The sequence below is a fragment of the Micromonospora sp. DT44 genome, assembly GCF_049841635.1.
Lineage (GTDB): Bacteria > Actinomycetota > Actinomycetes > Mycobacteriales > Micromonosporaceae > Micromonospora.
The window spans coordinates 56,766-114,436 of the sequence record NZ_JBNCKS010000011.1 but is presented as its reverse complement, the minus strand read 5'-3'; the positions used below and the strand labels follow the sequence as shown (position 1 = coordinate 114,436).

At 71.5% G+C, this 57,671-nt stretch carries 49 protein-coding genes and 2 pseudogenes (2 of these 51 cut by a window edge); 19 read left to right on the top strand and 32 right to left on the bottom strand.

What is annotated here, in order from left to right; all coding sequences use genetic code 11:
- Positions 1 to 913 carry the 5' portion of a hypothetical protein gene (locus ACLQ25_RS08985; RefSeq protein WP_425730436.1) on the bottom strand. 29 nt of this gene lie to the left of the window's left edge, so 913 of the gene's 942 nt are visible here — the first part of the coding sequence; its start codon is at positions 911 to 913; its stop codon lies off the left edge, out of view.
- Between the two features lie 278 nt (positions 914 to 1,191).
- On the opposite strand from ACLQ25_RS08985, the gene ACLQ25_RS08980 reads away from it, so the two are divergent.
- Positions 1,192 to 2,172 (top strand): ATP-binding cassette domain-containing protein, encoded by a 981-nt coding sequence (locus tag ACLQ25_RS08980; RefSeq protein WP_425730435.1) that lies wholly within the window; start codon positions 1,192 to 1,194, stop codon positions 2,170 to 2,172.
- Complete coding sequence (locus tag ACLQ25_RS08975; protein ID WP_425730434.1) at positions 2,169 to 2,996, top strand: ABC transporter permease; 828 nt, start codon at positions 2,169 to 2,171, stop codon at positions 2,994 to 2,996. Before ACLQ25_RS08980 ends, ACLQ25_RS08975 begins: the two co-directional genes overlap by 4 nt.
- On the opposite strand, the gene ACLQ25_RS08970 is transcribed toward ACLQ25_RS08975, so the two are convergent.
- The gene (locus ACLQ25_RS08970; RefSeq protein ID WP_425730433.1) at positions 2,997 to 6,173 is read right to left on the bottom strand and encodes an AfsR/SARP family transcriptional regulator; all 3,177 of its coding nucleotides are present in this window, start codon (positions 6,171 to 6,173) and stop codon (positions 2,997 to 2,999) included.
- Between the two features lie 151 nt (positions 6,174 to 6,324).
- Here ACLQ25_RS08970 and ACLQ25_RS08965 point away from each other — a divergent pair, with 151 nt between their 5' ends.
- Both ACLQ25_RS08965 and ACLQ25_RS08960 read left to right on the top strand, forming a co-directional pair.
- Positions 6,325 to 7,776 (top strand): SDR family NAD(P)-dependent oxidoreductase, encoded by a 1,452-nt coding sequence (locus tag ACLQ25_RS08965; RefSeq protein WP_425730432.1) that lies wholly within the window; start codon positions 6,325 to 6,327, stop codon positions 7,774 to 7,776.
- A gap of 17 nt (positions 7,777 to 7,793) precedes the next feature.
- Entirely contained in the window at positions 7,794 to 8,270 is a 477-nt protein-coding gene (locus tag ACLQ25_RS08960; protein WP_425730431.1) for a heme-degrading domain-containing protein, read from the top strand.
- A 51-nt stretch (positions 8,271 to 8,321) separates the two neighbouring features.
- On the opposite strand, the gene ACLQ25_RS08955 is transcribed toward ACLQ25_RS08960, so the two are convergent.
- A complete protein-coding gene (locus ACLQ25_RS08955) occupies positions 8,322 to 9,698 on the bottom strand; it encodes an FAD-dependent oxidoreductase (RefSeq protein ID WP_425730430.1) in 1,377 nt (458 codons plus the stop codon).
- Between the two features lie 228 nt (positions 9,699 to 9,926).
- Here ACLQ25_RS08955 and ACLQ25_RS08950 point away from each other — a divergent pair, with 228 nt between their 5' ends.
- A complete protein-coding gene (locus ACLQ25_RS08950) occupies positions 9,927 to 11,312 on the top strand; it encodes a serine hydrolase domain-containing protein (RefSeq protein ID WP_425730429.1) in 1,386 nt (461 codons plus the stop codon).
- Positions 11,313 to 11,328: 16 nt separating this feature from the next.
- Here ACLQ25_RS08950 and ACLQ25_RS08945 read toward each other — a convergent pair whose 3' ends face one another.
- The gene (locus tag ACLQ25_RS08945; RefSeq protein ID WP_425730428.1) at positions 11,329 to 12,549 is read right to left on the bottom strand and encodes an MFS transporter; all 1,221 of its coding nucleotides are present in this window, start codon (positions 12,547 to 12,549) and stop codon (positions 11,329 to 11,331) included.
- Positions 12,550 to 12,590: 41 nt separating this feature from the next.
- Between ACLQ25_RS08945 and ACLQ25_RS08940 the strand changes: the two genes are divergently transcribed.
- The gene (locus tag ACLQ25_RS08940) at positions 12,591 to 13,748 is read left to right on the top strand and encodes an ROK family protein (protein WP_425730427.1); all 1,158 of its coding nucleotides are present in this window, start codon (positions 12,591 to 12,593) and stop codon (positions 13,746 to 13,748) included.
- On the opposite strand, the gene ACLQ25_RS08935 is transcribed toward ACLQ25_RS08940, so the two are convergent.
- From ACLQ25_RS08935 to glsA, 4 genes are all read right to left on the bottom strand, one after another.
- Positions 13,724 to 14,101, bottom strand: a complete 378-nt coding sequence (locus ACLQ25_RS08935; protein ID WP_425730426.1) for a MerR family transcriptional regulator — start codon at positions 14,099 to 14,101, stop codon at positions 13,724 to 13,726. The two genes, ACLQ25_RS08940 and ACLQ25_RS08935, sit on opposite strands and share 25 nt — an antisense overlap.
- 185 nt (positions 14,102 to 14,286) lie before the next feature.
- Complete coding sequence (locus ACLQ25_RS08930; RefSeq protein WP_425730425.1) at positions 14,287 to 15,606, bottom strand: ammonium transporter; 1,320 nt, start codon at positions 15,604 to 15,606, stop codon at positions 14,287 to 14,289.
- A gap of 80 nt (positions 15,607 to 15,686) precedes the next feature.
- Positions 15,687 to 16,706: a glutamine synthetase gene (gene glnII, locus ACLQ25_RS08925; RefSeq protein ID WP_425730424.1), complete on the bottom strand. Its 1,020-nt coding sequence runs from the start codon at positions 16,704 to 16,706 to the stop codon at positions 15,687 to 15,689.
- A gap of 63 nt (positions 16,707 to 16,769) precedes the next feature.
- The gene (glsA, locus tag ACLQ25_RS08920; protein WP_425730423.1) at positions 16,770 to 18,323 is read right to left on the bottom strand and encodes a glutaminase A; all 1,554 of its coding nucleotides are present in this window, start codon (positions 18,321 to 18,323) and stop codon (positions 16,770 to 16,772) included.
- A 612-nt stretch (positions 18,324 to 18,935) separates the two neighbouring features.
- On the opposite strand from glsA, the gene ACLQ25_RS08915 reads away from it, so the two are divergent.
- Positions 18,936 to 20,069, top strand: a complete 1,134-nt coding sequence (locus ACLQ25_RS08915) for a DUF1996 domain-containing protein (protein ID WP_425730422.1) — start codon at positions 18,936 to 18,938, stop codon at positions 20,067 to 20,069.
- An 838-nt stretch (positions 20,070 to 20,907) separates the two neighbouring features.
- Here ACLQ25_RS08915 and ACLQ25_RS08910 read toward each other — a convergent pair.
- The 8 genes and pseudogenes from ACLQ25_RS08910 to ACLQ25_RS08875 form a co-directional block, all read right to left on the bottom strand.
- A complete protein-coding gene (locus ACLQ25_RS08910; protein ID WP_425730421.1) occupies positions 20,908 to 22,119 on the bottom strand; it encodes a helix-turn-helix domain-containing protein in 1,212 nt (403 codons plus the stop codon).
- Positions 22,120 to 22,301: 182 nt separating this feature from the next.
- Positions 22,302 to 23,279: a hypothetical protein gene (locus ACLQ25_RS08905; protein ID WP_425730420.1), complete on the bottom strand. Its 978-nt coding sequence runs from the start codon at positions 23,277 to 23,279 to the stop codon at positions 22,302 to 22,304.
- A gap of 236 nt (positions 23,280 to 23,515) precedes the next feature.
- Positions 23,516 to 24,844, bottom strand: a pseudogene (locus tag ACLQ25_RS08900) (OmpL47-type beta-barrel domain-containing protein); the annotation flags it as partial.
- An 8-nt stretch (positions 24,845 to 24,852) separates the two neighbouring features.
- Positions 24,853 to 28,803, bottom strand: a complete 3,951-nt coding sequence (locus ACLQ25_RS08895) for a ThuA domain-containing protein (protein WP_425730419.1) — start codon at positions 28,801 to 28,803, stop codon at positions 24,853 to 24,855.
- 19 nt (positions 28,804 to 28,822) lie between these two features.
- Complete coding sequence (locus ACLQ25_RS08890) at positions 28,823 to 29,827, bottom strand: multicopper oxidase domain-containing protein (protein ID WP_425730418.1); 1,005 nt, start codon at positions 29,825 to 29,827, stop codon at positions 28,823 to 28,825.
- A 231-nt stretch (positions 29,828 to 30,058) separates the two neighbouring features.
- Complete coding sequence (locus tag ACLQ25_RS08885) at positions 30,059 to 30,895, bottom strand: amino acid ABC transporter ATP-binding protein (RefSeq protein WP_425730417.1); 837 nt, start codon at positions 30,893 to 30,895, stop codon at positions 30,059 to 30,061.
- A gap of 5 nt (positions 30,896 to 30,900) precedes the next feature.
- Entirely contained in the window at positions 30,901 to 31,695 is a 795-nt protein-coding gene (locus tag ACLQ25_RS08880; RefSeq protein ID WP_425730416.1) for an amino acid ABC transporter permease, read from the bottom strand.
- A gap of 78 nt (positions 31,696 to 31,773) precedes the next feature.
- On the bottom strand, positions 31,774 to 32,592 hold the full coding sequence (locus ACLQ25_RS08875; RefSeq protein ID WP_425730415.1) for a basic amino acid ABC transporter substrate-binding protein: 819 nt from the start codon (positions 32,590 to 32,592) through the stop codon (positions 31,774 to 31,776).
- A gap of 144 nt (positions 32,593 to 32,736) precedes the next feature.
- On the opposite strand from ACLQ25_RS08875, the gene ACLQ25_RS08870 reads away from it, so the two are divergent.
- A complete protein-coding gene (locus ACLQ25_RS08870; protein ID WP_425730414.1) occupies positions 32,737 to 32,874 on the top strand; it encodes a hypothetical protein in 138 nt (45 codons plus the stop codon).
- 107 nt (positions 32,875 to 32,981) lie between these two features.
- Positions 32,982 to 33,374, top strand: a pseudogene (locus ACLQ25_RS08865) (helix-turn-helix domain-containing protein); the annotation flags it as partial.
- A 111-nt stretch (positions 33,375 to 33,485) separates the two neighbouring features.
- Here the strand turns inward: ACLQ25_RS08865 and ACLQ25_RS08860 are convergent.
- From ACLQ25_RS08860 to ACLQ25_RS08850, 3 genes are all read right to left on the bottom strand, one after another.
- Complete coding sequence (locus ACLQ25_RS08860; RefSeq protein WP_425730413.1) at positions 33,486 to 34,394, bottom strand: hypothetical protein; 909 nt, start codon at positions 34,392 to 34,394, stop codon at positions 33,486 to 33,488.
- Positions 34,395 to 34,474: 80 nt separating this feature from the next.
- Positions 34,475 to 35,137, bottom strand: a complete 663-nt coding sequence (locus ACLQ25_RS08855; RefSeq protein ID WP_425730412.1) for a response regulator — start codon at positions 35,135 to 35,137, stop codon at positions 34,475 to 34,477.
- Positions 35,134 to 36,252, bottom strand: coding sequence for a sensor histidine kinase (locus tag ACLQ25_RS08850; protein ID WP_425730411.1), 1,119 nt, complete (start codon positions 36,250 to 36,252; stop codon positions 35,134 to 35,136). Before ACLQ25_RS08850 ends, ACLQ25_RS08855 begins: the two co-directional genes overlap by 4 nt.
- Before the next feature lie 120 nt (positions 36,253 to 36,372).
- Between ACLQ25_RS08850 and ACLQ25_RS08845 the strand changes: the two genes are divergently transcribed.
- A complete protein-coding gene (locus tag ACLQ25_RS08845) occupies positions 36,373 to 36,852 on the top strand; it encodes a DUF6223 family protein (protein ID WP_425730410.1) in 480 nt (159 codons plus the stop codon).
- A 67-nt stretch (positions 36,853 to 36,919) separates the two neighbouring features.
- Here ACLQ25_RS08845 and ACLQ25_RS08840 read toward each other — a convergent pair whose 3' ends face one another.
- Complete coding sequence (locus ACLQ25_RS08840; RefSeq protein ID WP_425730409.1) at positions 36,920 to 37,342, bottom strand: DUF6069 family protein; 423 nt, start codon at positions 37,340 to 37,342, stop codon at positions 36,920 to 36,922.
- Positions 37,343 to 37,495: 153 nt separating this feature from the next.
- Here ACLQ25_RS08840 and ACLQ25_RS08835 point away from each other — a divergent pair, with 153 nt between their 5' ends.
- The gene (locus ACLQ25_RS08835; protein WP_425730408.1) at positions 37,496 to 37,990 is read left to right on the top strand and encodes a MarR family winged helix-turn-helix transcriptional regulator; all 495 of its coding nucleotides are present in this window, start codon (positions 37,496 to 37,498) and stop codon (positions 37,988 to 37,990) included.
- Between the two features lie 23 nt (positions 37,991 to 38,013).
- Entirely contained in the window at positions 38,014 to 39,525 is a 1,512-nt protein-coding gene (locus ACLQ25_RS08830) for a PLP-dependent aminotransferase family protein (RefSeq protein WP_425730407.1), read from the top strand.
- Here the strand turns inward: ACLQ25_RS08830 and ACLQ25_RS08825 are convergent.
- Genes ACLQ25_RS08825 through ACLQ25_RS08780 form a run of 10 tightly spaced genes read right to left on the bottom strand, consistent with a single transcriptional unit; the run spans position 39,470 to position 49,105 of the window.
- On the bottom strand, positions 39,470 to 40,930 hold the full coding sequence (locus tag ACLQ25_RS08825) for a UbiD family decarboxylase (protein ID WP_425730406.1): 1,461 nt from the start codon (positions 40,928 to 40,930) through the stop codon (positions 39,470 to 39,472). The genes ACLQ25_RS08830 and ACLQ25_RS08825 overlap by 56 nt on opposite strands.
- Positions 40,927 to 41,298, bottom strand: coding sequence for a chorismate mutase (locus tag ACLQ25_RS08820; RefSeq protein ID WP_425730405.1), 372 nt, complete (start codon positions 41,296 to 41,298; stop codon positions 40,927 to 40,929). The genes ACLQ25_RS08825 and ACLQ25_RS08820 overlap by 4 nt, the downstream gene beginning before the upstream one ends.
- Complete coding sequence (locus tag ACLQ25_RS08815; protein ID WP_357121097.1) at positions 41,295 to 41,642, bottom strand: cupin domain-containing protein; 348 nt, start codon at positions 41,640 to 41,642, stop codon at positions 41,295 to 41,297. The genes ACLQ25_RS08820 and ACLQ25_RS08815 overlap by 4 nt, the downstream gene beginning before the upstream one ends.
- Positions 41,632 to 42,330, bottom strand: a complete 699-nt coding sequence (locus ACLQ25_RS08810; protein ID WP_425730404.1) for a flavodoxin family protein — start codon at positions 42,328 to 42,330, stop codon at positions 41,632 to 41,634. Before ACLQ25_RS08810 ends, ACLQ25_RS08815 begins: the two co-directional genes overlap by 11 nt.
- Positions 42,331 to 42,390: 60 nt before the next feature.
- Complete coding sequence (locus ACLQ25_RS08805; RefSeq protein WP_425730403.1) at positions 42,391 to 43,698, bottom strand: TrpB-like pyridoxal phosphate-dependent enzyme; 1,308 nt, start codon at positions 43,696 to 43,698, stop codon at positions 42,391 to 42,393.
- Positions 43,699 to 43,727: 29 nt separating this feature from the next.
- Positions 43,728 to 44,948: an MFS transporter gene (locus ACLQ25_RS08800; RefSeq protein WP_425730402.1), complete on the bottom strand. Its 1,221-nt coding sequence runs from the start codon at positions 44,946 to 44,948 to the stop codon at positions 43,728 to 43,730.
- The gene (locus tag ACLQ25_RS08795; RefSeq protein ID WP_425730401.1) at positions 44,939 to 46,174 is read right to left on the bottom strand and encodes an ATP-grasp domain-containing protein; all 1,236 of its coding nucleotides are present in this window, start codon (positions 46,172 to 46,174) and stop codon (positions 44,939 to 44,941) included. Before ACLQ25_RS08795 ends, ACLQ25_RS08800 begins: the two co-directional genes overlap by 10 nt.
- On the bottom strand, positions 46,171 to 46,959 hold the full coding sequence (locus ACLQ25_RS08790) for a B3/B4 domain-containing protein (protein ID WP_425730400.1): 789 nt from the start codon (positions 46,957 to 46,959) through the stop codon (positions 46,171 to 46,173). Before ACLQ25_RS08790 ends, ACLQ25_RS08795 begins: the two co-directional genes overlap by 4 nt.
- Positions 46,956 to 47,645: an anthranilate synthase component II gene (locus ACLQ25_RS08785; protein WP_425730399.1), complete on the bottom strand. Its 690-nt coding sequence runs from the start codon at positions 47,643 to 47,645 to the stop codon at positions 46,956 to 46,958. Before ACLQ25_RS08785 ends, ACLQ25_RS08790 begins: the two co-directional genes overlap by 4 nt.
- Entirely contained in the window at positions 47,642 to 49,105 is a 1,464-nt protein-coding gene (locus tag ACLQ25_RS08780) for an anthranilate synthase component I family protein (RefSeq protein WP_425730398.1), read from the bottom strand. The genes ACLQ25_RS08785 and ACLQ25_RS08780 overlap by 4 nt, the downstream gene beginning before the upstream one ends.
- Before the next feature lie 411 nt (positions 49,106 to 49,516).
- Here ACLQ25_RS08780 and ACLQ25_RS08775 point away from each other — a divergent pair, with 411 nt between their 5' ends.
- On the top strand, positions 49,517 to 50,863 hold the full coding sequence (locus ACLQ25_RS08775; protein WP_425730397.1) for a PLP-dependent aminotransferase family protein: 1,347 nt from the start codon (positions 49,517 to 49,519) through the stop codon (positions 50,861 to 50,863).
- On the opposite strand, the gene ACLQ25_RS08770 is transcribed toward ACLQ25_RS08775, so the two are convergent.
- Positions 50,864 to 51,040, bottom strand: coding sequence for a hypothetical protein (locus ACLQ25_RS08770; RefSeq protein WP_425730396.1), 177 nt, complete (start codon positions 51,038 to 51,040; stop codon positions 50,864 to 50,866). It lies immediately after the preceding gene.
- A 27-nt stretch (positions 51,041 to 51,067) separates the two neighbouring features.
- Entirely contained in the window at positions 51,068 to 51,775 is a 708-nt protein-coding gene (locus ACLQ25_RS08765; protein WP_425730395.1) for an alpha/beta fold hydrolase, read from the bottom strand.
- Between the two features lie 302 nt (positions 51,776 to 52,077).
- On the opposite strand from ACLQ25_RS08765, the gene ACLQ25_RS08760 reads away from it, so the two are divergent.
- The 6 genes from ACLQ25_RS08760 to ACLQ25_RS08735 form a co-directional block, all read left to right on the top strand.
- On the top strand, positions 52,078 to 53,559 hold the full coding sequence (locus tag ACLQ25_RS08760; RefSeq protein ID WP_425730394.1) for a family 43 glycosylhydrolase: 1,482 nt from the start codon (positions 52,078 to 52,080) through the stop codon (positions 53,557 to 53,559).
- Between the two features lie 89 nt (positions 53,560 to 53,648).
- Positions 53,649 to 54,698: an SMP-30/gluconolactonase/LRE family protein gene (locus ACLQ25_RS08755; RefSeq protein WP_425730393.1), complete on the top strand. Its 1,050-nt coding sequence runs from the start codon at positions 53,649 to 53,651 to the stop codon at positions 54,696 to 54,698.
- Positions 54,699 to 54,995: 297 nt separating this feature from the next.
- Complete coding sequence (locus tag ACLQ25_RS08750) at positions 54,996 to 55,505, top strand: hypothetical protein (protein WP_396799714.1); 510 nt, start codon at positions 54,996 to 54,998, stop codon at positions 55,503 to 55,505.
- Between the two features lie 3 nt (positions 55,506 to 55,508).
- Complete coding sequence (locus ACLQ25_RS08745; protein ID WP_425730392.1) at positions 55,509 to 56,087, top strand: hypothetical protein; 579 nt, start codon at positions 55,509 to 55,511, stop codon at positions 56,085 to 56,087.
- A gap of 7 nt (positions 56,088 to 56,094) precedes the next feature.
- Positions 56,095 to 57,312: an MAB_1171c family putative transporter gene (locus ACLQ25_RS08740; protein WP_425730391.1), complete on the top strand. Its 1,218-nt coding sequence runs from the start codon at positions 56,095 to 56,097 to the stop codon at positions 57,310 to 57,312.
- A protein-coding gene (locus tag ACLQ25_RS08735) for an oxygenase MpaB family protein (RefSeq protein WP_425730390.1) crosses the window boundary here: on the top strand, positions 57,309 to 57,671 show its 5' portion. It continues 480 nt past the right edge of the window; the window shows 363 of its 843 coding nt (coding positions 1–363); the start codon lies at positions 57,309 to 57,311; its stop codon lies off the right edge, out of view. Before ACLQ25_RS08740 ends, ACLQ25_RS08735 begins: the two co-directional genes overlap by 4 nt.

Sequence of the window (57,671 nt, the reverse complement as noted above, 5' to 3'; positions counted from 1 at the left end):
GCACCACCAGATCGTCGGCCGGGACGGACACGGACGCCGTCGCGCCATCGGGCCAGACGAGGTAGCCCACCGGTGGCCCCGCCGAACCCCACCGCGCCCCGACGATCGTGGCCAGCCGCGCGTCGTCCGCCCCCGCGACACGTCGTACCCGGGTGCCCGGAGCATGCCCGTCGTCGGCCACGATGAGCAGCGCGTCGAGGATCTGTCGCACGCCGGTACTCGGCAGTCCCGGCACGTACGGCTCGTCCGCGGAGCCGAGGCGCGGCGTCATCATCATGCGCAGCAGCGCACCCTGGCGGACCGCCGCGTGGCGGAGCTGCCCGTCGACGCCGGCCCCGACGACGGCCAACGCCTCCTCGATCGCCGACCAGAGCCGCGTCGGCGTCTCCTCGAGCAGCCGGCGGGCCTCACGGTCGACATCGGCGCAGGCCGTGTCGACCGCCGTGTCCTCGCCCAGCTCCGCGATCCAGGCGACGTCCCCCACCTCGGGCAGCAGTCCCGGCGACTCGGCCGCGACCACGAGATACAGCACGGCGAGCAACTCCTGCCGACCCTCGCCGTGGTAGAGCCGACCGACGCCGGAGCCGGCTGGCCCACGGCTGGGCGGGAAACGTTCAACGAGGTGCACGGCGCGGCCCTCCGGCAGGATCGCCGCGCGGCGCGTGTCGGCCACCCGTTCGCCGAACGAGCGCCGTTCGCGGTGGTCGACGAGAGCCTGACGGTACGCGTCGACGCTGGTCGGATAGATCGTCCGGCCGTACCTGGCGAGGGTTTCGCCGGGCTTCAGACCGGCCGAGTCGAGTTGCCGGGCAGCCACCGAGTAGCCGACGCCGGTGCGGGCCGCCTGCTCCCGGATGGCGCGCCTGCGGGCGCGGCCCGCAATGGGGGAACGGCGGGACGGGTGATCGGACATGACGCCTCCGGTGCAGCCCCACGCGCTCCACGGAGCGGGCGACGTGACCGGCACGCCGAGAATCGACACGACCGCGCGGAGTCGGCGACTCTTGGCCCCAGGTATGTGGTCGGGCGTGGGCCACCACATCGGGCGCGGGCAGGCGCTCTGCCGCCGCCAGCATATCGCGACGCCCGCGCCCACGGCCGCCCTCGCGACGGCACGGTGTCAGCCCGCGTCGGCGGGGCTGTCAGCGGCGTGTCGGAGCCGTGTCAGGTGCGCCGCGCACGCTGGCCGGCATGACAAGCGATCTGGTGATCGAGGCCGAGGGCCTCGTCAAGACCTTCGGGAAGACGAGGGCGCTGCGGGGCGTGGACCTCGCCGTACCCCGGGGGACGGTGCTCGGGGTGCTCGGCCCCAACGGCGCCGGCAAAACCACGGCCGTCCGCATCCTCTCCACCCTGCTGACCCCGGACGCCGGAAGCGCCCGCATCGGCGGCTTCGACGTCGTCCGCGACGCCGGGCGGGTCCGGCAGCGGATCGGCCTCACCGGCCAGTACGCCTCGGTCGACGAGGACCTGACCGGGCGGCAGAACCTGGAGCTGTTCGGCACGCTGCTGGACCTCGGTCGCCCCGGTGCCCGGCGGCGGGCCACCGAACTGCTCGAATGGTTCGACCTGACCGACGCCGCCAACCGGACCGCCAAGACGTACTCCGGGGGTATGCGGCGGCGGCTCGACCTGGCCGCGAGCCTCGTCGGCTCGCCGGACGTGATCTTCCTGGACGAGCCGACGACCGGGCTGGACCCGGCCAAGCGCGAGGACATGTGGGACGTGGTCCGGTCGCTGGTGACCAACGGCTCGACGGTGCTGCTCACCACGCAGTACCTGGAAGAGGCCGACGCGCTGGCCGACGCGATCACGGTGATCGACCACGGCCGGGTCATCGCCCACGACACGCCCGACGGGCTCAAGCGCATCGTCGGCGGGCAGACCCTCGAAGTCCGTCCGTCCGACCCGGCGCAGCTTCCCCGGACCGCGGCGATCCTGACCGAGGTCGGCTCGGGCGGGCAGGCCGACGAGATCCGCAGGGGCGTCCTCGCCGTGCCGGTCGCCGACGACACGGCGCTGACCGAGAGCGTCGCGCGCCTGGCCTCCGCCGGCATCGCCGTCACCGAACTCTCCCTGCACCTGCCCAGCCTCGACGAGGTGTTCTTCACCCTCACCGGGCGTACGGCGTCCGAGGACGACACCACTTCGCGTACGGAGGTAGCGGCATGAGCACCCTGGTCGGCGCACCACCCACACCGAACTCCACGCCCTCGACGGCAGCGGTGAACCCACGACCGTTCCGGCTGGTGCGGCACTCGCTGGCGCTCGCCAAACGCAGCCTCATCAAGACCTGGCGTACGCCCGAGGCGCTGATCGACGTCACGCTGCAACCGGCGCTGTTCCTGGTCATCTTCGTCTACATCTTCGGCGGGGCGGTCGCCGGCTCCACCCATGACTACCTGCAGTTCCTGCTTCCGGGCATCCTGGCGCAGACCATCGCGACCGGGGCGATCGCGATCGGCGTGAACCTCAACACCGACATCGCCAAGGGCATCTTCGACCGGTTCCGGTCACTGCCGGTCCCCCGCTCCGCACCGCTTGTCGGCGCGGTCCTCGGCGACGTCGTCCGGTACGTGATCGTCACGGTCTCGACCCTCGCGATCGGTTACCTGATGGGCTTCCGGATCCACACCGACCCGTTCCGGGCGATCGCGGGCTGCGTGCTCGCGGTGCTGTTCGCGCTCTGCCTGAGCTGGCTGCCGGTCTGGGTGTCGATGAAGGTGCGTACCCCGGGCGCCGTGCAGGGCCTGATGTTCGCCCTGATCATGCCGCTGAGCTTCGGGTCGAACGTGTTCGTCGACACCGACACCCTGCCCGGCTGGATGCAGGCCTTCGTGAAGGTCAACCCGATGACCCACCTGGTGGCCTCGGTACGCGGACTGTTCCTCGGCACCCCGCTCGACGCGCACGTGTGGTGGACCCTCGCCTGGTGCGCCGGCTTCGTGGCGATGTTCATGCCGATGGCGTTGCGCGCCTACCGCAAGAAGGTCTAGCTAGAGCAGGTCTTCCATCAGCTCACGGACCCGGGTGACGGCCGCGGCCACCGGCCGGGCACGCCAGACGGCCAGCAACGACTCACGCTGCTCCTCGTTCCCGAGGGCGGCGTCGAGTCGTTCGCTGCGTTCGCTCGGGAAGAACAGCTCCATGTGCGTCCCGAGCCGCTTCGCGAGCGCGGACAGCTCGCGGGTGGTGGCGATGTCGTCCCGGTACGCGGCGAGGTCCGCGCCGCCCGACGCCCACGCCCCGATCACCGGCAGGTCCTTCGAGTTGAGCGCGTCGTCGCGGGCGAGCGCCAACAACGTGGCCGCCTGGGCGGCGGCATCGGTGCCCGATGCCCCCCGCGCCTCGGCCACTCGCAGGTACAGGACCGCCACCGAGGCCCGCAGCATCACCCGCGGCTGCGGTGGCGGGCCGGTCCAGCCGGCGAGCGTGCGGTTCGCCTCGTCGGCGTGGGCCAGCGCCTCGTCGTAGCGTTCACGCTGCCAGGCGAGGTGCGCCAGACCGAGAAGAGCCTGCGCGACGTCCATCTGCTCGGCCTGGCCCGGCGTCGCCGTCTCGCCCAGTCGCCGTTCCGCGTCCGCGTCGCCGGTCAGGGCGAGCTGCACGTCCAGCCGCACCCGGATCGACCGCGCGTCCTGCTGTGCGCCGATCATCTCCATGTGCCGGACGCTGCGCGCCAGCCACTCGGCCGACCGCCCCTCCCTGCCGGGGAGCAGGAACTGCCCGACGGCGCCAGCGGCCATCGCCATACCCCAGTGGTCGCCCGCGAGCTCGAAGCGGTGGTACGCCTGCTCGGCGTCCTCGATCGACGCCTCCGGCAGGCCGCTGTTCTCCCGTACCGCCGCGCGCGCGATCAGGCCGAGCGCCTGCACGTACGGGTCCGGGTGCGCGATCAACTCGGTCGCGGCCTTCAGGCTCTTCTCCGGGTCGGACTCGTCGAAGCCGGGCAACGCCGCCGCGAACGCGGTCAGTCGCGGCGACACCTCGGCGGGTCGCTCCGCGAGCAGCGTGCGCAGGGCGCGTCGCGCGAGCACGGCGGGCCGCAGGTCGGCGCTGATGCCGCTGTTCACGCTGATCAACACGCACGTCCAGGCGAGTCGGTCCCCGTGCGGCAGCGGCCGGCCGCTGGCCCGGCCCCGCAGGATCGCCGAGCGTCGACGCCGGTGCGGGTCGTCGACGTGCAGCATCCCGCGTGCCCAGGCGAGGACTTCCAGGTGCAGGCCGCGCACCGTCCAGAGGTGCAGCAACGCGGTGGCGACGTCGACGGCGGCCGGCTCGTCGTCCTGACCCAGCGCCCACCGCAGGCCCGCGACCAGGTTGTCCTGCTCGGCGGCGCAACGGTCGAGCGCCTCCACCTGGTCGGGGCCGACGAAACGCTCGCTGAGCGCGACGGCCTCGTCCCGACACCACCCCGCCAGGCCGGCCATCGCCGCGTCCCGGTCGCCGGACGCGCCGAGTCGGGCCTCGCCGTACTCACGGACGGTCTCCAACATCCGGTAGCGCGGTGGCCCGTCGGCCTCGACCAGGGTCAGCAGGGACTGTTCGACGAGCCTCGCCAGACCTCGCCGTACGTCGGGGGTCCGCGCGACCGCGGCGGCGAGGTCGGCGGTGAACGGCGCGGGGATGACCGCGACCCGCTCCAGCAGCGCACGGTCGTCGGGCGCGAGCAGTTCGCGGCTCCAGTCGACCATCGCCCACAGGCTCGCGTGGCGTTCCGGCAGACCCCGCAGCGCGTCGTCGAGCAGGGCGAACCGGTCGGTCAGCCCGGCGAGCACGTCGTCGATCGGCATGTGCCGCAGCCGGGCGGCGGCCAGTTCGAGGGCCAACGGCAGGTTGTCGAGCCGGTTGCACAGCGCGAGAGCCCGGGCGGTGTCCCAGGTCGGCACCGCGCCACCGGCCCGTGCCCGGGATTCGACCAGCCCGAGCGCGTCGGAGTCCGGAAGGGCGGTCAGTCGGTGGACCCGCTCGCCGGCCAGGCCCAGCGGGGCGCGACTGGTCGCGAGCACCGCCACCTCCGGGGAGACCACCGCGAGCAGATCGGCGACGACGGTGGCGACCGCGTCGAGGACGTGCTCGCAGTTGTCCAGCACGACCAGGCCGTCGAGGTCCGGCGCCACGGCACGCATACGCTCCTCGGGGCTGAGCACCCGGCGTTCGAGGCCCAGGTTGCCGCCGGTGGACGAGGTGTCCGCGCCGCCGAGCGCCGCGAGCACGGTGGGCAGCACCTCGTCGGGCGAGCGCAGACCCGCCAGCTCGACCACCCGTACCCCCTGCCCGGCCGCCGCCGCGCGCCGGGTGACCTCGGCGGCGAGCCGGGTCTTGCCCGCGCCGCCGGTCGCCACGATCGTCACCAGGGCCGACTCGTCGAGCGCCGTGTCCAGGGCCTCGACGTCCCGCTCGCGGCCCAGCAGGGCGGTCATCGGCCGGCGCCACGCGGCGGGCAGGACGACGCGTGCCAGCGGACGGGGTGGCGCCACGACGGCCGGCTGGTTGAGTTCGCCGCGCAGGAGGGCCAGGTGGACCTGTGTGATCACCGGGGACGGGTCGGTCCCGTAGCGGTCCGCCAGCTCGTCGCGGAGACGCTCGACCACCTCCAGCGCCTCCGCCTCCCGCCCCTGCACGGCGAGCACCCGCACGAGCAGGGCGGCGGACGGCTCGTCCGGGGGCGTCCGCGCGGCCAGCCGGCGCAGGTCGGCCTCGTCGTACGGCCCCACGCCGGCGAGCGCCGCCTCGGCGCGCAGCGCGGCGACAGCGGCGAACAGGCGCGCGTCGTCCGCGCTGGCGATCTCCGGCACCTCGGGGAACAGGGCGCGGGCCCGGTCGGCCGCGTCGCGGGCCGCGCGCGCGTCCCCGGCCCGCAGCGCGACCCGACCGCCCTCGACGAGCGCCCGTGCCTCGACCGCGTCGACGGTCACCTCCTCGGCCGGCAGGCGGTAACCCCCCGGCACGGCCACCACGGGCAGCCCGAGACGACGTACGCGGGACACGAGCGCCTGCACGGCGCCGGTCGCGTCGTCCGGCGGGGCGCCATCCCAGACCGCGTCCACGAGCAGGCTGGTGGAGACCGCCCGGCCGCGCGCGTCGACGAGCGCGCGGAGCACCGCGGCCAACCGCTCGCCCCGGACCGGCCGGGCGTCGACGGCGAGGGGACCGAGGATGGTGATCTGCACGGGACCAGCATCCCTCACGCGCCCCACAGAGCCGTGCAGGGTGCCCGACGGCGCGGGGTGCGGCCGGGACGCCGCGGTGCGTACAGTTTCGGGTCGGACTTGGGGTGGGCCGGCGAAATCCGGCACAGGAAACGGGACGAGACAACGACGCATGACGGTGGACAACATTCCCGACAACGCTCAGGGCGGCATCGACCGGAACCGGCTGGAGACCTGCCTGAGCGTCTTCGAGGCGTTGGAGGCCCTTCCTCCCGACCACCCCGACGTGGTGCGGGTGCAGCGGGCCACCGCACGGCTCTACAAGGTGATCAAGCAGCGGCGACGTGAGGAGCGGCGCGACGCCATCCTGGCGGCCGACCGTGCGGTGACGGAGGCCACGGCCACCGGCGCCCCGGGTCGGATCGACGACGAGACCCAGGGCATCCCCCTCGCCTCCCCCACCACCGGCACGACGGCGGGGCTCCTGCACAACCCGCGCGGCTGCTACATCTGCAAGCAGCGCTACCGCGAGGTGGACGCCTTCTACCACCAGCTCTGCCCGTCCTGCGCCGCGCTGAACCGGGAGCGCCGGGACGCCCGTACCGACCTGACCGGCCGGCGCGCCCTGCTCACCGGCGGGCGCGCGAAGATCGGCATGTACATCGCGCTGCGGCTGCTGCGCGACGGCGCGCACACGACGGTGACGACCCGGTTCCCGCACGACGCGGTCCGCCGGTTCGCCGCGATGCCCGACAGCGCGGACTGGCTGCAACGCCTGCGGATCGTCGGCATCGACCTGCGCGACCCGGCGCAGGTGATCGCCCTCGCCGACTCGGTCAGCAGCCAGGGCCCCCTCGACATCCTGATCAACAACGCGGCGCAGACGGTCCGCCGCTCGCCCGGGGCGTACGCCCAGCTCGTCGCCGCGGAGGCCGCGGCCCTGCCGGACGGTCCCCTGCCGGAGCTGATCACGTTCACCAAGCCGGCCGGCGCGGGTGGCGCGCTCACCACCGGCTCGGAGTCGCCGGCCCTCACCCCGCACGCGCTCACCGCACTGGCGTTGACCAGTCGTTCCGCCTCGCCAGAGCGGATCGCGGCGTCCACCGCCATCGACGCCGGCGGTCTCGTGCCGGACCTCGACCCGGTCAACAGCTGGGTGCAGCGGGTGCAGGAGGTCGACCCGGTCGAGCTGCTGGAAGTGCAGTTGTGCAACGTGACCGCGCCGTTCGTGCTGGTCAGCCGGCTACGTCCGGCGATGGCCGCCGCGCCGGCCCGCCGCAAGTACGTGGTGAACGTCTCGGCGATGGAGGGTCAGTTCGGTCGCGGCTACAAGGGGCCGGGGCACCCGCACACCAACATGGCCAAGGCCGCGTTGAACATGCTGACCCGCACCAGCGCCCAGGAGATGCTGACCGACGGCATCCTGATGACCAGCGTCGACACGGGTTGGATCACCGACGAGCGGCCGCACCCGACGAAGATGCGCCTGGCCGACGAGGGGTTCCACGCCCCGCTGGACCTGGTCGACGGCGCGGCCCGGGTGTACGACCCGATCGTCCGCGGCGAGCAGGGCGAGGACCTGTACGGCTGCTTCCTGAAGGACTACGCGCCGTGCGCCTGGTGAACGACGAGGAGAAACCCATGCCATCCGACCACGATTCCTGGCCGACCCTGGACGAGCTGCTCCGCGAGGAGGCGGAGCTGGAACGTACCGGCCTGTCCGAGACGGACGCGTACGAGCTGGGCATGCGCGCCGTGGCCGCCGCGAGCGAGCGGGCGCTGCCGGTCGCGGTGGGCGTGTGGCGGGCCGGGCGTCAGCTGTTCCACTGTGGCCTGCCCGGCTCCACCCAGGACAACGACGCCTGGCTGCGCCGCAAGGGCCGGGTGGTGATGCGGTTCGAGCACTCGTCGCTCTACATGGCCCGGCTCTGCCAGGACAAGAACGTGACGCTGACCGAGCGCTACGGGCTGCCGGCCTCCCGGTACGCCGCCGCCGGTGGCGCGCTGCCGCTGCGGGTGCGCGGCACCGGCGTGGTGGGCTGGATCGGCGTCTCCGGGCTTCCGCAGTTGGACGACCACCGCTTCGTCGTCGACATCCTGCGGTCAGCCGCGCAGTAGTTGGCGACCCCGCCGCCCGTCGGACGCCGGACGGGCGACGGGGTCCCTCCGTCAGCCCGCCCGACGGTTGGCGCGCACGGCGCCCAGGATCACGCCGAGGTTGGCCAGCGACAGCGGGTGCTGGCGCATGGAGACGACCTCGTTGAACCGGCGTGCGATCGCCACGTCCGTCACGGTCGCCGTGAGGATTTGCCGGCTCGCCCAGCTGGTGATCCGGTAGCCGCGCGGGTAGGGGCCGTCGACGTGCGGCAGCGCCAGGTCGGCGGAGGTCGACGTCGACCACGCGGCGTCGACCACGACCTTCTGCAGGTCGAGGAAGTGGCGGGCCGGCACGCTCAGGTCGGGGCCGGGGCGGAGGTACGCCGACAGGCAGGCCGCGTGCAGGGCCGCTGCCGTCATCCCCTGCCCATACACCGGGTTGAACGACGCGACGGCGTCGCCCACGCTGACGAGCCGGGCCGGGAAGCGCCGCAACGCGTGGAAGTCCCGACGCCGGCTGTCGGCGTGGTGGTAGGTCTGCACGTCACCGAGCATCTCCTGGTCGGCGACCTCGCCGAACTCGGGCGGGAACTGCTCGCGCAGCCGCCGGACGAAGTCCTGCGCGGTGCGTCCGGGCCGGTCGTCGCCGTAGCCGGCCATCATGGCCATCCAGCGGCCGTCCTCGATGGCGAAGACGGCGGCGCCGGCGACGTCCGTCATGGTCCGTGGGGTGTGCAGGGCCATCACGACGCGGGTCTGAGGGGCCTGGTCCGTGCGTCGGAACAGCGCGGTCGCGTAGTTGAGGTGCACCGGCATCCGGCGGGTGGCGGGACGCTCCCAGCCGGCCTGTTCCAGCCAGTCGGAGAGCCGGCTGGACCGGCCCATGGCGTCCACCACCAGGTCGCCGCCCTCGACGCCGGCCACCCCGTTGACCTCGCAGCGCACACCGGTGACCGCGTCGCCCTCGATCACGAGCCCGGTGGCGCGGGCGGTGACGGTCTTGACGTTGGGGAGTCGGAGCACCTGCTGGCGGATCAGCCCCTCCAGCAGCGGTCGACTGCCGGCGAGGCTGTCGTCGTCGTCGGGTACGACCACCTTGCGTCGACCGTCGAGGTAGCTGCGTCGGGTGGCGGGTGGCGCCTCGACCGCGCCGTGGGCCAGCGCCTGCTGGCGGAACCCGGGGAACAACTGCTCCAGTTGCAGAAGACCGCCGGGCAGCAGCGCGTGCAGTTGAGTGCCCTGGGGCACGCCGGGCCGCGCGCCGCTGACCTGCGGGTCGTCCCGGTCGATGAGGATCACGCTCTCGGCGTGGTCGGACAGGACCCGGGCGGCCAGCAGGCCGGCGACGCTGCCGCCGGCCACCACCGCCTTGCCCAGGACCGGAGTTGGCTGCTCGGGAGGTCGCACGGCGTTCAACGCGGCGAAGACCCGAACCGGGGAGAGGGACATGGTGCTCTCCAAAGGAGTACGAGGCAGGGCACCCTCCCCCGGGTCTGCCGCACGGACAGACCGGCGGCGCCGGCCGTTCGACAGGATGCCTGACGATGGTTGCACAGGCAGTGTCAGTTGCCCGTACGGCCCACACGGGTGTCGGAAACCGGCCAGAACGCTGGACGAGGTCAGCGTCCGGCTGATTGGACTTGGCGCACCCGATTCGGATCTGTCAACATCACCGGCATGCCCGTCGCCCGTCGTACCCTGCTCGGGGTTGGCCTGGCCGCTGCGACCTCCGCTCTCACCGGCTGCGGCGACAGCGGCGGCGAGTCGGCGGGTGGGGCCGACCCGGGCGGCCCGGTGACGGCCACCGACGCGGCGGGGAACAGGGTGGGATTCGGCGCGGCCGGGAAGCCCACGACCCCTTCGTCGGGTACGCCGAGCGTCTCCCTCACGGCCGGCGCGGGCGCGCCGGGCAACCAGGCCCGGTACGCCGCGGACGTGACCGCGTTGCTGCGGCGACACCTGCCCGCCTCGGCGCAGACCGTCACGCACCACGGCTTTCCTGGTGCGGTCGCCCTCGTGCTGGTCAACGGGAAGACGACCGTGCACACAGCGGTCGGGGAGGCCCTGCGCTACTCGGCCGGCCCGAAACTGCTCGCGGCGAAGAGCCGGGTCGCCATGCGCCCGGACTCCATCTTCGACCTCGCCTCGGTCACCAAGGTCTACACCGCCATCCTCCTGCTGCAGCAGGAGGACAGGGGCCGTGTCGACCTGGGCGCCCCGGTACGCGACTACCTGCCGGGATTCACCGGCACGGGCAAGGACCGCGTCACCGTCGAGATGCTGCTCACCCACACCAGCGGCCTCCCGGTCGGCGCCAAGGTGACCGGCCTGCCGGACAACGCCGCCCGGTGGAACGCGGTCCTCGCCACCCCGCTCGTCTCGGGCGCCGTGCCCGGGGACACGTTCCGCTACTCCAGCGTCGGCGTCATGGTCGCCGGCAAGATCGTCGAGAAGGTCACCGGGCAACGCCTCGACCAGGCGCTCAAGGCGAACCTCACCGGCCCACTCGGCCTGCGCGACACCGGCTTCACCCCCACGACCTGGCTGTCGGCCAGCGAGAGGGCGGCCCGAATGGTCGCCACCGACGCCCGGTCGTCGCGCGGCCTCCTGCGCGGCATCGTGCACGACGACGTCGCCAACAACCTCGGGGGCGTCGCCGGTCACGCAGGGGTGTTCGCCAGCGCCAGCGATCTCGCGGCCATCGGCCAGATGCTCCTCGACGGTGGCACCTACCAGGGCCGACGGGTCCTCGCCGCCGGCACCGTGCGCCGGATGCTCACCAACCACAACGCGGGCAAGCCGGCCGTCGACCCGGAGCGTCCCTACCGTACGGCCGCCCACGGTCTCGGCGTCGTGCTCAACCAGCAGTGGTTCATGGGCCGGCTCGCGTCGGGTCGCGCCTTCGGCCACACCGGGTTCGCCGGTCCCTCGCTGCTGGTCGACCCGGGCCGCAAACTGGTTCTCGCCCTGCTCACGAACCGGGCCCACCCGAACTGGTCCTGGGCGAATCCCGATCCGGTCCGCGCGGCCGTCGGCGACCTCCTCGCCTCGTCCGTCACCTGACCGACGCCGGCGACGGTCAGCCCGCCACGGCGGCCAGCTCCCGGTCCCGACGACGCCCCGCGTAGCTGACGATTCCCAGGCCCAGCCCGACGACCGCCAGGACCAGGCCCACCCGGGCCGGCGCGAGGTAGCCGAGCCCGGCGGCGATGCCGACGCTGCCCAGCGCCGCGCCCAGGCTGTTCGCGATGTTCATGGCGGACTGGTTGACCGCCGCGCCCATCAACTGGGCGCCGGGAGCGACCGTGATGAGGCGTGCCTGCAGGACCGGACCGAGGTAGAGACTCGTCGCGCCGACCAGGAACGCGCCCACGAAGAGACCCACCGGGTGCGACGCGACGAGACTGAACACGCCGATGCTGGCGATCATCGCCACGAAGCCGATCAGCTGGCTGCGACGCAGGTCCCGGTCGGCGAGCCAGCCGCCCAGGGCGTTGCCGACGGTCATGCCGAGGCCCACCGCGACCAGCACCCACGGCACCGTCGCGGCGGAGAGTCCGGCGACGTCGGTGGTGACCGGCGCGATGTACGAGTCGACCGCGAAGAATCCGGCGAAGCCGATCGCCCCGGTCGCCGCGACCAGCCAGACCTGCGAGGTCCGCAGGGACCGCAGCTCGGCCGCCGGCGAGCCGTCCGCCGCCGCGGCGACCTCCGGCACGACCGCCAGCACGGCCAGCAGCGTGAGCAGGAAGACACCGGCGATGACCAGGTACGCCGTACGCCAGCCGGCCGCCTGCCCGAGCCGGGTGCTCAGCGGTACGCCCACCACGTTGCTCACGGTCAGGCCACCGAGCACGGTGGCGAAGCCCCGCGCCTCGTTGCCGGGACCCATCAGGGTCGCGGCGAGCAGGCCGGCCGCGCCGAAGTACGCACCGTGCGGCAGCGCGGCGACGAACCGCGCGACCAGCACCAGCTCGAAGTTCGGGGCGGTCGCCGAGGCGATCGTGCCGACGACGAAGAGGACGAGCAGTCCGAGCACGAGCTTGCGGCGGGGCAGGCGGGCGCTGAGCGCGGCGATCAGGGGAGCGCCCACGACGACGCCCAGCGCGTACGCCGTGATCATCCATCCGGCCCGCGCGACGGCGTCCGACGAGGATCGCGCGTAGTCCTGGGCGAGCAGGTCGCGTGCCATCTCGGGGAGCAGGCCCATCGCCACGAACTCCGTCAGGCCGACCGCCACGCCGCCCAGTGCCAGGGCGGCGAGCGCCGCGAGCCGTTGACCTCTGCTCAGTGCGTTCACCGAGCGAATTTAGCAACAGCGTTGCGTAATAGAGTGGCGAGATGACGCGTACCACAGCGGACGTGACGTTCCTGCGCGGCTACAACCAGGCGCAGGTGCTGGCCGTGGGGCGTACGGCACGGACGTTCGAACGGTCGACGGTCGTCGCCGCCACCGGCCTGACCCCGCAAGCCGTCTCCAAGGTCATCGCGCGCCTGAGCGCCGACGGCCTGATCCGCCCCGCCGGTGTCCGCCGCCTGGGCATCGGCAAACCCGCGGTCGTCTATGAGCTGGTCCCGGACAGCCGGTACGCGATCGGCGCGCACGTCGCCCGGCGCACGCTGCGACTGGTCCTGGTCGATCTGGCCGGCGCCGTGCGCCACTCGACGGTCAGACCGCTGCCCGCGGACTTCACCCCGGAACAGCTCCTCGACGCCCTGTGCGTCGGCATCGGGACGATCACCGCGGACCCCGCGCTACGGAACCGGCTGACGGGCGTGGGCCTCGGCATGATCGGCCCCCTGGACCACGCCAACGGGCTGGTCCGGGACGCGCACGGCCTACGGCACTGGCACGACGTACCGCTGCGCGAACTGGCCGAGGCACGCCTCCGCCTGCCGGTGCACCTGGACAAGGACGTGACCGCCGGTGTCACCGCCGAGGCGTGGCGGCACGGCGCCACGTTCGGCGACGCGGCGCTCATCATGGTCGAATCCGGCATCGGGGGCGGTTTCTGGCTGGGCGGCGCGGCCCATCGGGGGGCGCACACCAACGCCGGCGAGTTCGGCCACACGGTCGTCGACCTGGACGGGCCCGTCTGCGTCTGCGGACGCCACGGCTGCCTGGAGGTCGTCCACCTCCGTGCCACCGAGGCGGGGGACGTCCCGCGGGCCGCCCGGGTCCTGGCGATCGGCGTCGTCAACCTGCTCCAGACTCTCGACCTCGCCCACGTGGTCCTCGCCGGCGCGGATCTGCTGCGCCACGCCGAGGTCTACCGCGCAGCCGTGGAGCTGGCCGTCCGTACCGACGTGCGGCGTGCGGACTGGCTCGCCCCGACCGTGACCCTGTCCAGCCTCGGCGCGGACGTGATCGCCGCCGGGGCCGCGATCCAGGTCCTCGACCAGCTCTACGGCATCCCCGACCTCACCCCCGGCGCCCCGCCCACGACCGTGCGACAGCACGGGCCCACGGGCGACTATCGCGGGGTCTCGTCGGCGTAGCCGCAGCCGCCGGCCGGATCCTCGCTGGCGCTGATCACCGCGTCGAGCCGATCGCGGACCTGGACGAGCTGGTCGATCTGGTGGGTGATCCGGTCCCGTTCGGCGTTCAGCAGGGCACGGGACTGCGGGGTGTTGACCTGCGCGTCGACGCAGGGCAGCAGATCCAGGATCGTCCGGCTGGACAGACCCGCGCCGTACAGCGTCTGGATGAGCTGGACGCGGTCGACCGCTTTATCGCCGTACTGGCGCTGGCCGCCGCCGCTGCGCTCGGGGATCAGCAGCGACTGCTCCTCGTAGTAACGCAGGGCGCGCACCGACACTCCCGTGCTGGTGGCGAGTTCTCCGATCCGCACGGCCCCTCCCCTCACGTGGTGACGCCGACAAACTTACCTCTGACGTCAGCGTCAGATCCTAGCGTCGTCCACGCGACGGCGGCCAGTGCGACGGCTCCCGTCGACGCGCGGACCGTACGCCAGCAGACCGGGAGGGTTGGCGCACCCCTCCCGGTCCGGACCACGGCGATGTCCGTCGCAGTCGGTCAGCGGGCGTACGGGCCGTTGACGACGTCCATGATCGGATTCTGGCCGGTCCTGTCCTGCGCCCGGCCGCCGGTCGAGCCGACCGGGTCGGTCCGCCCCTTGCTCACGTCGAAGTCGTAGGCGCTCTCCGCGTGCAGGACCTGGTCGATGCCGGCGACCTCGTCCGATCGCGGCACCCGGAAGCCGATCGTCACATCAATGATCTTGACGAGCAGCCAGGTCAGCGCCACCGAATAGGCGGCGACGGCGAAGGCGCCGACCGCCTGCTTCCCCAGTTGCCCGGCACCGGCGCCGGCGACGAGGCCGTCGGTGGTGTCAAACACTCCGATGAGCAGCGTGCCGACGAAACCACCGACCGCGTGAACCGCCACGACGTCCAGCGAGTCGTCGTAGCCGAAGCGGTCCTTGAGGCCGACGGCCCAGGCGCAGACGACACCGGCGATGACACCGATGGCGATCGCACCCCAGGTGTTCACGACCGCGCAGGCGGGGGTGATGGCCACCAGGCCGGCGACCGCGCCCGACGCGGCGCCCAGAGAGGTGGAGCCACCCTTGCGTACGCGCTCCCAGACGAGCCATCCGATCATGCCGGCACCGGCCGCCACCTGGGTGTTCATGAAGGCGACGCTGGCGGTGCCATTGGCGGCGAGGGCCGATCCGGCGTTGAACCCGAACCACCCGAACCACAGCAGGCCGGAACCGAGCATCACGAGCGGCAGGCTGTGCGCCCGCATCGACTCACGCCGGAAGCCGACCCGGTTGCCGAGGACGAGGAGCGCGCCGAGGGCGGCCATGCCGGCGTTGATGTGGACCGCCGTGCCTCCGGCGAAGTCCTTCACGCCGAGCTTGAAGATCCAGCCGTCGGCCTGCCACACCCAGTGGGCCACCGGGAAATACACCACGGTCACCCAGAGCGCGACGAACAGCATCCATGCGCCGAACCTGGCACGGTCGGCGATCGCCCCGCTGATCAGCGCCGGCGTGATGACGGCGAACATCATCTGGAAGACCGCGAACGCGAGCACCGGAATGCTGCCCGTCAACGTGGTGTCCGAGATTCCGCTCAGGCCCACGTTGCCCAGGTCGCCGACGAGTCCGCGTCCACCGACGTCCTCGCCGAAGGCGAGCGAGTATCCGTAGGCCACCCAGAGCACGCTGACGATGCCCAGGCTGATGAAACTCATCAGCAGCATGTTGAGAACGCTCTTCACGCGAACCATGCCGCCGTAGAAGAACGCCAGGCCCGGGGTCATCAGCATGACCAACGCGGCACTGATCAGAACGAATGCGGTATCTCCCGCGTCGAAGCCGTCTGGCATCGAGATGCACTCCATGTCGTGGTAGCTGCCGCAGCACTGCGGCGTGATGAATGTCGTTCGTGGACCGTGGTCCGCGTACCTCACACGAGGTCGGCGGCCTCCAGGGCGCTGCAGCAGGTGTCGACGATGAGGCGGGTGACGGTGTACGGGTCGACGTTGGCGTTGGGCCGGCGATCCTCGATGTAGCCCTTCTTGTCGATCTCCACCTGCCACGGAATGCGGACGGAAGCACCGCGGTCGGAGACGCCGTAGCTGTACTCGTTCCAGGGCGCCGTCTCGTGCGCGCCGGTCAGGCGGGCCTCGACGCCGGCCCCATAGTTGCGGATGTGCTCGGCGGGCTTGTCGCCCCGGCCGAGCGCCTCGCAGGCCTCGATGATCGCCGAATAGTTCTCCCGCATGGCGCGCGTCGAGAAGTTGGTGTGCGCCCCGGCGCCGTTCCAGTCACCCCGCGCGGGCTTGGGCTCCAGGGTCGCGGAGATGCCGAAGTCCTCGGCCGTGCGGTGCAGGAGCCAGCGGGCGATCCACAACTGGTCGGCGACCTCCAGCGGGGACAGCGGACCGACCTGGAACTCCCACTGGCCGGGCATGACCTCGGCGTTGATGCCGGAGAGGGACAGCCCTGCGGCGAGGCAGTTGTCCAGGTGCTTCTCGACCACGGCGCGGCCGTAGATCTCGTCCGCGCCGACGCCGCAGTAGTAGCCACCCTGCGGAGCCGGGTAGCCGCCGTCCGGGAAGCCCAGCGGGCGGGAGCCCTTGAAGAACGTGTACTCCTGCTCGATGCCGAACAGCGACTCCTGGGCGGCGAACTGCTCGGCCACCGGGCGCAGCAGCGCCCGCGTGTTGGACTCGTGCGGGGTGCCGTCGGTGTTGAACACCTCGCAGAGCACCAGCAGGTGCGCCCCGCCGCGGATGGGGTCGGCGTAGGTGGCGACCGGCTCGAGGACGCGGTCGGAGCTGCTGCCCTCGGCCTGATTGGTGCTGGAGCCGTCGAAACCCCACGTGCCCGGCGTGACGCCGTCCTCGATGATCTTCGTCTTCGACCGGAGCTTCGCGGTCGGCGCGGTGCCGTCGATCCAGATGTATTCAGCCTTGTACGCCATGGGTCTCTTCTCCTGTGATCGGGCCGGATGGCCCACGAAATCGTGATCGGTGGAACGGACGGTTCAGACCGCCGGGAGCGGCGCGTCGGTTCGCACGAGGGTGGCTGACGCCGGGCCCTCGCCCAGCGTCGACGTCAGCAGAGCGACAACGTTGTCATGTGCTCCGCGTTCGGCATCGGAGAGCGCGGTTCCTCCCCAGCGGTCCCGCAGAGTTGGATCGGCCCCCCGGTCCAGGAGGTACCGGACCACGTCGAGGTTCCCGTCGGAGGCGGCCAGGTGCAGCGCCGTCCGCCGGTCGTAGTCGGCGGAGTTCGGATCCTTCCCCGCGGCCAGCGCCAGCCGGACGTACTCCAGATCGCCGTGACTGGCGGCCCACAGCAACCGCGTGGTCGACGCCACCTCGTCCTCGTTCCTGCCACGTCGCGGGTCGCGTTTGCCGGAGTCCTCCCCGGCGGCCAACGAGTCGTAGACGTGGAAGTTGAACCGGTTGATGAGTTCCTTGCAGAACGCGACTCCCCGGACGGAGTTGCCGAGCGCGTCGAGGCGGGGCGACCAGACGCACACGCCCATCACGCCGGGAACCACGATCATGAGTCCACCGGAGACACCGCTCTTCGCCGGCAGACCGATCGTGAAGGCGAACTCCCCCGAGTAGTCGTACATCCCGCACGACGACATCAGGGACAGACACTTGCGTGCGGTATCAGCGGAGAAGATCCGCTCCCGGGTGAGGGGGTTGACACCGCCGTTGGCGAGCGAGGCGGCAACGACCGACAGCGACCGCGCGTCGACTTCGATCGAACAGCACTGGAAGTAGAATTCCAACGTCTCGGTGAGGTCGGTGCCGTCCGGAAAGGCCCGGTGCTCGCGCATGAAGTACCCGAGAGCGAAATTCCGATCCGCCGTACGCCGTTCCGAGAGATAGACGGCATTGTTGAAGCCGACCGTCCCGCCGCCGGCCAAGCTGCGCCACGTTTCGGCGACGTGGTCGAAACGGTCGGCCATCTCCCATCTCGGGCGCAGCAGCGAGCAGCACATGATCGCCCCCGAATTGATCATCGGGTTGTGCGGGAGGCCTTCGTTGTTCAATGTCAGCTCGTTGAACCCGCGACCGCTGGGTTCCCGCCCCACGTGCCGGTGGACCTGTTCGGCACCGTGCTGCTCCAGCGCCAGACAATAGTTGATCGGCTTGCAGACCGACTGGACGCAGAACGGGGTCTCCGCGTCCCCCACGGCGAAGCGCTGGCCGTCGGTGGTGCACAACGCGATCCCGAAGTTCTCCGGATCGACGCGGCCGAGCTGCGGGATGTAATCGGCGACCTGCCCCTCGTCCACACCCCGGAGGCCCTCGTAGATCGAGAAGATCTCCGTCCGCAACGCGGCGAAGTCCGGAATGACGAGGTCTCCGCGAAGGGACCTCTCGATGACACCGCCACCCGTCCTGCACCATGCGATGAAGCGGGACATGTCGATGCGGGCCGGACCGTCGCCGCTGGTGGCGGACCGCACCTCGACCAGGCGCGGGTCCGTCTCCGAGATGCCTGCGTCGCGCAGCCGGCCGACGAGTTCCGCCACCGCGACCGTTCCGTCGGCGTCGACCGTGAAAGACCCGAACAACTTCCCGTACTCCGCGGCTGCAAAATCGTCGAAGCCGGACGGCTCGAGACGGCGGGACCACGCCTGCTCGGGACGACGTGGCGCGGTTCTGGTTTTTCTGGTCGCGGGCATGGCGGGTTTCAACTACTCCGTGATTAATGGTGACAACGGGGCGACGAGGCCAACTCCCGCAGTCGCGCTCCGGTGACGGTCGACCCATCGACCTTTCGAAGACTAAGAGGGGTCGGTGTACGACCGCTTGATTTCCTCTTACCTGCGACTGCCGCACCATCGGGGGTACGCCGACCCGGAAGCGCAGCCGCTCTCCGATACGGACACGACCCGGGTCCCGGCATGTGTCGCGACACGTGGTCTGGCCGACGGGCACCGGCGCGGACGACCCCGTGGGATGCTGGCGACATCACCGGCACCAGCGCGACGGGGGACGGACTGCCGGCGGAGTCGGCGATTACGTTTTTTTCGAGAATCGATATCGAATCAACAGGACCGACCGTCGCGCAGAGCTGACCGGGCAATCCCGGAGCGATATTTAAGGCATATTTAATCGGCGCGACCGGATCGGCGCAGGGGGCGACTCGTACTCTTTCTTCTCGGAAGGAAGGTGCACCCCCGTTGACATATCTGCGACCCACCCCTCGACACCGTCATGCCCTGACCGCCCTGCTTGTGGTGGGGCTGGCGTTCGCCGGCGGATGCAAGGAGGCTCCGGGCACGCCCGGCGCGTCCGGCCCGTCCAGCGACACCGGCATCGGCTCGTCCGGGCCCGCGACGCCGACCGCCCCGGCGGGCGACGCGACGACCACGCCGAGCGCCCCGGGCACCTCGACCAGCCCGTCCACTCCAGCCAAGCCGGGCACCTCGTCCACGGGCGCCGCTGCGCCGACCACATCGGGTGGCTGGATCACCATCGACGCCGCCGCGCAGGCCGCCGCGACGAGGGCGTTCTTCGCGCGCAAGCCGAAGCCGGTGACCGGCAACCCGGTGAAGGTTGCCGAGTTCAACGTCGGCTGCACGGTCAGCCACCACAACAGTGACGACCCGATCGTCCTGCCCAAGCTGGTCGGCGCCTCGCACAACCACGCCTTCTGGGGCAACAAATCGACCGACGCCAACTCGACGGCGGAGTCGCTGCGGGCGTCGAAGGCGACCACCTGCAACTCGCCGGACGACCAGTCGGCCTACTGGGTGCCAACCATGTACCAGAACGGCAAGGTCGTCGACCCGACCGAGGTGACCGTCTACTACGGATCCCGCCTGAAGGACCCGAGCAAGACCCAGCCCTTCCCGTTCGGTCTGCGGATGATCACCGGCAATGCCAAGAACCAGGTGGACACCCCGGACAAGCAGGGCAACCACTTCTGGTGCGCCGGCATCGGCGGCGAGGTCGGCCGCAGCGCCGACAAGACCTTCCCGGTCTGCGCCAAGACCGCGCACGTCGTCCGCCAGATCACCTTCCCGGACTGCTGGGACGGCAAGCACCTGGACAGCCCCGACCACAAGGCGCACATGGCCAACGGCGACCACACCGGCGCCTGCCCGAAGAGCCACCCGGTGCCCGTCCCGTCGGTATCCTTCGTGATCTCGTACCCGTTGAGCGCGAAAACGGACGGCATCACCCTCGCGTCCGGCACCTCGTTCTCGATGCACGCGGACTTCTTCAACGCCTGGAAGGACGAGGCGCTGGCCGCAAGGGTCCGCAACTGCCTAGACCAGAAAGTGAAGTGCAACTCCGCCGGTAATTTCTAGAGCGGTCGTCGATCTGAGCTGGCCCGCGGTTCCTCGCGGGCCAGCGATCGACCTGCCACGAGGTCTCCGGTGGACGGCTCAGCAACCGGAACTTCTCGTCGCCCGATGCTCATCGGAGCCAGCCGAGGAAGCGTCGGTGCAGCGCACCCGCCGGCACCCAGGTCAGGTCCTCCGAGGCCCGCACCAGCTGGGCACTCAGGTAGAGGGCCAGGGATATCGGAGCGTCATCGAACTCGGCGTGTAGCTCGCGCTGCCGCGTGCGGCAGGGCCAAGGCGCGTCGCAGCCGCCGCAACTCCAAATCGGCAGCACCGGGCCATGCGTGGTCACACGCGGCCTCGGAGCAGCGCCGCCGTCAGGGACCGTGCCTGCCGGCTGGTCGCCCGTTCGATCTGCCAGCACGGGTACGGCGTGAGCCGCGACCACCACGCCGGTAACCGGCGCACCTCGCGTCCAGCCCTCGGGCGTGCACCGCGCTGATCGCCCTCCACTGCCCGTGGCTCATCGCTCACCTTCCTGCGGCCAGTGGCCACGACTTATTGGAATCCGGTGCCGGGCACGGCAGGGCAGGTTCGCTCCACAACGGCAGACCCGTCGCCAGAGTCGCCATGACCACACCGGCCGATGCCGGCGGGCGAGAGTCAGTGCGGTGGCCGAGAGGTATTCCTCATACGAAACGCGCCGCACGGACCCTCCCTCGTTCGAGCACGAGGACGGCTCCCTGCCCCGAAGCTGAGAGGGACGCGGCGACCACGCGATACCCGCACCGCCCGCCGCATCCCGTGAACAAGAAGCTACGGTGCGTTGCAGAGCCGGATGGGTAAGGTTCCTACCCCTGGATCACGAGAGCAGCCCGACCTTGATCGCAAGGTCACGGGCGTCGTCACGAGTGGAGCGCGGGCCGTCGAGCAAGTCCACGGTGATCTGCCGGGCGTACCCGTTGAAGCGGATCGTCTCCGGGGCCGACTCATAGGCCTGCCGCAGGGCCACCACGGCCGCTTCCTTGTCGTCCTTGCCGTAGTGCGCCCGCGCGACCTCGATGAGATGGCGTGCCCGACGCGGCCTCGACGGGATCGCCGCGGAATCATGACGGCGCGCCTGGCGCACCGCTTCACCGGACTTCTGCAACTCCACCGCCACCGTCACCGCGTGAGCACCCATGATGATCTGCGAAAACGACGTCTGTGGCTGATAGAAGCCCGGCGGCAGGCGCTGCGCCACCCGATCCGCACGATCCCAGTACCGCCACGCCCGACCCTCCTCACCAGCACGGGCGGCGGTGTAGGCAGCCTCGAAGTTCAATGCACCCCACAGCGCCAACAAGTTCGTGTTCCCATCGGCCGCGCCCGGCTCCAGCGCCGACAGGAGATCCAGGGTCACCGCCATCGCGGTGTCCCAGTCACCGGCATCCCGATGCACCTGGCACAGGAACCATCCCGCGCACGCCACCGCCTCCGGATCGCCGGACTCCTGCGCTGCCACCATCGCGCGGTCCGCAACCCGCCACAACAACTCCGCAGCGGGTTGATAGGCAAGGAACATCTGTGTCAGCCCGAGAGTCTCCGCCAACAGTGCCTGAGCCCGCCGACGCTCAGCACCCTCAAACGCCAACGCAGCACGCTGCACGTCGCGCAGCAGCCCCGGCAACAACCCGCCCAGCACCGTGCGGTGATCAGATGCCTGATGGCGTGCCCGCCAGGCCAATGCAAGCCGCTCTCTCAGGCTCCTCAACGACTCCGGGGAAGTCTCGTCGGCAATTGCGAAGCGGTTCACGGCGTCCCGGACCGACGCCAGCGCCGGGTGCTCCGGACCGTTGACCGCCGCAGATCGGGCGCTCAACTCACCGGCCAAGGCAGACACCTCGACCTTGAGAGCACGCGCGATGCGATCCAGCATGTGAATGCGCGGCGGCAGGATGCGGTCGGTCTCCACTGCCTTGACCCACTCTGCGCTACGCCCCACCAACCCACCGAGCACCGCACGGGTCTTCCCGGACCGCTCCCGATAGATCTTCAACCGCTGCCCGAAAGTCAACTCCGGCAAGGAATCCATCCCGGACCTCCTCGTAGCACGGGACGTACCGTCGACGCCCAGGCCGCCGTGCCATTCCACGCTACCGGCCTGCCCACCGTCTCATAACCCCTCACACGCCGCGCGCCGCCGCGACGAGTCGGACCCGGTACGACGGCGGTGGCCGATCGCCTGGGGTGACCGGCCACCGTCATATCGATCAGTTAGAGCTTCGCCGCGCCCGCCTCGGCGGCCTCCCGCACTGCTGAGGTACGACGGACCTCGGCCCGCTCGTCGCCCGCGTCCTCCCGGTCGGCAGCGGTCATCCGGGCCGCCCGGTTGGCGGTCGGCGCGGCCTGGTCGCCCGTCACGCCGCCCCGGATGCGGTTGTTCGCCGCCACCTGCGCGGCCGGGTCGTTGCCCGTCACCGTCAACTGGCCGTTGATGATGTTGTCGTCGACGGTGACGCCACCGGTGGTGTTGGTGACGCTGACGTCCGCACCCCAGTAGCCGCCGGAGGCGCAACTGTCCAGGGTTCCGTTCGGGCCGAGCTGGACGCCGCCGAGGTTGCCGGCGAAGGTGGCCCTGCCCCGGACGGCGCTGCCGCACACGACACTGCCGGTGGCGCTGTTGAGCACCGACAGGGTGCCGTCGACGAACGAGTCGTGCACGTCGGTGTAGTACGTGCCGGTGCTGCTGACGTTGCGCGTCACCTCGGTGCCCCCGTCGAGCCGTACCTCACCGGCGCCGACGGTGACGTTCCCGCCGATCGTCGACGCCTCGGCGAACAGGAAGCTGTCGATGGTCGCCGAGCCCTTCGGCCGGACGGTCAACGCGCCGGTCCGGGCGTCGGACAGGAAGACGCCGTAGCCCCCGGCGGCCAGCACGACCTGGCCGTCGACGGTCGTCTCGGTGGCGTCGAGGTAGCCGTCGGCGGCGATCCGTACCTCTCCGCTGACCCGGCCGCCGGTGACCACCAGGTTGGCGCCGGCGGCGACGGTGACGTTGCCGGTGATCGTGGTGCCGGTCAGCGCGCAGGACTCACCGGCCGGGACGAGCAGGTCGTTGGGCACGGTCACCGCACCGCCGGTGCCGATGCAGTGGGTGACCAGGTCGGCGTGGGCGGTGGGCGCCACGGCCAGCACCGAGGCGGCGATGACGGCGCTCACGGTGGCCAGCTTGGCGACGGTACGTCCGGGCATCGTGGTTCTCCCTCTGGATGAGATGCGGGGGCTCATGCGCCGACGTCCGATCGGGCCGCGGCCCGGACGATGGCGCCCTGCTGGCGCTTGCTGAGCGTCCCGGCGGCGACGAGGGCGGTGGTGACCGCCTCGACGTGCCGGACGAAGTCGGCGTGGCCGGGGTAGTCGGCGTGTTCGTCGATCAGATCGTTGATCGTGCAGCCGTCGCCGGTGTCGACGTTCGCCACTGCCGTGTCGACGCCGTCGATGACCACCGTGTCCCGCGTGTCGGAGGCGGGGCAGGCGTCGGTGCCGTCGGCCACCACGGTGAACGTCGCCGACTGCTCGGCAGCGATGTTTCCGGCGGTGTCCGTGGCCCGGTAGCGCAGGGTGTGCGCCCCGACGGCGCGGACGACGACCGGGGTGGTGTACGCGGTCCACGCGCCGCTGTCGAGGGCGTACTCGGTCCGCGCCACGCCCGAGTCGGCGTCGGTGGCCGTGACGGTCACGGTCGCGCCGCCGACGTACGCGCCGTCGCCGTTCCGGTCGCCGGCCACCGTGGCCGTCACGGTGGGTGGGGTGGTGTCCTCGGCGGGCGGCGCGACGACGGTGAAGTGGGCCATCTGCTCGGCCGAGGTGTTACCGGCGACGTCGGTGGCCCGGTAGTGCAGCATGTGCATCCCGGTGGCGGTCACCACGACCGGGCTCGTGTACGCCGTGAAGGCGGCCCCGTCGAGGGCGTACTCGATGGTGGCGACCCCCGACCCGGCGTCGGTGGCGGTCAGCGTGGCGGTGGCCGTACCGAGGTAGTTGCCGTCGCCGTCGCGGTCGCCGGTCAGCGCGGCCGTGACCACCGGCGCGGTGGTGTCCTCCTCGGTCGGCTCGACGACCCGGAACGACACCGTGCCGACCGTGCTGGTGTTGCCGGCCTGGTCGGTGGCGCGGAACTGGACCGAGTGGTCGCCGACCGCGTCGATGCGCACCGGCGCGGTGTACGGCTGGAAGCTGGTGTCGTCGACCTGGTATTCGACCGTGTCCACACCGGAACCCGCGTCGGTGGCCGTGACGGTGACCGTCGCCGCGCCCACGTAGTTGCCGTCGCCGTCGCGGTCACCGGACACGGCGGCGGTGACGGTCGGTGGCGTGGTGTCGCCCCCTTCCCCGCCGTCGGTGACCACCAGCTCGCCGACCATCTGGCTGTGGCCGGGAATCGAGCAGAAGTAGCGGTAGCGGCCCGGCGTCAGCGTGACGGTCGCCTCGTGGCGGCCGTTGTTGGCGTCGAAGGGACTGGCCAGGATGTTGAGGGTGACGTCGTGGTTGTAGCCCTCGGTGGACGTGTCGAAGGTCAGCGTGTGCGGCATTCCGGTGGTGTTGCCGGTGGCCGCGCTGTTCTCCCAGATGATCGTCGTCGCGCCGGCCACCGCGGTGGTGGGCACGGACTTGTAGCGGGTGATGTTGTCGTCGGCGGTCCAGGTCAGCACCTGGTCCGCGGCGGCGGCGCGCGGCGCGGCGGAGGCGGGTGGCGCGGCCAACGGAGCGACCGTGAGCAGGACCGCCGCCAGCGCGGCCGTGAGTCGTCGGATCATCGTCTCTCCTAGAGCTCGCGCACGCGGATGTTGCGGAACTCGGTCAGGTCGTTGTCACCGTGGTTCTGCAGGCCGATGAAGCCGCGCAGGAACTGCCGCAGGTCGGTCGGCGGGTCGCCGGCCCGGGAGGACTGCTTGCCCGGCGTGTTGTCGAACTCGTTGATCACCACGCCGTTACGGATCATCGTGTAGTGCTGCCCGACCACGCGGATCTCGTAGTCGTTCCACACGTTCTTCGGGGTGACGCCGGCCTGGGCGAGCGGCACCGGGTCGAAGTTGTAGACCGAGCCGGTCTTCTGCGGCTCGCCGCTCTCGCCGTCGTAGATCTGGATCTCGTGTCCGCAGTAGATCGCCATCCAGGCGGTCGAGGTCCGGGCCGACCCGATGGTGCCGCAGCTGCCCTCTGGCCGCTGGTCCAGCGGCACCCGCAGGTCCGGGAAGCGGATGAAGACACCGGTGTTGGCCCGGTTGGTGCCCGGCGCGATGTCCTTGAACTGCACCTTCAGCGAGAAGTCGCCCAGCTCCCTCGTGTTCCAGAGCATGCCGAGGCCGCCGCTGGAGCGCAGCGCCCCGTCCGGCTGGATGCTGAACGAGCCCGTCGGGGCCTGTTCCCAACCGCGCAGCGACTCCGCCGTGCCGTCGTAGAGCGGCTCGTACCCGGTGCGACCGTCCCGGCCGATGTCGGAGGCGGCGGCCAGGCGGGTGAGCGTGCCCGCCTCACGTGCGTTGAGCAGGCCGTCGTCCTGCAACCCGCGCGTCACCGTGGTGACGTGCCGGACGAAGGCGTTGTGGTCGGGCCAGGTGCTCTCGTCGTCGATGAGGTCGTTGATCGTGCAGCCCTGGCCGACCGTCCGGCTGGGCACGCCGGTGTCGGTGTCGCCGAGCCAGACCGTGGCCCGGGCGTCGGGCACCGCGCAGCCGACCGTGACGGTGGTCCGTACGGTGGCCGTCTCGCCGTCGGCGTACGTGATGGTGAGCTTCGCGGTGTAGGTGCCCACCTTGGCGTACGTGTGTCGGGGGTCCGCCTCGGTCGAGGTGCCGCCGTCGCCGAACTCCCACCGGTGGCTCACGCCGCCGGACTTCGAGCCGGTGAAGGCGATCGTCAGCGGCTTGTTCTGCACGGCCACCGAGGTCGCGGCGGGCGCCGGGGTGGGGGCGCCACCGGTGTAGGTGACCCGGATCAGCTTCTGGTTGGGGTGCAGGCTGAAGAAGCCGCCTCCGTAGTCGAGCAGGTAGAGCGCGCCGTCCGGGCCGAACTTGGCGTCCATCCAGCTCTGCAACCGGTTGTCGCCGTTGCCGCTGGGGATGATGGCCCGCAGCGACTCGGCGTACACCGGTGGGGCGGCCTGCGGCACGCCGGCCTCGTCGACGGTGACCGCGACCCGGTTGACCGGGTTCGACTGGTCGCCGATCAACCACTTGCCGTCCCAGTGTTCCGGCCACGCGACGCCGCTGGCGGTGTCGACGAGGCTCCGGTGGTAGGTGGGGCCGGACATGATGGCCTGCCCGCCGCCGCGCAGGTACGGCTGCGTGTAGGTGGCGTCGGCCGCGACATAGGTCGGGAGGCCGCTGCCGTCGGTCCGCTTCGGGAAGACCGGGCCGCCGCCGTCCGGCGAGTACCAAATCATGTTGTCCCGGGCCGCCGGAATGTCCTCCAGTCCGGTGTTGCGCGGCGAGGTGTTCTTCAGGTTGTCGCAGTCGTACCAGCCGGTCAGCACGCTGGCGTCGGTGTTGCTGCGGTCCCGGTACGGCTGCCGGTTACCCATGCAGTACGGCCAGCCCTGGTTGCCGGCCGAGGTGATGATGGTGGCCGTCTCATACTTCGCCGGACCGAGGGTGGGGCTGGGCGACGAGGCGTCCGGGCCGACCCAACCGGCGGTCAGCCACTGGTGCACCGGGTCGATCTGGAGGCGGGCGATGTTGCGCACGCCCATCACGTAGATCTCCGGCCGGGTCTTCTCGGTGCCCGGCGGGAAGAGGTTGCCCTGCGGGATGGTGTACGTGCCATCCGCCTCCGGGTGGATCCGGATGATCTTTCCGGCGAGGTCGTTGGTGTTACCCGAGGTACGGCGGGCGTCCTGGAACGAGATCCCCTGGTACTCCTCGGTCCAGTTGTTGCCGGAGTAGCCCTGCGACCCCTCGGACGAGTTGTTGTCGCCGGAGCCGACGTAGAGGTTGCCCTTGGCGTCGAACGCCATGCCGCCACCCGCGTGGCAGCAGCTGTGGATCTGCACCGGGAACTGCAACAGGTCCTTGCGGGTGCCCTGGTCGATCGTCTGGGTCGTCCGGTCGTAGGTGAACCGGGAGACGGTGCGCTGCCCGATCCGTTTCACCCGGTCGATCGACTCGTGTGGCATCCAGTAGACGTAGAGCCAGCCGTTCTCGGCGAACTTCGGGTCCGGCACGATGCCGAGCAGACCCTCCTCGTTCTTGACCAACTCCGAGCCGCTGCCCCGGTTGCCCATCACCCTCAGGGTGGTGAGCAGTTTGACCTGCTTGCTGCGCGGGTCGAAGGAGTGGATGGTGCCGCAGCCCAGGCCGACCTTCTCATCGTTCCAGTCCGCGATCGGGCCGCTCGGGCAGGCCGCCTTGCCGACGTAGAAGACGGTGCCGTCGGGCGCGATGGTGAGTCCGTGCGGCTCGCCGATCTGGTCGTGCTGCCCGGTCTGGTTCGCGGCGGTCAGCCGCTCGACCTTGTAGTTCGCGGCGATCGTCGCCTGGCAGTCACCGCGTACGCGGCCGGTGGTCCAGTTCAACGCCCCGGTCAGGTGCGCGCGGAACGCCTCCTCGCCGTAGCTGCCCTCGGTGTGGCCCATGCCGGTGTAGAACGACCGCCCGCCGTCGTAGTCCCGGCACCAGGACACCGGGTGGAACGGGCCGTTCGCGCCCGGACCCGGGTCGTAGTGGCGTTCCTCGACCTGGGCGAGGGTGTGCACCGCGCCGATCGGGTTCGTCTCCCAGTTGTCCCAGCGGTCCGACCGGGTGAGGGTCAGCGGCAGCGACGCGGTGGCCGGGTGTTTGCGGTCCAGGATGTCGACCACCGCCCGGTTCACGGGGGTCGGCGGCGGCGCGGTGGCCGTGCCGGTGAACAGGCGCAGGTCGGCGAGCTGGATCAGCGGCTCACCGCTGTTGGCGGTGATGTTCAGCCGGTAGCGGCTGAACTCCTGCGGCGAGCCGATGTCGAACCGGCGGGTCTGGAACCGTTCGGCGAACGTCTGGTTGGTGCGTTGGTCCAGGTCGGTCCAGCTCTGGCCGTCCGTGGAGCCCTGCAGGGTCCAGTCCTTCGGGTCCCGCCCGACGAAGTCGTTGGCCGACGTCAGCGCGTACCCGGTGATCCTCTTCGGCGCGGCCAGCTCGTAGGTCACCCAGGCCGTGGGCGTGCGGACCAGCCACTTCGTGTTGGCGTCGCCGTCGGTCAGCTTCTCCTTGGTCTCGGTGGGCGGGTTCTCGCCGCTGGCGGTCACCCGGGCCACCGGCTCGGCCACCGGGATCGCGCCGGCCGGGCGGGTGCCGATCAGACCGGTGAACCAGGTCGAGTCGACCTGCGCGCGGGCGGCGTCGGCGATGCCGACGAAGCCGCCGCCGGCCTTCATGTAGGCCTGCAGCGCCGACTCCTGGTCGCGGTTGAGCGCGGCGCCCGTCGCGGAGAGGAACACCACGCTGCGGTACGCGGACAGCTTGGTCGGAGTGAACACACTCGGATCCGTGGTGGCCATGACATCGATGTCATGACTGGCCGCAAGTTGTCGGATGGTGTCCACCGCGCGTGCCACCGGGTCCTGCTGTTCGGCCACCGGCCCGTGGAACACGAGCACGGCCGTGCCGCTCTGCTGCGTCGGCGCTGGCGCCGCGGTCGCCGCTCGCGGCGCGGCTGCCGCCGCCGATGCCGTGGTCGTGGCCGGGATCAGCGTGGTGAAGGCCGCTATCGCGGCGAGGGCTCGTCGTAGGTCTCTTCTCATCCCCGTCCCCACCTTTCGGTCAGCTTCCGTGCGTGTGGGTGTGGCCCTGGAACCGGTGGATCGCCTCCTCGGCGCCGGGGGGCATGCTGCCGTCGGCGTTGCGCACCAGGAAGATCCCGGCCATGCCGCCGTCGGAGTGGTTCTGCACGTGGCAGTGGTACATCCACGCGCCGGGCCCGACGCCCTCCCCGGCCAGCACCTGGAACCCGAACGAGCTGCCCGGGTTGAGGTCCTTGTTGTCGACGACCAGGCTCGGGTCGGCCGGCCCTTCGAGCATTCCGGTGCGGTTGTCCGCCCAGCGGTGGGCGTGCAGGTGGAAGGTGTGGAACAGGTTGCCGTGCCCGATGGCGAGCCACTCCACCCGCTGACCCAGGTTCGCCTCGAACATCGGCGTGTTCGGGGCCATCCGGTTGTTGATCGTCATGTCGTGGAACACGACCGTGAACTGCTTCTCCGGCAGGATGTCGCCCCGACGGCGGACGATCAGCGCGCCGTACAGTCCCTTCGCGACTCCGGCCGTGCCGTGGTCGGTGCCCATCGCGTGGTCGTGGTAGTGCCAGTAGCCGGCGCTGCCGGGCATGTACCGGCGACCCGACGCGGCGACCATCTCGTGCGAGCGCCACACGTACGTCCGTGTCTCGCCGGGGTCGTTGAAGGAGTCGTTGAACGGACTACCGTCCGAGTCGGTGCTGTAGTCCACACCGTGCGGGTGGATGGACAGCCGCTGGTCGGTGGTGTTGACCAGGGTGATCTCCAGGGTGTCACCCTCGTAGATCTCCAGCACCGGCCCGGGCACGGTGGCCTGGCCGGGTGCGAGGCCGTAGCCGTACAGTCCGCCGGGCAACTGCTCGGCGTAGATGGTGACCTTCCTGGCCACTCCGGCGGCGGCCTGCGCGGGGCTGCCTCCGAAGGCGCTCCCGAGCGTGGGGGCGGACGCGCCCAACGCTCCGGCGGCGAGCGCTCCGGTGGCGATCAGTGATCGACGGGACAGGTGGCGATGGGAGCCAGCGGCGTGATCGTCCATGGGTCTCCGTTCCCGACCGGGCGAAGACGCGACGAGCGCAGGGTGCATCGACCGCCGAGCACAAGGCGGCAGCACGACTGGGGTGAGGATCGTCGCGGACTTCGCTCGGAAGACTCAGAACTTTCGATGGATGAACCCAACTTATGTAATCCATCGACGAAAGTACAGGTCTGATTGCAGGAAGATTACCGCGACATCACGAAGGCCGTCGATCGGCCGGAGCTGGTGGTGTCAGAGACCGTGGCGGTCGTCGGCCGGCAGGCTGGGGGTTTCCGGTGGCGCCGGTGGCTGCTCGGGCTGACCGACCCGCGCGTGCGTCGGGTCGAGGACGCGGGAGAGGAACGCGCGGGTCCGATCGTGCTTCGGCGCGCCCAGCACCTCCTGCGGCGGCCCCTGCTCGACGACGACGCCACCGTCCATGAACACGACCCGGTCGGCGACGTCCCGGGCGAACGCCATCTCGTGGGTGACCACCATCATCGTCATGCCGTCCTCGGCGAGCCCGCGCATGACGGTGAGCACGTCACCGACCAACTCCGGGTCGAGCGCCGAGGTCGGCTCGTCGAAGAGCATCAGCTTCGGGTCCATCGACAGCGACCGGGCGATCGCGACCCGCTGCTGTTGCCCGCCGGAGAGCTGCGCGGGGAACGCGTCGGCCTTGTCGGTGAGTCCGACCCGCTCCAGGTTGGCCCGCGCGATCCGCTCGGCCTCGGCGCGGGAGCGGCGCAGCACCTTGCGCTGCGCGACGGTGAGGTTGCGGAGCACGGTCAGGTGCGGGAACAGGTTGAACGACTGGAACACCATGCCGATGCCCCGGCGGACCGCGTCGATCTCGACGTCCGGGTCGGTCATCTCCACGCCGTTCACCCAGATCGTGCCGGCGGTGGGCTCCTCCAACAGGTCGACACAGCGCAGCAGGGTCGACTTGCCGGACCCGGACGGCCCGATCACGCAGACGACCTCGCCCTGGCCGACCTCGAAGTCGATGCCCTTGAGCACCTCGATCGGCCCGAACGACTTGTGCAGGTCACGGATCTGTACGGCGGGACGGGACGGGCTGGTCGTCATGCGGGTCACCGGGCCTTGGCGTAGCGGAGTTCGAGGCGGCGTACCACCTGGGACAGCGGCAGGGTGATGACCAGGTAGGCGAGGCCGGCCACCAGCAGGGGGGTGGCGTTCACCCGGTCGTTGAGCATGTCCCGGCCGAACTTGGTGACCTCGATGGTCTGTGCCGTCACGCCCAGCACGTACGCCAGCGACGAGTCCTTGGTGAGCAGGATGAGCTCGTTCGTCAGCGGCGGGATGACGATCCGGAACGCCTGCGGGATGACGATCGTGCGCATGGCGGTGAAGTGCGACATGCCGAGGGTGCGCGCCGCCTCCATCTGCCCCTTCGGCACCGCCTGGATGCCGGCGCGGATGGTCTCGGCCATGTACGCCGCGGCGGTCAACCCGAGACCGATCGCGATCGAGCCGAACACGCCGCCGGGGATCTGCCGCTCCGGGAAGGCGATGGGGATGCCGTACCCGACGAGGAAGAGCACCAGCAGCGCCGGCAGACCCCGGAACAGCTCGATGTACGCGGTCGCCAGCCAGCGGTACGGCGCAACCCGGGACAGCCGCATGAGCGCGAGGACGGTCCCGAACACGAGGCCGAAGGCGAACGCCCCCAACGTGTAGAGGATCGTGTTGCGCAGCGCCACGGTGATGATCGTCGGGAACATCGACTCGACGATGTCGACGCGGAAGAACGCGTCGGCCAGTCGGCCCCAGTCCGCGGCGAGGAGCACCGCGGCGATGATCGCGGCGAAGACCAGGTACTGGATACCGAGGGACAGTCGTTCCCGCTGGCGGCGGCGCAGCTTCACGTTGGCTCGTTGCCTTCCCGGATTGTGCCGACGGGGTAGGGCACGCGGTTCGCGCGCCCTACCCCTTTGGAGCGTCGATCAGGCGTTCGGCCGCTTGCCGATCCACTTCTCATAGATCGTGTCGTACGAGCCGTCCTGCTTGGCCTTGGCCAGCGTCTCGTTGATCTTCTTGAGCAGTTCCGGGTTCGCGTCCTTCTTCACCGAGAACCCGTACTGCTCGCCCGTGTCGAACTCGGCGGTCACCGCGAACCCACCCGGGTTCTTGCGCAGGTACTCGGTCCACACCGGCAGGTCGTTGACGGCGGCCTCGACCTGACCGTTCGCGACGGCCTGCTGCAGGGCGGCGAGATCCTCGAACTCGACCAGCTGCAGGCCCTTCTCCTTCTCGAACTTGCGGGCGTAGTCACGGCCGGTGGTGGCCGCCTGCACGCCGAGCTTCTTGCCCCGCAGGTCGTCGAGCGACTTGTACGGCTTCCCGGTCTTGACCAGCATCGCCTGCGTCGCGTCGAAGTACGGGTCGGAGAAGTTCATCACCTTCTGCCGCTCGGCCGTGATGGTCATGCCGGCGGCGGCCGCGTCGCACTTGCCGGTGTTCAGGTCCTGACCGGACTTGATGCCCTCGAAGGGCGTGTCGATGATCGTCTGCTCGACGCCCAGCTCCTTGGCCACGAGGTCCATCACGTCGACGTCGAACCCGGTGACCTTGCCGCTGGCGTCCTTGGACTGGAACGGCGGGTACGGCAGGTGGGTGCAGACGGTCAGCTTGCCGCCCTGGACCAGCTTGACCCCGCTGGCCTGGACCTCGCTGTCGTCCTTCTTGGCGCATCCTGCGGTCACCGCCAGAGCGGCGATCGCCACGACGAGGCCGGCCTGACGGACTGCGCTACGGACCCTCACGAGTGTGTCCCTCCGGTTCGGCTCCCCGTTGTGCGGGCAGCCAGGTTGGTACGAAGACGGTGTGACAGGGGACGGTACCTGATCGACGAACGGTAACTCAGATCACGCGTTGTAGCCGCAGTGCTGCGGCGACCATCACAGTCCGTGAACGGGACAGTGGGCCCCGAAGGGGACGGCGAACCGGACCAGGCCCACCCGTGCGCCCTGGCGAACCGCGCGTTCGCGCTGCCGATCCGCCGCGACGACCGGCATTTGAGTATCCGCGCCACCCCGAAGGAGTAGGCCACCGCCCCGAGCGCCGCTGCGCCGCCGCAGAAGCTGATAGACGATCAGTGGTACCGCCGTCACCGCAGGGCAGATCAACCCGGATGGGAGGGCAGGACCTGAGGATGGACACCTACCCCACGACACCTCAGATGGCCTTCGCGCAGTTCGTCCGACAGGCCGTCGACGACGCCCGTGAGGAACACGGCTGGACCGTCGGCGACATCGCCCACCACACCGGGGTGAGCCGCTCGACGCTGTTCCGCTGGCTCGCCGGAGACTGGCAGCGCTACCCCGAGCTGGCGAAGGTGCGTAGCCTCTGCGCCACCCTCGACCTCTCCATCGCCGCCGCGATCCGGCCGCTCGCGATGCCGAACGCGGCCGTGACGCCCCGGGCGCTGGCGGAGGTCGAGACGGACATGGGCACCATCCGCCGACGGTTGCTGGACGACAGCGTCTCGGCCGCGGACAAGCGCCAGATCCGCGACCTGCTCCGCCGCCTCGCTGGCCGGGACCTTCCGGTCGAGGCGGCGTCGTCGACCGGACCCGGGATCACCCGCCGGCCCCGTCGCGGGTGGGAACATCGCGCCGGTGAGCCGAGCGCGCGGACACCGTAGGGCCCGTCGACCTCAGGTGGCGGCGGGTCCCTGCCGGCGAGAGCCGCCGTCGGGGCGTCGGGACCCGATCCGGGGTGCCCGCACCACCGGCGAGCTGCCGGCGCCGGGGCGGTAGTCGCGTGCCGCGGTGGCCACCATGTCGTCGGGGTCGTTCTCGAGCGCCTTCCGCACGTGCGACGGGATCAGCTCGGACGTGGCCATGGCCAGGCGTACCTGCACGGCACGGTCGTCGACCAGACCGGCCAGATCCGCCTCGCCCAGCTCCAACGCGCGGACCAGGGCCGCCCGCACGTCCACCGCAGGGTCCCTGGCCAGGGCGCTGCGCTGCGCGGCGGTGGTCCGCGGGTTGCGGGCGAGCCCCTTGCGCACGCGGACGGTGCGATCCGCCAGCAGGGCGACGACGACCTCGGGGTCGTGGGTGTGGGTGGCGAGCCGCTCGCGTACCTCGGGTGAGGCGTCCTCGACCAGCTCGGCGGCGAGGTGGGGCTCCAACTCGCGGGTCTCGGCGAGCAGGCCCCGAAGCTCCTTGTCGGGCGCGGCGACCATCACCCGGCGGACCGACTCGTCGCAGGCCGGGTTGCTGGCGACGGCCCACCGGACCCAGCGGTCGGCGTCCTTGACGAGACGCAGGAGGTTGCCCACCGACGTGGCGGGATTACGTGCCACCGCCTCCCGGACCTGACGATCGTGGTCACGGGTCAACGTTCGCAGGGCCTGCGCGGGCGCGTCCGGCCGCGCCGCGACCGCCTTGCGCACCGTGACCGACGCATCCGACGCCAGGTCGATGAGAGTCATCTGTGGCGTTGCGGGGTCCTGTGCGAGCGCGAGTCGCGCGTCCGCCCCGCCGTCGGTCGAACGGTCGGCCGTGGTTCCCGACCCGCTGTGCCGGTCGGCCCCGCCGACGTGCTGCTGCTTGCCCATGGGCGCAATCATGGCACGGGTCGACCGGGGCGCCGCGCGGCAAGCCTGAACGCCGTCCCTGGTCCGGCGGCCCGCCGACCTCAGTGCTGACGCGGGGCCACCAGCCCGGACTCGTACGCGACGACGACGAGCTGGGCGCGGTCGCGGGCGCGCAACTTGGCCATGGCACGGTTGATGTGGGTCTTGGCGGTCAGCGGGCTGATCACCATTCGGGCCGCGACCTCGTCGTTCGACAGGCCCTGGGCGACCAGGACGACGGCCTCGCGTTCCCGGCTGGTCAGCTCCCGCAGCCCGGTCGGGACCCGCAGGTGCTGTGGTTCGGCGACGTACCGGTCGATGAGGCGGCGGGTGATCGACGGCGCGAGCAGCGCGTCACCCCGGGCGGCGACGCGTACGGCGTGCAGGAAGTCCTCCGGCTCGATGTCCTTGACGAGGAAGCCGGCGGCGCCGGCGCGGAGCGCGTGGAAGACGTGCTCGTCGAGGCCGTAGTTGGTCAGGATGACGACGTGCACGCAGGCCAGCGCCGGGTCCGCGGCGATGAGCCGGGTCGCCTCGATACCGTCCAGCACCGGCATCTGGATGTCGATGAGCGCGATGTCGGGCAGGTGACGTCGGGCGAGGGCCAACCCCTGGAGACCGTCGGCCGCCTCGGCCACCACCTCGATGTCGTCCTCGATGTCCAGGAGCGCGCGGAAGCCGCTGCGCAGCAGCGCCTGGTCATCGACCAGCAGGACGCGGATCACGCGGACGGCCCGACGGGAAGTTCGGCGTGGACGGTGAAGCCGCCCTCGTCGCGGGGCGCCGCGTGCAGGCGACCGCCCAGGGCGGTGACCCGCTCGCGCATCCCGAGCAGCCCGACGCCGGGCGCCGGGGCGGCGGCCGGCGTGGCGGCGCCGTCATCGTCGACCCGGATCGCGAGAGCGTCCGGACGGTAGTCGACGTGGACCGACGCGGTGGCCGCGGCGGCGTGCCGTGCGACGTTGGTGAGGGACTCCTGGACGATGCGGTAGGCGGTCTGGTCCACGGCCACCGGCACGGCCTGTCGCCGCCCCTGCACCGTCAACGTCGCGTCCAGCCCGGCCAGCCGAGCCCGCTGCACCAGCTCCGGCAGGTGGTCGATGCCACGCGGCGGGTTCCTGCTGTCGTCCCGCAGCGCCTCCAGGGTCGCGCGCAGCTCGCGGCTGGCCTCCCGGCCGGCCTCCCGGATCGCCAGCAGGGCCTCCGGCACCGCCTCGCCACGCCGACGGGCCAGGTGGACGGCCACCTCCGCCTGCACCTTGATGATCGAGATCTGGTGGGTCAGCGAGTCGTGCAGCTCGCGCGCGATGTGCAGCCGCTCCTCGTCGGCCCGGCGTCGCGCGGTCTCCTCCCGGGTGCGCTCTGCCTCGTCGGCCCGCCGCTCGGCCTGCCGCAACGCCTCCCCCGCCGCGCCGGCGGCGATCAGCCACGCCACCTCCAGGGCGCCCCGGGCCCGGGCCAGCGCGTCGCCCAGCGGCAGGTCCTGGGGTGGGGCGAGCGCGGTGAGCGGCAACGCGACGAGCATCAGCACGGCCGCGACGACCGTGACGACGCGGTGGCCCGCCCGCACACCGGTGTACACCGCGAACAGGAAGGCGACGGCCGGCACGTCGAAACCGACCGCCTGGTAGCCCACCGCGCACAGCCCGGTGACGGCCAGGACGGCGACCGGAGCGCGGCGGCGCGCCGCCAACGCCAGACCACCGGTGGCCAGCAGCGCATAGCCCAGCAGGACGAGGTCCATCGTGGAAGGGCCCATGGACCGCCCGGCGACCAGCAGCACCACCGCCACGCCGACGGCGATGGCCCAGTCCCGGACAACGGCACGCCCTGTGCTCATGCGCGCACCCTAGCCCGGGGCGCGCACCGGGCGACTCCTGCGCGCGAACGACCGTCGACTACCGCGTCCGTGGTAGTCGCGCGGCGGGTGCGTCGTACGCGGCAGCCGCCTGCGCCCACGGTGGCAGGACGAAGAGACTCCGGTTGCCGGACGACCGGCGGCCGGCGCGGCGACACGATCGAACGGCACACCACGACGTACGAGAAGGAGAAGCACATGTCGGTGTTCACCGCTGCCACGTCCGCCCTGTCCGAAGGGGTCGTGCTCGCCGCCGATCCGATGGCGGCCAGCGTCACCACCATGAGCACCGGTCGACTCGGGGCGAGCGTGGGCGGCCTGCTGGGCCTGGCGGGGGTGATCGTCGGCGCGCTGGCCCTGGCCCGCCCGACCAGTCGCGTCGGCACCGGCAGCGGGATGCTCGGCGCGACCGTGGCCCTGGCGTCCGGACTGCTCGCCGTGGGCCTCGGCGCGCTGGTGGTGGCGACCTCCGACAGCGGGATCGGCACCGGCAACGGTCGGGGCGGGGCGTACGTGGCCCTGGTGGTGGGGTTGGCCGCCCTGGGCCTCGGCGGCCTGGCGTTGCGGCGCGTCCGCGCCTGAGGAACCGCCCGTCCTGCTTCCCCGTGGGAGCAGGACGGGCGATCAGCAGTGGTTGGGCCACTCGCGGTCAGGCGCGCCGCGCGCCCCGGCGAAAGCCCACGATCACGACCGCGCCCACCACCAGGTGCATCAGGACGAGGGCGACCCGGGTGCCGGCCGAGGCGTCGACCAGGGACGCCGGCACGAGCGACAGCACGAGGACGGCGAGAGCGATCGCCGTCCAGATCCTGATGGCGCTCGCTCGGAAGCGCTCGAGCACCGCGAGCAGGCCCCAGCCGAGCAGCGCCGCGATCGCGGAGTTCAGGACGACGGCGAGCACCGTGACATCCCGCGGACCGGAGCCCTGGTCGACGGTGAGCTGCGCGCCGGCGAGGGTCGCGATCGACCACACGGCCACGGCGGCGAGCACCGCGGCCACGAGGGCGATGGCCCGGTCTCGCACGCGCGAGGCGCTGGCATCGGCACGGGGAACAGAGGCTTCCGCAGACATCAGAGGTGACTCCTTGGTGGAGGGGACGCGCTGTCGAGATCGAACCGTATCAGAAGGTTCCGTTCTTTACTATCTTGTTCTTAACTTGTTCGCGGTCGGCGATGCTCCGCTACGAGATAGTTCGAATCACGAACCAGTTGCTAGGCTGCCGCCATGACCACCGGAAACTCCGGGCCCGATGCCGCGACACCAGACCTGATGTTCCTGATGTCCTGGGCCACCCACGCGCTGGCTCAGGAACACGCCGCCGCCCTCTCCGGCCTGAGCATCTCGACGCGTGCCTACTGCGTGCTCGATCGCGGTCTCACCGGCGAGTTCACCCAGAGCCAGCTCGGCGAGATGTGCGGCATCGACAAGACGACGATGGTCGTCACCCTCGACGAGCTGGAACGTGCCGGCCTGGTCGGGCGTCGCACCTCGACGACCGACCGACGCGCCCGCATCGTCACCGTCACGCCCGACGGCGAGCGGCTGGTCGCCGAGGCGCGGCACATCGTCGCGGGACTACAGGCCGAAATCCTCGCCACGGTCCCGTCGCGCGACCGCGCGATCTTCCTGGACGTGCTCGGTCGGCTGGTGCAGGGCCGACTGTCGACATTCGTGCAGACCGACCGCCCCGCCCGCAGGCGATCCTCCCGGGCAGCCTGACCTCGAGCGGGGAGCATGCCCAGGTGAGTTCGGACCAGCTCCTCGTCACGCTGGACCGCGCCAGCGCGGTGCCGTTGCAGCAGCAACTCTGCGACCAGATCAGCTCATCCGTACGCGCCGGCCGGCTGCGCCCCGGCGACGCGGTGCCGCCCAGCCGCGAACTGGCACACCAGCTCGGGGTCTCCCGGACGGTGGTGACCCGCGCCTACGAGTTGCTGCGGGCCAACGGGGTGCTCACGGCACGGCGTGGTTCCGGCACGCGGGTCAGCGCCGCCCCGGCCGACGCGCCACCGCGGATCCCCCGCGCCGCCCGCGCGCACCTGCGACCCGAGCCCCCACTGCCCACCGACGCCGGCAGTCCCCTCTGGAAGCCCTGGGAACCGGCGCCGATGCACCGTCCGGACGGCACGTACGACTTCCGGCACGGCACCCCGGCGCTGGCCAGCTTCCCGGTGACCCGGTGGCGGCAGTCGCTCGGCGACGCGGTGAGCCGGGCCGACGCGGTGGCGTTGGGCTACGGCCCGGCCGAGGGTTCCCCGTCGTTGCGTACCCAGATCACCGCGCTGCTGCGACGCAGCCGGGCGCTGGACGCCCGGCGCGAGAACACGGTCGTGACCAGCGGCGCGACCCAGGCCATGGACATCCTGGTCCGGCTGCTCGTCGGCCCGGACGACGTGGTGGTCATCGAGGATCCGAGCCACACCGTGCTGCGGCAGATCTTCGGCTACTCGCGGGCCGCCGTGGTGCCGGTCCCGGTGGACGAGGAGGGCCTGCGGGTCGACGAGATCGACTGCCGGGTCCGCGCGCACGGCCTCGACCCGGCCCGGGTACGCCTCGTCTACGTCACCCCGTCGCACCAGTTCCCGACCGGGTTCATCATGTCCGACCGGCGACGACGGGCGTTGCTGCGCTGGGCCCGCGACCACGCGGCGACGGTGCTGGAGGACGACTACCACAACGAGTTCACCTTCGCCGAGGAGCGGCTCGCGTCGCTGGCCGCCGACCCGCAGGACGCGGACGTGGTCTACGTCGGCAGCTTCAGCAAGACCCTCTTCCCGTCGCTGCGCATCGGATACGCGGTGTTGCCGCCGCACCTCGTCCGGTCGTTCCTGGGCGTCAAGTGGATCACGGACCGGCTGACCCCGACGGTGACCCAGGAGGCGTTGGCCGAGTTCATCTCCTCCGGCGCGTACGCCCGGCACATCGGCCGGATGGACCGCCTGTACCGCCAGCGTCGCGCCCGGTTGCTGGAAGCACTGTACGAACACTTCGGCGCGGGAGTACGGATCTCCGGCACGGCGGCCGGGCTGCACGTGCTCGTGACCCTGGGCGGCGCGCGCGACGTCGACGAGGCCAAGATCGTGCGCGCCGCCGCCGCCCGGGGCGTACGGGTCTACCCCGCCTCGGGCTACTTCGTCACCCGACCGCCGACCGAGCCGACCTTCCTGATCGGGTACGCGGCGTTGCCCACCGCTCGGATCACCGAGGGAGTGGCGCTGCTGGCCGCCGCGGTGCGGGACGCGACGGCTCGGTGAAGCGGGGCCGGTGGAACCGCGCGCGCTGGGCGTACGGGACGGTGCAGTCGAACACGGCCTTGGCCGTGCGCCCGTCGGCCGAGAGCGACGGCGAGTAGCCGGTGTGCTGGCTCGGGTCGAGGGGAAAGCCCTCCCGGTCGGGCAGCACGACAAGGTCCTGGTCGGCCTGGAACCGGGTGACCATCGCCCACCACAGGTCCTGGTCGGACTCGATGTCCACGTCCTCGCCCACGCACAGCACCAGCTTCGCCATCCGGAACTGCTCCAGCACCGCCTCGGCGGCGGCGCGCACCGCGACGTCGTCCTGTGGCCCGCGCTTGGCCGGCCACTGGAGCACCACCATGAGCTGACCGCCGCCGGCGGTGTGGCAGTGCGCCGCGAGCGCCGGTGTCCCCCGCCGCCGTAGCACGTCCAGCACCGCGGCCTCCATGCCGAAGCCGAGCAGGATCGACTGCTCGTGCCCCGGCCCGGAGACCGCCTGCAGGATCGGGCTCTCCCGAGCGGTGATCGCCGTGGCCCGGATCAGCGGCAGCGAGGGATGCGCACGGCCCTGGTAGCCGAGGAACTCCGGCGTGGCCACCGTGCCGTACGCGCTCTCCGGCGCGTGGTCGGCCAGCAGCTCGCCCTCGATGACGTACTCGGCGTGGGCGATGAACTCGGCGTCCACCGTGGCGCAGGGCCGCAGCTCCACCGGCTGGCCGGCGAGCGCGCCGGCCACCGCCAGCTCGTCGAGGTCGGGCGGGACCAGCGAGGTCGGGCAGCAGGACGAGAGCAGCACCGCCGGGCTGAGGCCGAGGTGGATCGCCACCGGCAGTGGGCGGCCCCGGCGCAGGGCGGCCTGGTACGCGAGTTCCAGGTCGCGCCCCGGCACCATCCAGATGGTCAGCGTGTCGGGCCCCTGCACACACATGCGGTGCACGGACAGGTTGCGGACCCCGGTGTCCGGGTCGGTGGCGAGCACCGCGCCGAGGGTCAGGTAGGGCCCGGCGTCCTCGTCGGTGAGGACCGGCACCGGCAGCGCGGTCAGGTCCAGCGGCAGCGACTCGCGCGGCCAGCGGGAAGCATCGGCGGCGGACTCCGCCGGGCGGGGAGCGGCCACCGCGTCGAGCAGCCGGTGCGGCAGCTCGGCGGGCGTGCAGCCGAGCAGGCCGGCGGCTCGTCGACGGGTGCCGTAGAGGCCCATCAACACCGCCCGGGTCGGTCCGTCGTCGGGGCGTACCCGGTCGAAGAGAACGGCCGGGCCGGCGCCGGTGGGCGGGGCGGCGGGCGCGCCCGCCCAGCGGGCGTAGTGGGCGGACACGCCGTAGCGGGCGGGCAGCTCGGTGGCGACCCGCACCAGCTCGCCGGGGAGCGGGTCGAGGCTGGCCAGGGCGTGCCGCAGGTCGACGGGCGGACGGTGGCTCATCTGGTGTCCGTCGCCGCGGCGGCGGCGGCGCGGCGGGCCGCCAGCATGTCGAGCTGCATCAGGGTCAGCTCCTCGATGAGGGCGCGGTACGTGCCGACGGCCACCTCGGGCGGCATGCCGTGCCCGACCGCCAGGGCGTGTACGCGGTCGAGGACCTGCCGCACCCGCTCGGGTGAACGGACGGTCGTCTCGTCCGTCTTGTGCACGGTCAGCTCCCGCACCACGCGGGTGCGCTCGGCGAGCAGGGCGATGATCTGCCGGTCGAGCCCGTCGATGGCGACCCGAAGCTCGGCGATCCGGCCCGGCCCGTCGGCGTCGCCGGCCGGCGTCGACCCGGCCGGCGAGGCGACGCTCTGCTGGTCGCTCACGGCTGCGGAACCTCATCGACCACGAAGACGACGGTGGGCTCGGCGTCGCTGCCCTGGGAGCGGTGCTCCTCGTCGTCGGGGATGACGAACCCCATGCCGGGGCGGCACGGCACCGACCGGTCCCGGAAGTGGATGGTGAACTCGCCCTGGAGCACGTAGCCGGTGTGCCCGCGCAGGCACCAGTGGTGCTCGTCGAAGCCGGGTGGCAGCTCCAGCAGGCGCAGCCGCTGACCGCCCACGTACGTCATCTTGACCCGGCCCTCGGCGCCCGGCTTGTCCCACCTCTCCCACTCGGTGGCCGGGAAGTCGATGCCGACCGGAGTGGCGACCTGCTCAGTGGACATTCTCGATATCTCCTCTGCTCTGGACGGTTTCGGCGCGGCGGGGCCGCGGGACGCGTTCGTTGCGGTCCCGGCGCGGCAGGACCGGGCCACCGTCGACCCGCTGGTGCCGCTTGAGCAGCTGCACCATGTCGAGCATCCGGTGCACCATCCGCTCGAGCGCGTCGACGCCCTCGGCGTCGGTCAGCCCGGGGCTGCCGGTGGTGTTGCGCAACAGGACGGGGAATCCGCTGCCCACCAGGATCATCCGGTTGAGCAGCAGGTTGTTGACGATCTGGTTGTGCACGGAGGAGTCGCTGTACCGACGTCCGGTGACGATGATGCCGCCGACCTTGTCCGCCAGCGGCCGGTTGAACCGCAGGTAGCCGACGCCCGCGCGTTCGATGAAGACCTGCATGAGGTGGGCGAGGCCGAAGCCGTGCACCGGGGCCGCGTAGATGAGTCCGTCGGCGGCGGCCATCTGCTCCACCAGGGCAGGGACGTCGTCGTCCACCCGGCAGGGCAGGGTACGGCTGTTGCAGTCGCCGCACGGGCTGCACGGCGAGATGCGGTGCTCACGGAGCACGATCGTGCCTAGGGTCGCGCCGCGTTCGGCGATCAGCCGGCCCGCGTGCGCGATGGCGTGGTCGGTGTTGCCGCCGGCCCGTTCCGACCCGTTGATGGCGAGGATGGTGGCTGCTTCGCTGTGCATTGGCGCCCCCGGTGCTCGGCGCGGGGGGCGGACGCCACACGGCGCCCACCCCCGGCGAGGTCAGTCCGTCAGCTTCCCGGCGAAGTAGTCGATGTAGGCCTGCATGTCGAAGTGGCCGTGCCCCGAGAGGGAGAAGACGATCGCCTGCGACTCACCCGTCTCCCGGCAGCGCAGGGCCTCGTCCACCGCCACCCGGACGGCGTGGGTGGACTCCGGCGCCGGCACGATCCCCTCGCTGCGGGCGAAGAGCACGCCCGCCTCGAAGCAGGCGGTCTGCGGCACGGCACGCGCCTCGATGAGATCGAGGTCCCGCAGCGCGCTGATGATCGGCGCCATGCCGTGGTAGCGCAGTCCACCGGCGTGGATGGCCGGTGGGCGGAACTCGTGGCCCAGGGTGTGCATCTTGGTCAGCGGGGTGAGGCCGGCGGTGTCCCCGAAGTCGTAGTCGTAGGTGCCCTGGGTCAGCGACGGGCAGGAGGAGGGCTCGACTGCGACGAACCGCACGGCTGGGCCGCCGCCCAGTTGGCGGCGCAGGAACGGCAGGGCCAGCCCGGCGAAGTTCGAGCCACCGCCGGCCGCGCCGATCACGACGTCCGGGTAGTCGTCGGCCAGGGCGAGTTGGAGTTGCGCCTCCTGGCCGATGATGGTCTGGTGCATCAGCACGAGGTTGAGCACCGAGCCGAGGGCGTACTTGGCGGCGCCACCGCTGGCCATCGCCGCCTCCACCGCCTCGGAGATGGCCAGGCCGAGGCTGCCGGTGGAGTCCGGGGGGTCGGCGGCGAGCGCGGCCCGGCCCGCCTCGGTACGGTCGCTCGGGCTCGCCGTCACCGACGCGCCGAACGTCTCCATCAGCCCCCGCCGGTACGGCTTCTGGTCGTAGCTGACCCGCACCATGAAGACCTCGCAGTCGAGGCCGAAGTACGTGCAGGCCATCGAGAGCGAGCTGCCCCACTGGCCGGCGCCGGTCTCCGTGGTCAGCCGCCGCACGCCGTCGAGCTTGCTGTAGTACGCCTGCGGCACAGCCGTGTTCGGCTTGTGGCTGCCGGACGGGCTGACCCCCTCGTACTTGAAGTAGATCCGGGCGGGGGTGTCGAGGGCCTTCTCCAGACGGTGGGCGCGGACGAGCGGACTGGGCCGCCACTGGCGGTAGATGTCCAGCACCGGCCCGGGGATGTCCACGTCCCGCTCGGTGCTGAACTCCTGCTCGATCATGCCGGTGGCGAAGAGCGGTTCGAGGTCCGCCGGGGTGAGGGGTTCCCGGGTGCCGGGGTGCAGCATCGGGGGCAGCCCCTTGGGCAGGTCGGGAACCACGTTGTACCAGGTCGTCGGGATGTCGCTCTCGGGCAGCACGAACTTCGACGTGGTCATGACGCCTTCCGATGAGGGGTGGGTGGGTATCAGGGACTGGCGGTGGCCGGTTCGGCGGGCGCCGGCACGGGTCGGACGGCCGGTCGGATTCGCAGCGCCGCGAACGCGACCACACCGACCACCGGGGTCAGCAGGAGGATCAGGAGGACGGGCCCGTGCCCCTGGGTCTGCCAGACGAAGCCGAGACCCATCGGCACGACCAACCGGGCCGAGCTGAGCACGAAGGCGTTCAGAGCCATGAAGCTGCTGACCCGACGCTCCTGCACGTGGTCGGCGATGTAGGTGGGCACCACCACCGAGGCGATGATCTCCCCGAGGGTCCAGACCACCGTGGAGAGCAGCACGGCGGGCAGGGAGAAGGCGAACACCAGGACGGCCATGCCGGCCGACCAGAGCAGGCCGGCCACGATCAGCAGGACCCGGGTCGAGTACGCCTTGATCCGCTTCTCGATCAGCAGGCTGGCGCTGACCACGACGACGCTGTTGATGGTGTAGACCGCGCCGACCAGCGCTACCGACGAGTGCAGCACGGTGGTGACCGCGAGGGGCAGCGTGTATTCCAGGCCGATCAGCGGCGCGACGTAACAGAAGGAGACCAGCACCAGCAGCGCCACGTCGACATCCCGCCGCAGCCCGGCCCAGCGGGTCGTGACGACCGGCGCGGTCGTCGGGGCACGGCGGGTCTCGGCGGGTACGAACAGCCAGATGGTGGCCGCCGCGAGCAGCCCGAGCAGGATGTTCCCGGCGAACATCAGCTCGTACGACAGAGCTGCCGCGAACCCGCCGAGCAGCGGGCCAACCCCCATGCCGAGGTTGTTGGCGAGATAGCTGACGGTGTACGCGAAGGGCCGCTCACCCGGCTCGGTCAGGTCGGCGATCAACGTGTTGGCCGCCGGGGAGAACATGCCCATGCCGACCAGCGCGACGAAGAGCAGCACCGCGTACGTCCAGGTGGGACCGTCGACCAGGGCCAGGCCCAGGTAACCGGTCGCGTTGAGCAGCAGGCTCGCCACCAGCGCGGCGCGGCGACCGGCGCGGGCGCAGACCGGCCCGCTGAGAAGGCTGCCGGCGAGCAGACCGGTGCTACCCGCGGAGATCAGCACGCCCGCCTCGCCGGTGCTGAGGTGCCGGCTCTGCACCAGGTAGACCGCGAGCAGGGGAAACACGAACATGCCGGCCCGGTTGATGAAGGACGCGTAGACCAGCATCCGCAGCGGGCGGGGCAGGGCCCGGAACCGGCTCAGCCACATGACGACTTCCCCACCGGTTCGGTGCGCACCTCGAACGAGTCGCGGATGACCTTGAAGCGGGCGCGGACGGCGTCGAAGTCCCGCCCCTCGCAGACGTACCAGCCGAGCACGTCGTTCGAGGCGGTCGGCGCGGCGAGCACGTCACCGACGCTCTTCCACACGTCCGCGTCCCGTACCGCGTCGAGCGCCCGCAGCTGTGCCGCCGAGGTGATCGAGGTGATCCGCCCGTACCGGTCGGAGCACAGGTACTCGGTGCCGATCTCCGGCCCGAGCGTGGTCGTCGGCACGTGCTCCGGGTCCAGTTCGAGGCGGCACCACTCCCCGGCCAGGTTGATCCCCCGTCCGGCCTCGATGGCGGGGACGATCGAGCCGCCACCGGCCCGGGCCGCCGCCTCGCCGAAGACCACCTCGCCGTCGTCGCGGAGGAAGAACTCGACGTGCGCCACGCCGGTCCGCATCCCGAAGCCACGCAGCACGGTGGCGCTGGCGGCCAGGATGCGCCGCTCGGCGTCGGTCAGGTCGTGTTTGCGGGAGACCGTGCCGCCGGGCTCGTCGCGGAACTCCAGAACGGAGTACGTGTAGCGGGAGAGCTGCTCGAAGACCACCTCGCCGTCGCGCAGCAGCGAGTCGACGTGGTATTCGGCTCCCCGGACGTACTCCTCCAACCGGTAGTCGTGCCGGTCGTCGGCGATCAACGGCCACACCCGGGCGAGATCCTCGGCGGAGTCCACCCGGTGCGTGTCGCCGCAGGCCCAGCCGGCGTACGGCTTGACGACCACCGGCCAACCGACCTCGGCGGCGAACTCGGCGACCGCCCCGACCGTCTCGGGGCGGCAGGAGCGGGCCACCGGCACGCCCAGCTCGGTGGCGCGGCGGTGCATGACGTTCTTGTCGCGGAAGGTCAGCGCCCCCTCCGGGTCGAGCCCGTCGATGCCGTGGTCCCGTCGGCAGTGGGCGGCGGTCAGCACGTCGCCCTCGAAGAGCGGGAAAACGCGCCGCACCGGGTGCTCGGCGACGATCGTCGCGACGACCGAACGGACGGCCTCCCGGTCGTCGAGGTCGGCGTGGTAGCAGGGCAGACCGGCGGTGTCGGCGGACGGCTGCCCGGTCGGCAGCAGCGCGACGGTCGCCACGCCCCGCTCGGCGGCGGCGGCGACCACGGCGCGGAACTGGGCGGCGTACCGACCGGCCGCCGGGCGGTAGATCACCAGGATCGCGCCGTTCACGGACGGCTCCGACCGTTGCTGCCCGCGGGGCTCAGCGGTCCAGCGGTACGCAGGACGGCGCTCGTCGCGTCACGGTCGAGCACCGCCGCCTGCCGTGGGCCGGCGGACATCTCGGCGAGGGCGTCGTCGAGGCGGGCCAACGCGTCCACCACCTCCGCCCGTCCGCCGGGGTGGGCCGACTCGACGGTGAGCAGCAACGCGTGCGGGCCCAGGTCGGTGCGGATCAGGTGGCCCTGCCGCCAGTTCCAGCGCCGCGAGTGGGCCCGCCCGTCGGCGTCGGCGTAGACGACCTCACCCGGCTCGGGACGCTCGGGCGCGTCGGGAACGCCCAGCGGCAGGTAGGTTTCCGTGCCGTCGGCCGGCCGCACCACGAGGTCGGTGAGGCCGTCGACCGCGCACGACGCCACCGGTAGCGCCGCGCCGAGCGAGACGGCGTTGCAGAGGTCGACCAGGGCGTTGATCCGGGGCAGCCGGTCGCCCTTGGCCACCCGGCGGGTGATCGATTCGGCGGCGCAGGGGAACCGGTTCGGGTTCACCCCCACCGCCCGGTACGCCTCGCGCCAGGCCGCGATGCCCGGCAGGTCGGCCACGCCGGCCTTGTCCAGGCCGGCGCCGTGCAGCGCGTCCTCGGCGGCGGTGAGCAGCGCCGACACGGCGGGAGGCGCCGGTACCACCTCGACCAGCGCCACGGCGAGCACGCCGAGCACGTAGTCCGGCACCGCGGTCAGCACCCGGTCGTCGATGCGGACGGTGAGAGTGGCCGCACCGTCGCTGAGCTGGGTCATCGTGGTCCTCGTGAGAGTCGGGTCCGATTGTCCGCCCGACCGTACGCAGCGGGACGACCACCGCTTGTGGCCAATCCGGGGTGATCCGGTGAGGCCAATCCGGGTGGCCGCGCGGTCGTCGACGCGTGGCGCAGGAAGTTGTCGAACAACCGCAGGCCGGCCTCGGTGAGCACGCTCTCCGGGTGGAACTGCACCCCCTGCACCGCGAGCGTGTGGTGTCGTACCCCCATCACGTAGCCGTCGTCGGACGACCGGGCGGTCACCAGCAGGGCCGCGGGCACCGGGTCCGCGACGATCAGCGAGTGGTAGCGGGTGACGGTGAGCGGCGCGGGCGTGCCCTCGAACACGCCCCGGCCGTCGTGGGTGACCACGCTGGTCTTGCCGTGCATCAGGTGCCGGGCGACCGCGACCGTCCCGCCGTAGGCGAGGCCGATCGCCTGGTGGCCGAGACAGACCCCGAGCAGCGGGACCCGACCGGCGAAGGCGTGCACCAGCTCCACGTGCCCGGACTCGGCGGGGTGGCCGGGCCCGGGGCCGAGCACCACCGCCTCTGGCCGCAGGGCCACGAGTTGGTCGCTGGTCGCCGCCCGAGAGCGGACCACCACGGTCCGCGCGCCGAGGGTCCGCAGGTACTGGTCGATGATGTGGGTGAAGCTGTCGTACGCGTCGACGAGCAGGACCTTCACGGCAGCAGCTCCGTACCGGTCAGGGCCCAGTAGGTGGCGCTCATCTTGGCCAGCGTCTCGCGCCACTCGTCGCCGGGGGTGGAGTCGGCCACGACCCCGGCCGAGGCCTGGGTCCGGTAGCGCCGGCCGTCGTGCACGGCGGTCCGGATGCAGAGGGCGAGCACCGCGTACCCACGGACGTCGACCAGCCCGACCGCGCCGGCGTAGACGCCCCGGGGCTCGTCCTCCAGACCGTCGATGATCTCCATGGCCCGCAGCTTCGGGGCGCCGGTCATGGTGCCGGCCGGGAAGGTCGCGCAGATCGCCGCCCACACGTCGGCGTCGTCGGCGAGCTGGCCCGAGACGGTCGAGACCAGGTGGTGCACGTACGCGAACGGCTCGACGTCGAACATGCTGTCGACGCTGAGCGTCCCCGGCACGCAGACCCGGCCGATGTCGTTGCGGCACAGGTCGACGAGCATGACGTGCTCGGCCCGTTCCTTCTCGCTCGTCGCCAGCTCGACCACCCGCCGCCGGTCGGCTTCGGGGTCGACGGCGCGGGGGGCCGTTCCGGCGATCGGACGCATCGAGAGCCGGCCGTCCTCGATGCGCAGGAACAGCTCCGGGCTGGCCCCGATGACGGTCCGGCCGGCCCACGGGGTGAGGTACATGTACGGCGACGGGTTGCGGTGACGCAGCCGCCGGTAGACCTCCAACGGTGTCAGCGTCGTCTCCACGTCGATCCGGTGGCCGATCTGGATCTGGTAGCTGTCCCCGACCTCGATGTGCCGCAGGCACTGCTTCACCCGGGCGGCGAACGTCTCCTCGTCGACGGTGTCCCGGATCAGACGCGGCGGCGGGGCGGCCGGCACGTGCGGGTGCGGGGCGGTCGGTCGCACGGGCAGCTCGGGCAGCCGGGCGCCGTCGTCCGGGGGCAGGTGCGGGCCGCTGGCGTCGAGCCGCCGGACCGTGCCGGCGCGTAGATCCCACCAGACGGTGTGCCGGAACAGCGCGAGCGTGCAGCGGGGAACGTCGTCGACCACCCGCTCGGTCGCGAGTTCGTCCATGTCCCGCGCGGCCTCGTACGCCAGGGTGGTGAGGAAACCGAAGGCGAAGGAGTCGGTGGGGACGGTCGTGCGCACGGCGAACGCGCGCTGGGCCGCCCGGACGGCGGCCCACACCTCGGTCGGGCCGGCGACGGGCCAGACCCGCGCCGTGGCGGACCGCCGGCCCGGTTCTTGCAGGACGGCGGTGAACACGGCGGCCAGGGCGTCACCCAGCGGACCGTCGGCGGTCAGCTCGAGGCGGTCGGCGATGAGTCGCACCTCGGCGAGAAGACCCCAACCGACGGCTGCGGCATATCGGTCCCGAACAGGACCGTCCAGGCTTTCGAACAGATACAGGTCGTCGCGGGAAAGACTGTCGGCGAGTGCCGTGTAGAGCGACAACGGATCGATCGACGGCAGTGTGATAGATGTCACTTCCACCGGAATTGAAGCCATTAATGGTGTAAATGTGCCGGTCGACGAATGTGCTCCGATCGACCACGTGGCGCGTTCGGTTGACAATAGGGACACTTGCGGAACCCCCTCTGAACAGCCCGATTCCGCACCACCGTTGGCGCTGGCCCCGCCGACGACGCGGCAGGTCGGACCCTTCCCCCAGGCGAAAGGACTTCGCACGACCACCCTGTGCCGGCGTCAGGGCGTCCGCATTGGACACGCTCGGAACATACGCCCTGATTCGCCGGCCACCGGGCGGTTGCGCACCCGACCAACACTTTCCACAGGCACGGATCACGCTGTCCATACCACTTCGGCGATCTCGGAGCGGACCACTTGTCCCTTAATCTAAGCCTGCCAATAGATGGGCAATCGCGTGGAACGCTGGCAGTGCAGCTCCGTAACGCATTCCGCAGGCAGATCGAGGAGGGCGCGCTGCGCCCCGGCACCCGGGTGCCGTCGAGCCGGCAGCTCGCCGCCGACCTCGGCGTGTCCCGCAGTGTGGTCGTCGAGGCGTACGAACAACTCTGTGCCGAGGGGTACCTCGTCTCCCAGCACGGCTCGGGCACCTCCGTGGCGGCGGCGGCACGCGCCGACGTCGCCTCGGCGCTCACCCCGGACGACCACGCGCCCGCCCCGGCGGTCTGCGACCTGCGCACCGGCAGCGCGCACGACTCGACGTTCCCCCGCCAGGACTGGATCCGGGCGGTCAGCGCGGTGGTCACCTCGGCCGGACGTCGCGAGCTGGGCTACGCCCCGCCGTCCGGGCTGCCGGTCGTGCGGCACACCCTCGCCGGCTACCTGGGCCGGGTGCGTGGGGTACGGACCCGGCCGGAGCGCCTCATGGTCACGTCCGGCTTCGCGCAAGGGCTCGCGTTGCTCTGCCGCGTGTTGCGCGACCGTGGCCACGACACGCTCGGGGTGGAGGATCCGGGGCACCCGGGCGAATGGGAGTTCGTCGCCGAGGCCGGCCTGCGTCCGGTGGGCATCCCGGTGGACTCCGACGGCATCCGGGTGGACGCGCTGGACGCGAGCGGCGTCCGTGCCGTGCTGGTCACCCCGGCCAGCCAGTTCCCGACCGGCGTCACGCTCACCGCACGACGCCGGGCACAGCTCGTGGCCTGGGCGAAGAAGGTCGACGGCTACGTCATCGAGGACGACTTCGACGCCGCCCTCGTCGCCCCGGCGCACCGGTTGCCGGCGGTGCAGAGCCTCGCGCCCGACCGGGTGGTCTACGCCGGCAGCGCCAGCAAGGTCCTCACGCCGGCGCTGCGCCTCGGCTGGCTGGCCATCCCCGCCGACCTGACCGCGCCGGTCGAGCGGATCCGCGCCAGTTGGGACATCGGCTGCTCCGGCCTGGAACAGCTCGCCTTCGCCCGGCTGATCGACACCGGCGCCTTCGACCGGCACCTGCGCCGACTCGGCGCGGACGTGCAGAAGCGCCGGCAGGCGGTCCGCGACTTCGTCGCCGAGCGCCTGCCCGACCTCACCCTCCTCGGCGCGAACGGCGGACTCCAGGCGTACCTGCTGCTGCCGACCAGGTACGCGGAAGAGGCCGTGGTGCACGCGGCCCGACGTCGCTCGGTGCTGGTCCGCGGTGGCCGCTTCTACGCCCTCCGGCCGGACGACCGTCCGCCGGCGCTGGTCCTCGGCTACGCCGGGGTACGCGGTCCGGAACTGGGGCGGGGCCTGGCCGGGATAGCCGCGGCGTACCGGGAGACGACCGGTCGCGCGTGATCAGTCAGCCGGCCCGGCCCGGGTCGGCTCGCGCACCATGAACACGTCGATCGGGTCCTCGGTCTCGAGGGTGAACCCGTGCCGCTCGTACAGCCGCCGGGCCGGGCTGCCGCGCAGCACGTTCAACCGGACGCGGATGCGATCGCGGTCGCAGCGGTCGAGGAGCCAGCGCAGCACGGCCGCGTCGAGCCGCCGGCGGTCGCGTCAGGCGCGGACGGCCTCGATGATCGACTCGGCGGCCTCGCCCGGCCGGGCCGCCGCCATCGCGTGCGACCCGCCGACGACCTCGCGCTGCCCGCGCGGCGCGGCCCGCTCGGCCATGAAGCGGTGCGCGGCGACCGGGATGTTCTTGTCGGCGTCCCCGAACACGAACCAGCTCGGCAGGGACCGCCAGGCGGGTTCGCCGGTGAGCCCGTCGCCCAGGGCCTGCTCGGTGATGGGCCGCTGGGTGCGGGCCATCAGCGCGGCGAGGTCGTCCGACACGTCGGCGCAGAACTGGGCGTGGTAAGCAGCCTGGCCGATCGCCACCTCGTTGCCGCCGGTGGACACCGGGTACTGCACGAGCGTGTCAGCGAGCGTGCTGCCGGGGAACTTTCCGGAGAGCGACAGCGCCGACTCGCCGGTGTCCGGAGCGAACGCGTTGACGTACACGAGGGCCCGCACCGACGTGTCGCCCGCCGCGGCCTGCGTGATCACCATGCCGCCGTACGAGTGGCCGACGAGCACGACCGGTCCGCCGATCCCCCGTACCACGTCCCGCACGTACGCGGCGTCGCCCGCGACGCTGCGCAGCGGGTTGGCGGCGGCCACGACGTTGTACGCGTCGCCCAGCCGCTCGATCACGCCGTTCCAGCTCGCCGACTCGGCGAACGCGCCGTGCACCAGGACGACGGTGGGCTGCGGATCGGACATGACAGACGCTCCCTCGCTCGCGACGCTCGTTCTCCACCGGCTGCACCGGTGCGCCTGAGTACCCGCGCCACAACGGCGAAACATGCTGCGGCTGGAGCGTCACACGGCCGCAGGCGCCGGCCCGCCGCTCGGCCGGCCCGCCGAACTACCGGAAGACCTTGACACTCGTCGATGTTAGCGCCAACACTGGGCCCGTTACCGGGGCGCAACACTCCCGTCACACACCTTGCCCGCGAGCGTTCCCCGCCTCCCGCGGGTGCCGCAGGTTGGCCGGCGCCGCGTACACAGCTCACGGAGGACAGATGCCGCTGCCACTTGACCAGAGGGCCGCAGGTCCCGGCGTCCTCCGCCGCCGACGGTCGGTCCTGGCCGCGATGCTGGTGGTGCTCGCCGTGTCGGCCGGGCTGCCCGTGGCGGGGCCCGCGCAGGCCGCGCCCGCCGTGAACTACACCAACCCGCTGGTCAGCCAGCGGGCCGACCCGCACATCTTCCGGCACACCGACGGCTACTACTACCTGACCGCGACCGTGCCGCAGTACGACCGGATCGTCCTGCGCCGCGCGACCACGCTGCAGGGGCTGGCGACGGCGGCGGAGACCACGATCTGGAGCCGGCACACCAGCGGAGAGATGGGCGCCCACATCTGGGCCCCGGAGATCCACTTCATCAACAACCGCTGGTACGTCTACTTCGCCGCCGGCCGGACCGACGACGTGTGGCGCATCCGGATGTACGTGCTGGAGACCGCCAACGCGAACCCACTCACCGGAGGCTGGACCGAACGCGGCCAGATCACGACGCCCTGGGACACCTTCAGCCTGGACGCCTCGACCTTCGTGGCCAACGGGGTGCGCTACCTGACCTGGGCGCAGCAGGAGCCGGGCATCTCCACCAACTCGAACGTCTACCTCGCCCGGATGGGCGCCAACCCGTGGCAGATCACGGGCACCGTGACCCGGCTCGTCGTACCGACGTACGCCTGGGAGACCCGCGGCTACCGGGTTGCCGAGGGACCCGCCGTGGTCCAGCGCAACGGGCGTCTCTTCCTGACCTACTCGGCCAGCGCCACCGACGCCAACTACTGCCTCGGGATGCTCAGCGCCTCGACCACCGCGAACCTGCTCGACGCGGCCTCCTGGAGCAAGAGCCCCAATCCGGTCTTCGCCACCAGCGCGGCCACCGGCCAGTACGGCCCCGGCCACAACTCGTTCACCGTCTCCGAGGACGCGCAGAGTGACATCCTCGTCTACCACGACCGGAACTACCGCGACATCAGCGGCGACCCCCTGAACGACCCCAACCGGCGGACCCGCCTCCAGAAGCTGTACTGGAACGCCGACGGCACCCCCAACTTCGGCATCCCCGTGCCCGACGGGGCAACCCCGGTCCGGCTGCGGTCGCACGACCTGACGACCAGCTACGTCCGGCACTACGACTACCGGGCACGGGTCGAGCCGAACGTGACCAACCTGGCCGACTCCCAGTTCCGCATCGTCAACGGCCTGGCCGGCGGCGGGAGCGTTTCGTTGGAGTCGACCAACTACCCGGGCTACTACCTGCGCCACTACGGATTCGCCCTGTCCATCGCAGCGAACGACGGGTCGTCGATCTTCGCCAGCGATGCGAGTTTCCAACGCCGGCCCGGCCTGGCCGACAGCGCCGGTATCTCGCTGGAGTCACAGAACTACCCGGGCCGCTACGTGCGCCACCGCGACGGTCTGCTCTACCTGGAGGCGGTCGGTACGAGCGCCGAGCGAAGCTCCGCCACCTTCCACCTGGAATAGCCCAGGCGGGCGGGCCGCACCGCGCCCGCACGCGCCCTCGACACCGTCGGCCGGTCCGCGCGACCCGTCGACGCCGATTGGAGCACCCGATGAACCGGCGTCCCACCATCGCCATCCTGGCCGGGCTCTGCCTCGCGGTCAGCGCGGCACCCGTTCCCGCCGCCGCCCGACCGTCGGCGACCGCCCAGGCCGGCGCGTACGCCAGGCTCGCCGGCCCGCCCGGCACGCCGCCCGGCGCCTGCCCGACGGGGGCCAGCTACGGCTCGCCACTGCCGTCCAGTTCGGTGACGGCGCCCCGCATCCAGGGCGGCTTCTCGTTCCTCGAAGGGCCAGTCTGGGTCGCCGACGGCGGCTACCTCCTCTTCTCCGACATGGCCGCCGGCACCGGGCCGTACAACGTGCAGCCGTCCACGATCCGCAGGTTCACGCCGCCGTCGGCGTTCGACACGTTCATCTCGAACGCCGGCAGCAACGGCATCGCGCTCAGCGCCGACGGCCAGCAGCTCGTGGCGGCCACCCACGACCAGCGCAACGTGTCCGCGTACCGGCTGAATGACCGGGCCCGCAGCACCGTCGCGACGAACTACCAGGGTCGGGCGTTCAACTCACCCAACGACGTCGCGGTCCGCTCGGACGGCGTCACCTACTTCACCGACCCCAACTTCCAGCGCGGCAACCGCCCGGACCAGATGAACGGGCGCACCAGCGTCTTCCGCGTCGTCAACGGGCAGGTGTCGCTGGTGGACGACCAACTGCGCCAGCCCAACGGCATTTCGCTCTCACCGGACGGAAGCACGCTGTACGTGGGCGCCTACTCCGAGAACAAGATCTACAAGTACGCCGTCCAGCCCGATGGCAGCACCGGCGCGCGGAGCGTCTTCGTGAACTACATCGGCGGCCCGGACGGCGGCACGATCGACTGCGCCGGCAACGTGTACTGGACCTCCGGCGGGGACTCCCTCGTCCACGTCTACTCCCCCACGGGCGTCCAGTTGGGCACGATCCGGTCCGGCTTCACCGGGACGACCAACGTCGCCTTCGGTGGCTCCGACCGGCAGACCCTGTTCATCACCTCGGGCCCACGGAACGACTCCGGCCTGTACAGCGTCCGGCTCAACGTTCCGGGCTACCCGTACTGAGGTAGGTGGTAGCGGGCTGACCAGAAGGACCGGCACGACCGGGTCGGGCCGTGGGAGGAATCCCCCGTTGTGCTCCTCGCGGAGCGGATTCCTCCCCGCTTCCCCCCCCAGGTTCGGCCCGGACCGGCCCGATCGGCCTGTCGCGCAACACACGTTGAGCACAACGGGTTCACGCTCAACGTGTGTTGCTCCGAACAGGAGCGAGCTTACGCTCACGTTCCGTGTGCGTGTCAACGTCTGTTTCGCGACGGGGCACATCTGCGACACTGTCGTTCAGGTCGCCGGAGGGTGAAGGGCATGGTGGACGGTCGTCGCACGGAGCGGGAGTTGCCGCCCCTCGACACGTTGGCAGCACGGCTGGAGTACCTGTTCGACAAGATCCGTCCCACGCCTGACGAACTCGGCGACTCCGACGAGCCCGGGCGCAGGTACACCAATCGGGAGATCGCCGACAAGATCAACGAAGCGGCGGCCGAGACGGGCGTGACGATCAGCGCCGCCTACATCGGCGAGCTGCGTCGTGGCGTGGCGAGCGATCCCCGTACCTCGCACGTACGCGCCCTGGCCGCCGCCTTCGGTGTCAACTCGGGCTACTTCGTGGACGACGCGGCGGCACGACGGATCCAGGACCAGATCACGTTGCTCAGCGAACTGCGGCGGATGGACGTCAAGCGGGTGGCGCTGCGGCAGGTGCTCGCCGACAACGGCCTCTCCGCGACCGACACGCGGCTCGTCGAACAGATGGTGGCCCGGCTACGGGCCGTGGCAGAGGGCACCGGCACGACCGCGTCCGACGATCGTCGGTAGCGGGTGGCAGTGCAGATCCTGCGGTGGGAGCACACCGACGAGTGGGGGAACACCGACGTGAGGTTGCATCGCCTACGCCGACGCTGCGAACGCATCGTCGCCGAGCTGGAGATGCCGGACCCCTTCGACGTCCGGAGGCTGTGCGACGTCCTCGGTGAGCGGCGCGGCCGGCCCATTCACCTGGTACCGATCGCGCTGCCGGCGCAGACGGTGTGCGGGATGTGCGTGCCGACGAACGACTTCGACGCGATCTTCTACGAACAGGACACCTCGCCGCTGCACCAACTGCTGATCATCGGCCACGAGCTGGGTCACCTGCTCGCCGGGCACCAGGCGACCGAGGTGCTGGACGCGGACGCCTCCCGGCTGCTGCTGCCCGACCTCGACCCGCAACTCGTGCGGCGCAGTCTCGGCCGCAGCAACTACGCCGCGGCCGAGGAGCGCGAGGCCGAGATGATCGGCTCACTGCTGCTGCGGCGGGTCCGCAGCGGGCGCGGTGACGCGGACGAGGCACCTGTCGACGGGCAGGACGCCGAGTTGTACGGCCGGCTGCGGCACTCCCTCGAACACCCCCACTGGTAGCGCGGGAATGGACACCGTCCTCTACACCGTGTGCGCGGCATCCGGTTGGGTCGCGTTCGTGTACATGGTGCGGTTGCAGCGCCGCCATCCGAGCCGGGCCCGCCGCGCGATCTGCGCGGGCCTCGGTGCGTTCGCCGCCGGGATCACGGTCGCCATCCCGCCCGTCGCGAGCGCGATCGACGAGGTGTCGGGCCTGCCCAACCTCGCCAAGGTGATGGCGCACGCCGGGGCCCTGACCATCTCGGCGAACGCCGAGATCATGCTGCTGCACTTCGCGCTGCCCCCGGCGACGGCCGCCGTCCGTGCCCGCCGCTGGGGCTGGGTCACCGCGTGCGCGTTCCTCGTCATGTTCGGCCTGTTCGCCGTCACCCTCACGTACGACGAGCCGGTGCGGCTGACCGTCGAGTACGCGACCGACCCCGTCGTCACCGCCTACCTGCTGATCTTCCTGCTGCTCGGCTTCTTCGCCTACTGCTTCGACATCACCCGGCTGTGCTGGGGCTTCGCGAAGATCTGCGGACGCCCCTGGCTGCGCCGCGGCCTGCGCATCACGGCCGTGGGCGCAGCCGTCGCGCTGCTCTACAGCACCAACAAGATCGTCTACCTCGTCGCCTACTGGGCCGGCTACCGGCCGACCGGCGAGCGGCAGATCGCGGCGGTGCTGGTGACCATCGGCGCATTGCTCATCACGATCGGCCTCACCATGCCGGCGTGGGGACCCACGCTCAAGATCGGCCAACGGTGGGAGGACTTCCACTCGTACCGGCGACTCGAACCGCTCTGGCGGGACCTCGTCGCGGCCCTTCCCGAGCTGGAACTCGACCCCACCCTGCGCCGCCGGTTCGCGGCCCTGCGCGACAGCGACTACGCGCTCACCCGTCGGGTCGCCGAGATCCGCGACGGCCGCCTGGCGCTGCGCCCGTACACCGAGGTGGGGGTGACGGCGCTGGCCGACCGGTTCGCCGAAGGCGCCGGCCTCGGCACCACCGAGCGGCAGGCGGCGATCGAGGCCGCGCACCTGGCCTGCGCGCTGCGGCGACATCGGGCCGGCCAGATGGCCGCGGACCCGCAGCCCGCCGACGAGCTGCACCGCCCGGACGGTGGCTATGCCGGCGAGGTGGCGTGGCTGACGCTCGTCACCGACGCCTACGCCCGATCACCGGTGGTGGCCCGGACGCTCGACGCCGCCACACCGCACCCGACGGCAGGAGACGCGCGCCGATGAAGGGCCGTTACGACAACCTGGAGCGGATCCGCACGCTGGACCCGCAGCGCGACTACCTGGACATCTACCAGACGATGCTGCGATACGAGTTCCCCTGGGACCTCAAGCTGGGCCTCAACCTGGCGTTCAACAGGTCCTTCTCGGTCCCGGCCATCGCCGCCGTGCACACCACCACGGGCGAGCTGACCGACCGCACCCAGAAGCGCATCGACGACACCGGCCTGCTGATGTACGAGATGGTCCTCAACGGCTTCGACCAGCCCCGGGGCCGTGACGCCCTCCGGCGGGTCAACCAGATCCACCGTCCGTACGACATCGGCAACGACGACTTCCGCTACGTCCTGGGCTGCCTCGTCGTG

Excerpts from the sequence above, each read along its gene's own strand:
- ACLQ25_RS08885 (WP_425730417.1), bottom strand. The coding sequence starts at position 30,895 with ATGACGACCAGCCCGTCCCGTCCCGCCGTACAGATCCGTGACCTGCAC.
- ACLQ25_RS08965 (WP_425730432.1), top strand. The coding sequence starts at position 6,325 with ATGACGGTGGACAACATTCCCGACAACGCTCAGGGCGGCATCGACCGG.
- ACLQ25_RS08955 (WP_425730430.1), bottom strand. The coding sequence starts at position 9,698 with ATGTCCCTCTCCCCGGTTCGGGTCTTCGCCGCGTTGAACGCCGTGCGA.
- ACLQ25_RS08805 (WP_425730403.1), bottom strand. The coding sequence starts at position 43,698 with ATGACCACGTCGAAGTTCGTGCTGCCCGAGAGCGACATCCCGACGACC.
- ACLQ25_RS08755 (WP_425730393.1), top strand. The coding sequence starts at position 53,649 with ATGAACCGGCGTCCCACCATCGCCATCCTGGCCGGGCTCTGCCTCGCG.
- ACLQ25_RS08835 (WP_425730408.1), top strand. The coding sequence starts at position 37,496 with ATGACCACCGGAAACTCCGGGCCCGATGCCGCGACACCAGACCTGATG.
- ACLQ25_RS08950 (WP_425730429.1), top strand. The coding sequence starts at position 9,927 with ATGCCCGTCGCCCGTCGTACCCTGCTCGGGGTTGGCCTGGCCGCTGCG.
- ACLQ25_RS08790 (WP_425730400.1), bottom strand. The coding sequence starts at position 46,959 with ATGACCCAGCTCAGCGACGGTGCGGCCACTCTCACCGTCCGCATCGAC.
- ACLQ25_RS08860 (WP_425730413.1), bottom strand. The coding sequence starts at position 34,394 with ATGGGCAAGCAGCAGCACGTCGGCGGGGCCGACCGGCACAGCGGGTCG.
- ACLQ25_RS08815 (WP_357121097.1), bottom strand. The coding sequence starts at position 41,642 with ATGTCCACTGAGCAGGTCGCCACTCCGGTCGGCATCGACTTCCCGGCC.
- ACLQ25_RS08800 (WP_425730402.1), bottom strand. The coding sequence starts at position 44,948 with ATGTGGCTGAGCCGGTTCCGGGCCCTGCCCCGCCCGCTGCGGATGCTG.
- ACLQ25_RS08765 (WP_425730395.1), bottom strand. The coding sequence starts at position 51,775 with ATGTCCGATCCGCAGCCCACCGTCGTCCTGGTGCACGGCGCGTTCGCC.
- ACLQ25_RS08750 (WP_396799714.1), top strand. The coding sequence starts at position 54,996 with ATGGTGGACGGTCGTCGCACGGAGCGGGAGTTGCCGCCCCTCGACACG.
- ACLQ25_RS08850 (WP_425730411.1), bottom strand. The coding sequence starts at position 36,252 with ATGAGCACAGGGCGTGCCGTTGTCCGGGACTGGGCCATCGCCGTCGGC.
- ACLQ25_RS08810 (WP_425730404.1), bottom strand. The coding sequence starts at position 42,330 with ATGCACAGCGAAGCAGCCACCATCCTCGCCATCAACGGGTCGGAACGG.
- ACLQ25_RS08840 (WP_425730409.1), bottom strand. The coding sequence starts at position 37,342 with ATGTCTGCGGAAGCCTCTGTTCCCCGTGCCGATGCCAGCGCCTCGCGC.
- ACLQ25_RS08960 (WP_425730431.1), top strand. The coding sequence starts at position 7,794 with ATGCCATCCGACCACGATTCCTGGCCGACCCTGGACGAGCTGCTCCGC.
- ACLQ25_RS08980 (WP_425730435.1), top strand. The coding sequence starts at position 1,192 with ATGACAAGCGATCTGGTGATCGAGGCCGAGGGCCTCGTCAAGACCTTC.
- ACLQ25_RS08930 (WP_425730425.1), bottom strand. The coding sequence starts at position 15,606 with ATGCCAGACGGCTTCGACGCGGGAGATACCGCATTCGTTCTGATCAGT.
- ACLQ25_RS08975 (WP_425730434.1), top strand. The coding sequence starts at position 2,169 with ATGAGCACCCTGGTCGGCGCACCACCCACACCGAACTCCACGCCCTCG.
- ACLQ25_RS08940 (WP_425730427.1), top strand. The coding sequence starts at position 12,591 with ATGACGCGTACCACAGCGGACGTGACGTTCCTGCGCGGCTACAACCAG.
- ACLQ25_RS08740 (WP_425730391.1), top strand. The coding sequence starts at position 56,095 with ATGGACACCGTCCTCTACACCGTGTGCGCGGCATCCGGTTGGGTCGCG.
- ACLQ25_RS08905 (WP_425730420.1), bottom strand. The coding sequence starts at position 23,279 with ATGCCCGGACGTACCGTCGCCAAGCTGGCCACCGTGAGCGCCGTCATC.
- glnII (WP_425730424.1), bottom strand. The coding sequence starts at position 16,706 with ATGGCGTACAAGGCTGAATACATCTGGATCGACGGCACCGCGCCGACC.
- ACLQ25_RS08825 (WP_425730406.1), bottom strand. The coding sequence starts at position 40,930 with ATGAGCCACCGTCCGCCCGTCGACCTGCGGCACGCCCTGGCCAGCCTC.
- ACLQ25_RS08760 (WP_425730394.1), top strand. The coding sequence starts at position 52,078 with ATGCCGCTGCCACTTGACCAGAGGGCCGCAGGTCCCGGCGTCCTCCGC.
- ACLQ25_RS08895 (WP_425730419.1), bottom strand. The coding sequence starts at position 28,803 with ATGAGAAGAGACCTACGACGAGCCCTCGCCGCGATAGCGGCCTTCACC.
- ACLQ25_RS08910 (WP_425730421.1), bottom strand. The coding sequence starts at position 22,119 with ATGGATTCCTTGCCGGAGTTGACTTTCGGGCAGCGGTTGAAGATCTAT.
- ACLQ25_RS08890 (WP_425730418.1), bottom strand. The coding sequence starts at position 29,827 with ATGGACGATCACGCCGCTGGCTCCCATCGCCACCTGTCCCGTCGATCA.